Raw genomic sequence first — 57671 nt, 5'->3', positions numbered from 1 at the left:
ACGGCACCATCCACCACGTCGCCGCCGACGAGGCGGCCGCGTTCGCCTGGGCGCGCGCGTATCTGAGCTATCTGCCGAGCAGCTGCAACGAGCCGCCGCCGATCGTGAACCCGGGCCTGGAGCCTCAGATCACCGACAGCGACCGCGAGCTGAACACGATCATCCCCGACGCCGATCGCACCGGCTACGACATGTACGACATCCTGCTGCGCCTGTTCGACGACGGCGACTTCCACGAGATCGCCGCCGCCACCGCGGCCAATCTGATCACCGGGTTCGCCCGGGTCGACGGCCGACCGGTCGGCGTGGTCGCCAATCAGCCGATGGTGCTCGGCGGCGCCCTCGACGCCCGCTGCTCCGACAAGGCGACGCATTTCCTCCGGATCTGCGACGCCTTCCGGATCCCGCTGGTGTTCGTGGTCGACACCCCCGGCGTGCTGCCGGGCGTCGACGAGGAACGCAACGGCGTGATCAAGCGCGGCGGCCGGTTCTTCCGCGCGGTGATCGAGGCGACCGTGCCGATGGTGACCGTGGTGGTGCGCAAGGCCTACGGCGGCGGGTACGCGGTGATGGGTTGCAAGCAGCTCGGCGCCGATCTGAGTCTGGCCTGGCCGACCGCGCGGATCGCGGTGATGGGCGCGGAGAGCGCGGTCGGCATCGTCGGCAGACGCCAGCTCGATCAGGTTCCGGCACCGGAGCGGGCGGGCGTGCGCCAGTGCATGATCGACCAGTACAACGCCACGGTGGCCACGCCGTGGACCGCGGCCGAACGCGGCTACATCGATGCCGTCATCGAGCCCGCCGCCACCCGGCTCGAGATCCGGCACGCACTGCGCCTGCTTCGCGAGAAGGAGGCGGTGGTGCGGCCGAATCCGCGCAAGCACGGCCTGTTCCCCGTCTAGGGATCAGCATTCGCTGCGGGCCGGGACCCCCTGCAACCGCTCGTCGAGCCACAGCATCGCCTCGGGGTACCCGGTCACCGCGCCGATCACGTGCTCACCGAAGACACTGCGGTACACCGCGTTCGCGCCCAGCGAGCACTGTTCGTTGTAGAGGTTGCGGGCCCCGGCGGCGGGGATCCAGAACTCCTGTTCCCCGTTGTAGATGTAGAGCGGTGCCGTCGAGCGCATTCCGGCCATCCGGGTGATCTCGTAGATCTCGGTGGCCAGCTCCGAGCGCAGCGGATCGGTGATGTTGGCGCCGACGTCGATGGGCAGGTGCAGGGCGCCGGGGAGGGCGAAGACGCTGATGCACTGGTCCTTCATCGGCGAGGTCGCCACCCAGCGGGCGAGATTGTTCATGGCGGCCAGGATCTGCGGGCGTTCGCGGCCGATGGCGAAGGTCGCGGCCATGAAGACCCCCGAGGCCAGGTTCGCGTTCATGCTGCGCGAGAGGATCTCGAAGTCGGCGGGCACTCCGCCCAGGGCGGCGCCGACGATCACCTCGGCGAGTTCGGGCGCGTAGGACTCGATGAGTTTGGTGGCGCCGTGGGTGGCGATGGCGCCGCCGGAGTAGCCGGTCATCGCGACCCGGCTCGTGCCGAAGGCCGCCGGATCGTAGCCGCGCGTCGCGCGAATGGCGTCGAGCACCGCGTGACCCGCCGTGTAGGGCTCGGCGTAGGCCATCCACGGGCCCTCGTGGTCGGGTACCAGCACCGCGTAGCCGCGCAGCGCGGCCAGTTGGGTGGTGGGTGGGAAGAAGTCGGTCATATTGGTGTCGAGCGTGAGACCGTGCGAGAGCGTGTATCCCGGCGTGCAGGCCCGGCCGAGGGCGTCGATGGGCAGGTTGTTCACCAGCACCGGACGGTCACCGGGTCCGGTCCATTCGGCGGCGGGCACGATCAGGGTCGCGGTGGCGAACGACGGCCTGCCCTGGGCGTCGGAGGTGCGGAACTTCAACAGCGAGGCCGAACGCAGCGGGATCAGCGTCAGCAGGCCCGCGGTCGGGGTGATGTCGCGGACCTCGATCAGGTCACCCGGCGCCAGCTCGGCCAGGCCGTCGGGCCACTGGTCGAACATCGCGTCGCCCACCGGCGAGGGCAGCACCGCGGCGTGCAGCGCGGCCAGTTCGGCCTCGGAATCACCGGCGGTGGCGTCGGTCTGGATCGGGGACGGCAGGATCTGGTCGATCCAGCGCTGGATATCGGGCAGGAAACCGGGCGAACCGGGCTGGGGCACCGGGAATTCCGGGGTGGGCGGCGGATCGGCCGCGGCGGTGCCGACGGCGAACGAGAGCAGTAATACGAACGAACCGACAAGAACACGCACAGATCTCATAGCACACACGCCTTCGGGTGGCGACGGAATCGTCGACAGACGTGACGCGTTGCGGTGCTTCGATTTCCGCCGAATCTCCCCCAAGAACGCCCGCCGTCAGTGCACTTCACGGTAACCCGCGCGGCCGCACGGTCCGGCCGTCGTGCCCGGTTCGTGTGCGCACCGCCGCCCGATCGCAACACGACCGGGCGGCGGACGGGTCAGCAGGTGCTGGGTGCGGCCTCCCCGCGCAGGCGCGCGTCGAGCCAGCTCACGGCCGCGGGCAGGCCGAGCACGGCCGCGGTGAGGTGGTCCGGAGTGGGTGTGGACTGGGTGACCACCGGCGTGCCCGCCGCGCACCAGCGGCGCGTGGTGTCGGTGATGGCGTCGACCGGGATCAGACCGTCGATGGGCGAATGCCATTCGAAGACCGGCATGGTCGGCGCGCCGTCGTAGAGCTCCAGACTGTTCTCCTCGACCACCGCGCGTGCCCGCGGGTCGTCGACCAGGGAGGTGGTGGCCGCGAAGTCCAGGATGCCGTGTCCCGCACCGGTACTGAGGATGTCGTTGGTGCACGCGTTGGCGATGGCGGCGCGCGCGGCCAGGCCGCGGGCGTTCATCTGGTCGCTGATCGGGAAGCGGTCGGGATATTCGCGTTCCAGGCCGATTCCGGCGGCCAGCGCGAGCCCGAAGACCGGATGCGCGCCGAAGCCGAGCCCCTCCAGCATCGAGACCAGGTTCATCGGCACCCCGCCCATGGCCGCTCCGGCGATCTCGACCTCGGGCGCGTAGGTGGGTTGCAGAGCCGCGGCCCACGCGGTGGCCATGCCGCCGCCGGAGTAGCCCGCCATGGCCACCCGGCTGTGTTCGACGCGCAGTTGCTCGACCTGGCGAATGGCCCGGATCCCGTCGAGGGTGACCTGTCCGCCCAGCTTCGCCGCGCCGTAGGCGTAGTTCGGGCCCAGATGGTCGGGCAGGGCCATCGTCCAGCCGCGACGCAACGCCACATTCCAGAAAACCGCCTCGCGCACCATGAGATTCGGGTCGTCGGTGTAGAGCACCTTCGACACCGAGCACTGCACCCCGAGCCCGTTGATGATGTGCTGATAGGACAGCACCGGCGCGTCGGGCTGCTGGTTGTTCGGTTGCAGCACGGTGGTGGTGGCCGCGATCGGCTCGCCCGCGGAGTTCGTGGACCGGAACTGGATGAGGGTGACGGTGGTGTCGGGGAACATCGCCAGCGGCGGCATCGCCCGCACCGCCAGCACGTCGCCGGGCTGATGCGCGGCCAGGTCGGCGGGCTGACCGTACATCGGGTCGGGATCGGCGCTCGGGTACAGCGGCGTGCCGTGGCCCGCCGCGGCGGGCACCACGGCCAGCAGCGCCACCACCATCGTCGCGAGCAGTGTCCGGCGCGGGCGAGTCCGTCGCACCGCGGCAATCCAGGTCATCCGGCTGTCCCTCCCGTGTCGCTGCCGTCGCCGCCGATCCTGACCGGTACCGTGGCCCGTCGGAACCCCTTTCCGGCAAGATCGGCGCGGCTCACAACCGCCGCTCGACGAAGCTGTGGCCGGAAGCAAGCCCGCCGTCGCGCCCACTGGGGTGGACGCACGCGACGGCTCGGGCGAACTGTGAGATCTCCAGGCGAAGACCAGAACATGTTCCACTCGATGGCCGGGGTCCTACCGTCGAGTAGGAAGGCGCCCACCAGCGCCGGGGCAGAAGGAGCAGGCCATGATTCGCACCGACGAGAACATCGCCGTGACCACCGAACCGGTCGACCGGAGCGAAATACCCACGCGGCGGATCACGGTGTACTTCGACGGCCCCGCCCCCGCGGACGTGCTGGTGCTGCGCTACGCCGCCACCCAGGCCGAGGCGTGGGAGTTCACCTGCGCGGCCGTGGCGGCCGGGCTGCTGGTGACCGTCGACAGCCAGGTCGGACCCGGCTTACGCCGCCTGCCGTGCCGCTCGCTGTGGCACTGATCCCCCGCCGACCACCGGCACCCGCCGCGCCGCCGCACTAGGCTGGCCGGGTGGCGCGCGTCGGCGCCGCGGGAACAGGAGGCGTTCGTGATCCGGTGGTACCGCCCCGCGTTGGCCGTCTGCGCGGTCGCCGCGCTCGCCGGATGCGGTCCCGAGGACGAGCCGCCCGCGGCCGCGATCACCACCACGAACTCCCCCACGCGCACCACCGACCGCGTTCCGGCCACCATCGCGCCACCGACCACCACGGTCGACCCCTACGCCGGACTGCCGCTCATCGATCACCTGAGCTGGACCGAGAACGTCGACGGCGCCCGCCTCCAGATCTATCCCACCGTCGCGGGCCGCAAGACCGCGGCACCCGGAGGCGATCAGCTCGCCTGGTCGGAGATCCTGGCGATGGACGCCACCGCGGACTCCCCCGGCATGTTCGACCAGTTCCGCTGCCACTGGGTCTGGGCCAGGATGGTGGCACCGGACAAACCGAGCTGGAATCTCGAGCCGTGGCGTCCCGATGTCGGTTATCAGGCCACGGTGGCCGCCAACTGCAATCCCGGCGGCCCGGAACGCTGACCGCCCGAAAGGAGCACCTCGCATGCGCATCGTCATCGCCGGTGGACACGGCAAGATCGCTCTGCTGCTCGCCCAGCGGCTCACCCGCCGCGGCGACCGGGTCCACGCCCTGATCCGCGACCCCGCCCAGGCCGCCGACGTCGCCGCCACCGGCGGTGTCCCGGTCATCTACGACCTGGAACGCGACACCACCGACGACCTGGCCGCCGCCCTCGACGGCTCCGACGCGGTGGTCTACGCCGCGGGCGCCGGGCCGGGCAGCGGGGTGCAGCGCAAGTACACCGTCGACCTCGGCGGGTCGGTGGCACTGGCCGACGCCGCCGAGCGGACCGGAGTGCGGCGGTTCGTGCAGATCTCGACCATGGGCGCGGGGCAGCCGCCCGCGCCGGGCACCGACGAGGTGTGGGCGGCCTACCTCGACGCCAAGACCCGCGCCGAGGACGATCTGCGGGCCCGGGATCTGGACTGGACCATCGTGCGGCCGGGCCGGTTGACCGACGCCGAGGGCAACGGTCTGGTCACGCTCGGTCCACCGCCGATTCCGCGCGCCGACATCCCCCGCGCCGACGTGGCCGCCACGTTGGCGTCGATCTTGGTCGCGGACAACACTTTTCGACACACGCTCGAGCTCGTCGCGGGCACGCGCCCGATCGACACGGCGGTCGCCGAGATTTCAATAGCCGAAAATTAACTATCGCAACTCCATTCGCCGGTCGGGACCATTCCGGAATCCGCCCGGAGCCATTCCGGCGACCAAGGAATACCTATGAACCGCCGGTCACGCCATCGTTCGGCGGAGCCGCCCGGCGAGGGCCGTCGCGCCACCGCGGATTCGCCGCTCAGAAGCCGGGAAACGCAGCGCATCGAGACGGAATCGATCATGCAGATGTGCTTGCATCTGAAAGTGCCCCCGTCCTAAACTCAGGGCCGCAACACAATTCAGGGGATAGTCAGGGGAGGCCGCGAGCGGCTCACCCGGGGTATTAGTTGCCCTGGGTTTGCCACTGCCTAAACACAGGGGCGCTCAATATGAACAACACCAAAGGCCGTTTCGGACTCGCCGATCGCGCGGCGACCACCTTCCCGATCACCACCGGGTGCTCCAGGGAGACCGCGGTCGCCTTCGTCATCGACGCCGTGGAATCCACCGGCGCGGCGACTCGCAACGACTTCGACATCGACCGGATCGTGACCACCGCGCACGAGATGGCCGACGACTGGGACCTGCAGACGCTGGCTCCCGACACCTTCTGGCGCATCGCCGCCGGTTGCATCCGCTATTGACACGACGACGCCGACCGGCTCCTGGCCGGTCGGCGTCAGCGGTCGTGTCGTCGATCAGTCGCGCGTGGCGTAGTCCAGCAGGATCTCGCGCGAGCGGTCCGGCCGGGCGGCCTGCACACTGAGCTGGTCCATGACCGACAGGTACAGCGCCAGGTCCTGCCTGCGCTCGAGGTAGAGCGCGCTGGTGAGCTGCTCGAGGTAGACGATGTCGGGCAGCTCGGGTTCAGCGAAGCGCAGGATGGAGAACGAGCTGCCCGCCGCCGCGTGCCCACCCGCCGAGTACGACAGGACCTGCACGGTGACATTGGGCAGCTCGGAGAGCTCGGCCAGATAGCGCAGCTGCGCGCGGTGCACCTCGCGCCCGCCCACCGGACGGTGCAGCACGGCCTCGTCGATCACCGCCCACACCACCGGCGGGTCGACCCGGCGCAGGATGTCCTGGCGCAACTGCCGGACCTGGACCCGGCGTTCGGTCTCGGCGTCGTCGAACCCGAGGGTGACCATCGCCCTGGTGTACTCCGGGGTCTGCAGCAGGCCCGGCACCAGTTGCGCCTCGTAGGTCCGGATCTGGCTGGCGGCCTGTTCGAGTCCCAGATAGGTGCTGAACCACGACGGCAGCAGGTCGCTGTAGCGATGCCACCAGCCGGGTTCGCTGGCCTGCCGGGCGAGTTCGAAGAACGATTCCCGCTCGGCCACGTCGTGCACCCCGTAGAGGGTGAGCAGGTCGCGGATATCGCGTTCCTTGAAGCCGGTGCGCCCCAACTCGAGTCGGCTGATCTTCGCGTGGGAGCCGCGGATGGCCTCGCCCGCGGCCTCGCGGGTGATGCCCTTGCCTTCGCGGAGCTTGCGCAACTGGCCGCCGAGTGCGATACGCAGCACGGTGGGGCCACGGTCGACAACCGGTTGCACGCGACCGATCTCGTCGGGTTCAGCCGTCATGGACGCCGATATTACCGATCACTGCGTCAGATAGTCGAACTCTCCGGCCTTCGCGCCGCGGATGAACGCGTCGATTTCGGGCCGGGTGTAGAAGATCACCGAGCCCTGCGGGTCGCGCGAGTTGCGCACGGCCACCGAGCCGTCGGTCGCCTCGGCGAGCTCGACGCAGTTGCCGCTGGGATTGCTGTAGGTGCTCTTGCGCCACGCGCCGACGCCCGGGCGTTCGCGCTGATCATGCTGGATTCCGGACACGCCACACTCCTCGTTCTCGAATGATGCCCATCGGTACGAAATTTGCAGATGCACGCTCAAACGTTCTTGCATCTGCATGATTCGACGCGGACACTAACACGCGGCAGCACACTGCGCACCGGTCGGTACTTACCCGACGTCAGGACCAGGCAGACCCCGCCCACAGGCTTGTCCAGCCCCCTGAATTCGCAAGCGCCACAAGCCGATCGGCGTTGCGACACGCCGTGAACGGACGTGCAGATGTTCTTGCATCTGCAAACGAAGCGACCGTAGACTCACCCCTCGAGATCACCGGAAGGTCGACGGCACACCGGCCGGACCGACCCACCGGCGCCGGATGTGAGGGGCCTCGGATGAGCAGTCCGTTTCGTACACCCCGCCGGATCTCGGCCGCCACCACGGTCGGCCTCGAGATCCCGCGACACCTCGGCGCGGCGGTAGCCCCGCCCACCGCCTGCGGCGAGGAGCCGCACACCCTGACCTATCGCCAGGCGCGCGAGATGCTGCGCCAGCACGATGTGCACGGTCCGCAGTGCAGGCAGTGGCTGGCCGCGGCGGCCTATCTCTCGGCGGGCCTGGACGACGAATAGTCCGTGACGTGTCCGTGCTGGTCACGGCGGCGTTCGCGGAGCATGCTGGTACCCGTACGGCCCGTGCGACCCGAATGAGTGGCCCATGCGGATAGCGGAGATCCTGCGGAACAAGGGAGCGGCGGTGGCGACCGTCCCCCCGGAGACCACGGTGCGCGCGCTGCTCGGCGTCCTGGCCGGGCACAATATCGGCGCGGTGGTGGTCTCCCCCGACGGCGCGACGATCAGCGGGATCGTCTCCGAACGCGATGTGGTGCGTCGCCTCGACCGCGACGGGCCCGACCTGCTCGACCGTCCGGTCGCCGAGATCATGACCGTTCAGGTGCGCACCTGCGGCCCCGACGACCACGTGTCCTCGCTGCGGCACGTGATGACCGAGCACCGGATCCGGCACATGCCGGTGGTGCGCGAGGACCGACTGGTCGGGATCGTGAGCATCGGCGACGTGGTCAAGAGCGAGATCACCGAACTCGCCGAGGAACGCGGCCATCTGGTCGACTATCTGCAGGGCAGGTACTGAGCACCTCGACCGTTGTCGAGGTCGAAATGTGTTGTCCGCGCGTATCGTTGAACGCGTGCACCCCCTCCGGCCCGAGCTCGCCGCCGCCCCGGCGACCCGGCACGCGCCGGTGCCCGCCACCGTGCGCGCGCGCTTCCCGGCGCTGGCCGAGGCGGGGGTGGTCTATCTCGACAGTGCCGCCACCACCCAGAAACCGGATTCCGTCATCGCGGCGGTCACCGACTACCACCGCGCGCGCACCGCCAACGCGGGCCGGGGCACCTACGGCTGGGCCACGACGCTGGCCGCCCGGGTCGAGGCGGTCCGGGCGCGCGCGGCCGGATTCCTCGGTGCGCGACATGCCGACGAGATCGTCTTCACCAGCGGGGCCACCGCCGCGCTGGGCACCATCGCGCACAGCTGGGGTCTTTCCGCGCTCGCCGACGGCGACGAGATCCTCTACAGCCCCACCGATCACGCCGCCAATGTGCTGCCCTGGCACCACCTGCGCGACACCCTCGCGCGGTTCGGCCGCCGGATCGTGCTGCGGCCCTATCGCGCCACCCGCGCCGGTGAGGCCGATGTCGACGACATCCTCGCCCAGGTGGGGCCGCGCACCCGGCTGATCACCACCACCCACCTGCATCACGTGTACGGCGGGCTGAGCACGCTCGAGGAGTTGCGCGGGCGGATCGATCCGGAGATCCTGCTGTGCTTCGACTGCTCGCAGAGCGGCGGGCACATCCCGGTGGACCTCACCGCGCTCGGCGCCGATTTCGCCGTGTTCGCCGGGCACAAGATGTTCGGCGCGCCCGGGGTCGGGCTGCTGTACTGCCATCGGCGGGTGCACGACCGGCTGCGGCCGTTCCTGCCCGGCGGCGGCTCGGGCGTGCGGGTCACCGAGGACGGGCTGCGGGGTTCCGGGATGCCCGCCCTGCTGGAGGGTGGCACGCTGAATCTGCCCGGAATCCTCTCGCTCGCACCGGCTTTCGACCTGCTCGAGGAGATCGGTCCGGCCGCGATCGCCGCGCACAACCGGGCACTCACGCTGCGGCTGATCGAGGGTCTGCGCCCGCTGCCGGGGCTGGATCTCCTGCCCGGTCCGGCGTACGCGGACTGTGCCGTCGGCTATGGGATCGTCTCGTTCACCCTCGACGGGATCAGCGCGGCCGATCTCGGGTTCGTGCTGGCCGACGCCGGTTTCCTGGTGCGCACGGGCGCGCACTGTGTGCCCTCGGCCGAGGACGGGGCGGGTTCGGTGCGGGTGAGCACCCAGCTCTACAACACCCTCGACGAGATCGACCGCTTCCTCGACCGCGTGTCCGGCATCGCCGGGCACCGGTGGTGAGCCACGACCTGTCCCCCGAGCCGAGGAGCACTGATGGGTACGCCTCCCGCGCAGAACTACGACCGCCGCGCCACGGCCCGGATCCTGGCCCGACTGGCCGCGCCCGGACTCTTCGCCGCCGCCGAACCCGCCACGCCGGTGCGGATCACGGTGCGCGCCACCGCCTTACGCGCCGAGCCGGGCGGGACGCTGACCGAATCGCAGCGGCTGTACATGGAGCGGTTCATGCGGCCGTGTCGCGCGGAGCAGGTCACCAGTGCCACCCATCGACTCACCTGGACCGACTCGGCGGGCATCCCGAACACCGGCTACGTCCACCGCGCGGGCGCCGGTCCCGAACTCGCCGTCGTCGCCAGGGAGACCGTGCTGGCGCTGTGGCGGGCGCTGGCCGGATCGGGGCTGGCCGAACGCGCGGCCGCGCTGGCGGAGTCCGAGCGCGCGGTCCTGCTCGGCACCACGACCGATCACGAGCCGGTGGAGATCGCGCGGGTCGGGATCGAGGCGGCGGGGCGGGCGCTGGTGCAGCACGGGCTCATCGCCGGTGACACGCCGTATCGCGGGATCGTCGAGTTCGCCACGGGCCTGCGGGATTCCGGGATCTTCGCCGCCGTCGCGACGCGCTGGTTCTGGGAACTGCAGGCGTCCACGTTCCGGCGCGGGATGATCCCGGTGCGCCTGGAGACGCTGCCCGACGGCCGGGTGCGCTACACCGCCGAGTCGCTGGCGCTGCTGCGCGCCATGAAGGAGGCCACCCTCGCCGACGCGCACGCGGTGATGCGCCGCGCGACCACCGAGGAGGGTCTCGAGGTGGAGGCCGCCGTCGCGAAGTATCACGACGACCTCGACCTGATCTCGCGCCAGTACGCGCTGCTGCCGCCCGGCACCGTGCCCGTGTGCCCGGCGGCCGCCGACACCGGGGGCACCTCGGTGCTCGCGGCGGTCGTGGACCGCTTCGTCGCGACCTTCGCCGAGGTGGCCGACACGGTCGAACTCGTCACCGACATCACCCCGGTCGAGCCCGGTGGCACGGCGCTCGCCGACGACGGCGTGTTCTTCGTGCCCGATATGAGCTGCAAGCACTGTGTGCGGACCATCACCGCGCTGCTGGAGTCGATGCGGATCCCGGTGCTGGAGATCGATCTGGAATCCAAGCGGGTGACCGCGCGGATCCGCAGTCCACGGCATCGGGCGCGGGTGTTCGAGGCGCTGCGCGACGGCGGGTACAACCCGGTCGACGAGGCGCCCGCGCCGCTGCCCGGCGCGTCGGTGGGATGACCCCGCCCGCTGTTCCCGCCGCCCTCGCCCCGCAGGTCGCCGCGTTCGTCGCCGACCGTGCCGCGGTGCGTGAGGCGCTGCGGCGGTTCGGATCACCGGTGCACCTGGTCTTCCCACAGGTCTTCGCCGAGAACCTGGCGGCCCTGCGCGGCGTGCTCGACGGTGCCGGGCTCGGGTATCGGATCTGCTACGCGCACAAGGTGAACCGTTCGGCGGCGTTCGCGCGGACCGCGGCGCACGCGGGCATCGGGATCGATGTCGCGTCGGCGCCGGAGTTGCGGTCGGCGGACGCGGCGGGCTTCCCGGTCGACCGGATCGAGGTGACCGGACCCAAGGGCACGGCGCTGCTCACCGATGCCGTGGCGGCGGGGGTGACGGTCAATGTCGACAATCTCTGGGAGCTGGAGACCCTCGCCGGGCTCGGTCCGGCCCAGGTGCTGGTGCGGGTGTCGGGGTTCGCGGGAAGCGCGCCCAGCCGGTTCGGGATCGACCTCACCGACATCGACAGCGCGCTGGACGTGCTCGAACGACATCGGGACCGAGTGCTGCTGCGCGGGTTCGCCTTCCACCTCGACACCGCCTCGACCGCGGAGCGGGTGCGGGCGGTCACGGACTGCCTGGACCTGGTCGAACGCGCGTACGCGCGCGGCCTGACCCCGACGGTGCTCGATATCGGTGGTGGCCTGCGTCAGGTCTTCACCGCTGACCCCAGCGGCTACGACGCCTACGACGCCGCGTTGCGCGCGGGCCTCCTGGGCCAGGGGCCCGCACTGCACTGGGGCGGCAACACCTTCGGCTATCACGTGGCCGAGGGGGCCGTGCACGGCGGCGCCGTGTACCACAAGTACGCCAATACCGACCCGGCCCCGGCCTTGCTCGCCGAGCTGCTCGCCGCGCCGCTGCCGGGACACGGTGGCCGGGCGCTGGGCAAGGTGCTGGCCGACAATCTGCTCGAGCTCTGGCTGGAACCGGGTAAGGCGCTGGTCGACCGGGCCGGGATCACGGTGGCCCAGGTCGAATTCGTCAAGCGGACCGGTGGCGGCGCGACACTGGTGCATCTGAATCTGAGCCGCGACACCGTCACCGCCGCCGATCAGGAGGTGCTCATCGACCCGATCGTGCTCACCGAGGCGAACGGAACCGGCCCCGCCGGAGTGTATTTCGCCGGACACCTGTGTCTGGAGCGGGATCTGGTGACCCAGCGGCAGGTCCGCGTCGACCGGCTGCCCGTACCGGGCGATCCGGTGGTGTTCGCCAATACCGCCGCCTACCACTCGGATCTGTCGGCGGCGAGCGCCGCCATGCATCCGGCCCCGGCGAAGGTGGCGGTGACCCGCGCGGACACGGGGTACGTGCTGTGCCCCGACGCCGAGTACCGGCCCGGAGCGTGGCGATGATCTACTCCCACATCACCGAGCTCATCGGCGACACGCCCCTGCTCCGGCTCGACCCCGCCGTACACGGCCTGCCGGAGGTCGAGTTGTACGCGAAGTTGGAGTCGCACAACCCGTTCGGGTCGGTGAAGGATCGGGTGGCGTGGGCGATGATCCGCGACGACCTCGCCCGGATCGCCGCCGACGGGCAGTCGCTCATCGAGGCGTCCAGCGGCAATACGGCCAAGGCGCTGCGGGTGCTCGGGGGGCTGTACGGGGTGCCGTTGCGGGCGGTCACCAATCGCATCCGGGTCAGCGAGGTCCGCCAGCTGTTGCAGCTGCTCGAGACCGAGATCGTGGAGCTGCCCGGGCTGTCGGAATGCCCCGATCCGCAAGCGGCCGACGATGTCTCGGCGGTCATCGAGCAGACGATCGGTCAGGCGCCGGGCCGCTGGTTCCATCCCTCGCAGTACACCAGCGAACGCAATGTCGCCGCCCATCGCGACGGCACCGGCGCCGAGATCGCCGCCGATTTCGCCGCGGCGGGCATCGACACCGTCGACTATCTCGTCGGCGGCCTGGGCACCACCGGCTCGACCCGGGGCACGGCCACTGCCCTGCGCGACCACCATCCGGCCCTGCGCACCATCGGTGTGGTCTCCGACCGGTTCGACTTCATCCCCGGCATCCGGTCCGAGCGCGAGATGTGGGAGGTCGGGCTCTTCCAGCCCGGGTTCTACGACGAGATCGTCACCGTCGACTCCGCGACCGCCATCGAGGCCACCCTCGCCCTGGCGCGCGGCTACGGTGTCCTCGCGGGGCCGACCAGCGGCGCTGGCTACGCGGCGGCCCTGCGTTCGCTCGCGGCCGCGCCCCGGCCCGGCGACCGGCCGCTGGTGGCCGTGCTCATCGTCTGCGATCGGCTAGAGCCGTATCTGTCCTATCTGGCCCAGCGCAGGCCCGACCTGTTCGGCAAGCCCGCCGCGCCCGCGGCACCGGGACCCGAGGACCTCGCCCCGAGCCTGTCCCCCGCCGAACTGGCCGACCTCGACCGCACCGGCCGACCCACCGTCGTCGACACCCGGGGCGCGATGGCCTACCGGGTCGGGCACGTGCCGGGGGCGGTCAATATCCGCGACGACCAGCTCGACGACCTCCTCGCCCAAGGGATTCCGTTTCCCAGATCGCGGCCGGTGGTGTTCGTGTGCCCGGTCGGCGAGACCTCGCAGCGCTTCGCCGCGGTGACCCGACGGGCCGGGTTCGACGCGTTCAGCCTCGACGGCGGCATCGTCGCCTGGCGTGACGCCGGGCTGCCGCTGGAACGGGGCTGATCAGAGCAGCAGTCGTGGCGCCCGGCGGGTGGTGCGCACCGGGCGGCGACGGCCGGTGCCCGCCAGCAGCGCGGTCAGCGGGCCGCGGTAGCCGTCGGCCAGCAGCCCGACCACCCCGCGGAAGCGGGCGACGAACCGCGCGGCGGTCTCCTCGTCGAAGCGGGCGATCGGGTAGCGGAACGAGCCGTCGATCCCGGCGGGCGCGCCGAGCGGGTCGTAGTGGTCGGTGAGACCGAACTCGAGATCGTGCTTGGCGCGCACCACGCCGGTGGGCAGCTCGGTGATCGACAGTGGCTGCGCCACGGCGGATTCGGTGGACGCGGTCCGGGGCGTCGCGGCGCGCTGCAGGATCAGCGTCGCCTGGAACAGCGGGAGCGCGGCGTCCTGGAGCAAGCAGCGCTTGAGCCGGGGGTTGGGGGTGTCGGGGTGGGCGTAGGCGGCCAGCGCGACCCGGCGCACCTGGTCGAGCAGTTCCTCGACGTTCCCGGCGCGGTCCAGGCGCACGCGCAGGAGCACGTCGTCGGAGAAGTTGCCGACCATGTCGTCGAGCAGCCGGTGCTCGCGACCGGAGACCGCGGTCGCCACCGTCACGTCGGCGCTGCGCGCGAACGCGCCGACGGTCACCGCGAAGGCCGCCTGCAACACCATGAGCAGGCTGGCGCGCCCGTCGTCGGCCAGCCGCAGCAGGCCCGCGTGGGTGGGCGCGTCGAAGGTGACGGGGATCAGCGTGCCCGCCGCCGGGTCCGCCGGTGGCCCGGGCAGTTCGCGGGTGGGCAGATCGAGCAGCGCGGGCCTGCCCGCCAGGGCGTTGGCCCAGTAGCGCAGCTGGTGGGTGGCGCGGCTCCACTCGTCGGTGAAGTCGCCGAGCCGGTCGTGCTTCCACAGGGTGTAGTCGGTGTAGGTCAGCGGCAGGGGCGCCCAGTCGGGTGCGGTTCCGGCGCGGCAGGCGAGATAGGCGGTCACCAGGTCGCGGATCAGCGGGTCCATCGACCGGCCGTCGACCGAGATGTGGTGCACGACCAGCACCAGAACCACCTCGTCGGGACCGAGGACGAGCAGCCGCGCGCGCAGGGGCAGGTCGCGCGCGAGATCGAAGGCCGCGCCCGCCGCCTCCGCGATCGCGGCCGCGAGTTCGTCCTCGGTGACGATGCGTTCGACCACGTCGAGGGCGAGCTCGGCGGGGTCGGCGACCACCTGGGCGGGGCCACCGCCGGTCACCGGGTAGCGGGTGCGCAGCGGCTCGTGCCGGATCACCAGGTGCTCGAGCGCGGCCCGCAACGCGACCACGTCGATCCCAGTGCCACGCAGCCGCAGGGCGCGCGCGACATTCCAGTCCGCCGAGCGACCCAGCCGCGCCGCATGCCACATCCGCTCCTGGGCCGGTGCCAGCGGCACGTGCGCCGGACGCGGTCGCGGCGTGAGCGCCACCACCGGCGGCGCGGGCGGCCGGAAACACCGCGCGCCCGCCGCGGTTCGCGGCGTCGCGACGAGCACGCCGCGACCGGCGTCGTAGTCCCCCGACCTGATCCCCGCACCGGGGTCCAACACTCGTCTGCAACCTCCACACCGGACCGAACAGATTCGGAACGCTAACGAGTGGAGATTAACGCGAAGTTACCCGATTGTGACTGCGCTCCTTCCGCTGATCGCTTTCCGGGTAAAACGCCCAAATGCCGCGTTAGAGTGGGCGTCGGGAAGCGGAGCTGAGGAGCTGGTTGGTGTCCATCGGGAAATTGGTGTCGTTCGACGGGTCACGGGGATTCGGGTTCATCCGGCCCGACGACGGCGGGCCCGACGTGTTCGTCCATGTCAACGACATCGGCCTCGACGAGGACGAGCTGCGCCAGGGGCGGATCTTCGAATTCGATGTCACCGAGGGTGATCGGGGGCCCAAGGCGATCAACCTGACCGCCGTCGGCCAGGCCCCGCCCGCGGCGAAGGGCCGCAAGGACCGGACCGGTCAGCGGCTCGGGTCCGAGGAGATGCGCAGGCAGATCACCGAGTTGCTGTTGGAGGCCTCTCCGGCGCTGACCGCCGCGGAGATCATCACCATCCGCGACCGGTTCACCACCTTCGCCGACGAACACGGCTGGCTCGACAGCTGACCGCACGGGACCGATGTCCCGGTTCTCGTCGGTCCTTCGACCTACGATCGCCTCACACACCGATGAATCGGGCGTGCTCGCATCGTCGACACGGGTGAACCCACCCGCGAGGAGGATCGATGGATCTACCGGTGCTGCCGCCAGTGCGCCCCATGCTGGCCAAGTCGACGCCGTCGCTGCCTCGCGAACCCGGCCTGAGCTATGAGCCGAAATGGGACGGGTTCCGCTGCGTCGTGTTCCGCGACGGCGACGAGATCGAACTCGGCTCCCGCAACGACCGCCCGCTCACCCGGTACTTTCCGGAGCTGGCCGAGTTACTGAAAGCCGCGCTGCCGCAACGCTGTGTGGTCGACGGGGAGATCGTGGTCGTCACCGACCAGGGCCTGGACTTCGACACCCTCCAGCAGCGTCTGCATCCGGCGGCCTCGCGCGTGCGCAAGCTGGCCGCCGAGACACCGGCCAGTTTCGTCGCCTTCGACCTGCTCGCCCTCGACGACCGCGACCTCACCGCCGCCCCGTTCCGCGAGCGCAGACGCGCCCTGGAGTCGCTGCTCGACGCCGCGCCCGGACGCATCCACCTCACCCCGATCACCCAGGACCCCGATGTCGCGCAGGACTGGTTCACCCGCTTCGAGGGCGCGGGCTTCGACGGAGTGATGGCCAAGGCCGACGACCTGCCGTACCAGCAGGACAAGCGCGTCATGCTCAAGATCAAGCACGAACGCACCGCCGACTGTGTGGTCGCCGGGTACCGGATGCACAAGGACGGCGAGGGCGTGGGCTCCCTGCTGCTCGGCCTCTTCGACGAGGACGGGAACCTGCACCACGTGGGAGTGGCGTCGAGTTTCACCGCCGCGCGTCGCCGTGAACTGCTCGGTGAACTCGCGCCGCTGCGGGAGAACGCGCTGGAGAACCATCCGTGGCGGGACTGGGCCGACGCGGTGGCCCAGGCCGAGGCGGGCGGCAAGATGCCCGGCGGGCTGAGTCGCTGGTCCGGCGGCAAGGACCTGTCGTGGGTGGCGCTGCGGCCGGAACTGGTCGCCGAGGTGCGCTACGAGCACGTGCAGTCGGGGCGTTTCCGCCACGGCGGCAGGCTGGTTCGCTTCCGCGCCGACCGCACCCCCGCCTCGTGTACCTACGCCCAGCTCGACGAGGTGGCCCCGGCCGAACTCGACGCGATCTTCGGGGAGCGTCGATGAGCGCGGCGGTGGAGATCGAGGTCGACGGCCGCACGCTGTCGATCAGTCATCCGGACAAGGTGTACTTCAGCAAGCGCGGAGAGACCAAGCTCGACCTGGTCCGGTACTACCAGGCGGTGGCGGAGCCGCTGCTGGGCGTGATCGGGAATCGGCCGCTGCTGCTCGAGCGCTATCCCGACGGCGCCTCGGGCAAGTCGTGGTTCCAGAAGCGGGTACCGAAATCGGCGCCGGACTGGCTGCGCACGGTGGAGGTCTCCACGCCCAACGGCACCACCAGCGACGCCCTGGTCGCACACGATCTCGCGCACGTCCTGTGGGCGGTGAACCAGGGCTGTCTGGGCTTCCACGTGTGGCCCAACCACGTGCCCGAGCTGCGCATCGCCGACGAGCTGCGGATCGACCTGGACCCGTCCCCCGGTATCGGCTTCGACGATCTGCGGGTGGCCGCGGTGCGTACCCGCGAACTGCTGACCGAACTCGGCATCGACTGCCGGGTCAAGACCTCCGGTTCGCGCGGCCTGCACATCTACGCCGCCCTCGAACCCCGGTGGGACGGCTACGAGGTGCGGGCCGCGGCGGTGGCGATGGCGCGCGAGCTCGAGCGCCGCTATCCCGAGGAGATCACCGCGCAGTGGTGGAAGGAGGAACGCGGGTCGCGGGTGTTCGTCGACTTCAACCAGAACGCTCCGCACAAAACGGTGTTCGGGGCGTGGTCGGTGCGCCCCAAGGTCGGCGCGCAGGTATCCACCCCGATCTCCTGGGACGATCTGGACACCGTGGTGCCCGACGAGCTGACCCTGGCGACCGTCCCCGCCCGGCTCGCCGAGCAGGGCGATCCCTGGGCCGACCGCACGCCGCAGTCGATCGAACCGCTGCTGGCGATGTCGGAGCGCGATATGGCGGCCGGGCTGATGGACGCGCCGTGGCCGCCGCAGTATCCGAAGATGCCCAACGAACCGCCGCGCGTGCAGCCGAGCCGGGCCAAGAAAGCCGACTGAGTCAGCGCACCGCCAGGCCGTCCACGAGACTGGTGACCAGGCCGTCGATCCAGGCGTCGTCGAGCGCGGCCCTGCCCCGCAGCACGATCGCGACCAGGGTGGCGCCGAAGACCATCTCGATGAACAGTCCCAGGTCGACGTCGGGGCGCGCCTCGCCCCGGGTGGCGGCCTCGGTCAGCCGGGTGGCCAGGCTGTCCCAGCCCGCGGTGAGCAGCCGGGAACTCAGCTCCTGCTCGAGCGCGTGATCGGCCATCAGCTCACCCATCAGGGCGGGCGTGGCCCGCCTGCCCGCCGGGGACCCGACGATGTCCGGACACCGCTGCACCACGGCCCGCACCTCGGCCCTGAGGTCGGTGGCGCCAGTGGGTGCGGCGACCACGTCGGCGGGATAGACGGCCTCGTGCACGAGGTGGGCCTTGGAGGCCCAGCGACGCCGGATCGCGGGAACCGAGGTCCCGGCGCGTTCGGCGATCGCGCGGAAGGTCAGGTCGGCGTAGCCCACCTCGGCGACGAGATCACGGGCCGCGACCAGCACCGCCTCGTCGATGCGCACGTCGCGCGGCCGCCCGGCGGGTGGTGCCTCACTCACGGTGCCTGCCTCCTGTGCCTCGGTCGCGGTGTCGATGTGGGTGCCATTATCGCGAAAACGCGGACGGGACGCCCCTCGGTCGCCGAGCTCCTCCTCGCCCGCGCCGAGGACGACCATCCCGCCCTGCTGTTCGGCGAGGAGGTCCTCACCTGGCGGGCCTTCGTCGCCGCCGCCGCCCGGCGCGCCACCGCGCTCGCCGAGCTACGCCGCCCCGGTCCGTGGCACGTCGGCGTGCTGATGGACAACGATCCGGAGTATCTGCTGGTCATCGCCGCGGCCGCGCTCTGCGGCGCGACCGTCGTCGGCGTCAACCCGACCCGGCGCGGCGCGGAACTGGCCGCCGACATCCGCGGGACCGACTGCCGGACACTGCTCGTCGGCCCCACACATCGCGCGCTGCTCGACGACCTCGACCTGCCGGACGTCGACGTCATCGACGTCGAGGGCGAGCGCTATCGGAACCTCATCGCGGACAGCACCGCCTACACCGCGCCACCACCCGCTGGCCTCGAACACCTGCTGCTCCTGCTGTTCACCTCCGGCTCGACCGGCGCGCCGAAAGCGGTGATCTGCTCGTCGTTCAGACTCGCGGCGATCGGGCAGCTCAATGTGCACGGCCTGACCCGCGACGACGTCGCCTACAACGCCATGCCGCTGTTCCACGGCAACGCGTTGATGGCGGCCTGGGCACCGATTCTCGCGGTCGGCGGCATCTACGCGATGCGACCGCGCTTCTCCGCCTCGGGATTCGCGCCCGATGTGCGGCGCTTCGGCGCCACCTTCTTCAACTACGTCGGCCGGGCGCTGTCCTATGTCCTCGCGCAACCCGAGCACCCGGACGAGGCCGACAACCGGCTGCGGTTCGGTTTCGGCACCGAGGCCTCCACCCGCGACCGCGAGGAGTTCCAGCGACGCTTCGGCTGCCGGATCGTCGAGTCCTACGGGTCCTCGGAGGGGGTGTGCACGATCATGCGCACCGAGACCACCCCGCCGGGCGCGCTCGGCAAGCCGGACCCCGCGATGGGTCTCGAGATCGTCGGCTCGAGCGGACAGCCCTGTCCGGTCGCCGAATTCGGCGACGACGGTCGCCTGCGCAATGCCGGTGCCGCGATCGGCGAGATCGTGGTGCGTGGCGCGGCGGCCCGCTTCGAGGGGTACTACAACAATCGCGCCACGATGGCCAACAAGGTCCGCGACGGCGACTACTGGACCGGTGACCTGGCCTACCGCGACGCCGAGGGCAACTTCTGGTTCGCGGGCCGCGGCGCGGACTGGATCCGGGTCGACAGCGAGAACTTCGCCCCGGCGCCGATCGAACGCATCCTGGCCCGCCATCCCGCCGTGTCCAGCGCCGTCGTCTACGGCGTGCCCGATCCGCGCACCGGCGACGAGGTGATGGCCGCGCTGCTCCCGCTGCCCGGGCACACCCTCGATCCGGCCGAACTGCACCGATTCCTGTCCGACCAGCCCGATCTGGGCACCAAGTGGCGGCCCCGGCTGGTGCGCGTCGTCGAGGATCTCCCGCTGACCGGCACCGGCAAGCTCGACAAGCAGGTCCTGCGCCGCCAGGCCTGGCACACCGACGACCCCCTGCTGCTCGCCACGGACACCGGCTACCGGCCGTTCACCGCCGCCGACCGTGCCGCCCGCGAGGCCGCGTTCGCGACCCACGGCCGCACCGCACTCCTGCCCTGACCCCGTTCCCCTGCAGAAAGGCACGACCCATGCTCACCCTCGATCGCAGCCACCTCGTCGACTGCATCACCGCCCGCCTCGCCACAACCGAATCCCCGCGCCAGCGCACCATGCTCGAACGCATGCGGGTGCACGCGGCCGCCGAACGCGACGGCGATCTGGACACCCTCGTCGGCACCCTCGGCGAGCAGACAAACTATCACTTCTGGGAACTCAGCGGCGATGTCGGCCCGAAGACCCGCGCGGGCGTCGCCGAGTACTACCGCAACCTAGTGGAGAACAACGGGCACGTGCTGGAGTTCCACTGCGAGCGAATGGTGGTCGACGATCACTGCATCGTCATCGAGGGCGGGCTGACCATGATCCAGCCGGGCGCGCTGATGGTGCAGCATCCGATGGCGGCCCAGTTCGCCGAGGCCGACAAGAACTACCTGCTGCGGTTGCGCAATGTGATCTTCTGGTCCTTCGACGAGGACCTGATGATCATCGGCGAGGACTCCTACAGCGGTGGCCCGATCGAGATGCGCGTGCTCGCCGACGACGAGCTGCCCGCCGAATTCGCCGCCCTGCGGCAGCCCTGAGCGGTCTATTCCGTCCAGAGCACCCAGGTGGCCGCGCCCGCCTTACCCTCGCAGACCAGCGCGTGATCGTCGGAGGTGCGTCCCGTCTTGTCGACCGACGGGTCGCATCCGGTGCCCACGGCGTAGTACGACCCGGACACCTTGAACGGCCCCGACCACGCGTACACGCCGTCCTTGCGCAGGCACAGCAGTGTCGCGCCGTCCGCCGTGACGCCGAGCAGGCCCGCCTGCTCGGCCGCGCACGGACCGCCCTTCAGCACCGGCGTGTTCGCGGCGGGGGTCGGGCTGGCCACCGGCATCTCGCCGGTGGCCACCGGCGTGCCGTGCGCGGAGACCACCGGCGTGGGCGCCGTCGTCGACGCGGTGGTCTGGGCGAGGTTCGGCAGCGACACGTCGAAGCCGCCGAACACGGCCAGCCCCACCGTCGCGGCCGCGGCGACCTCGGCGGTACCGAGCAGCAGCGCCAGCACCGCGATTCCGCGTCCGCGCGGATGCCCGAACGAGAGCAGCCCGAACACGATCGCGATCGGGAACAGCAGCACCAGCGCGGCCGCCAGCGCCACCATGGCGTACGGGTTCACCCGCGGCAGGTCGGCCTGACGTCCCCCGTGACCGTCGTCGGTGCTCGCGTGCGGCCAGCGCTGGCCGTTCCACCGGCGATCGTCCACGTCCTCCTCGGGGTCGTCGTCCCATTGCTCGTACCGTGCCATCAACCCCGGGTCCCTCTGTAGAAATCTGTCCCCGGCGTCGCGAACGGGCCCGCTCGCGACGCCGGGTTACGCGACGAGGATAGGGACTGGTGACCGGAGAGTTCAGCACAACCGGCAAATGTGTAGGCGCGGGCACACCCCGGGTGGCGGGGGCATGGACCCGGGTAACGAACCGGCAAACCCCTTTGCCCGACCAGCGGGTCCGGGTCCATGCTGGTCATCAGGGGGACCAGCGCGCATCCCTAGATCGCGAGGAGGACCCCATGTCCGAGAGCACCCCTTCGGCAGACCAGCGCGCCTGGCACGCGCAGGCGGGCGATCTGCTGGCCGACGACTACAACGTGCCGGGCATCATCGCCTGCGCGATCGGCGTCGTGGGACTGGCCTGCACCCTGGTCGCCGCGGGCTCCGGCAATATCGGCTGGGCGATCGTGGGCGGGATCGGCACGGCGGTGTTCCTGCTCGGCGGCGCCGCGGCGCTGCTGTTCGAGCACCGGCGCGAGCAGCACATCGAGGTGGCCTACGGTCGCAGCGGGCACGCGCCCGGCCATCGCGGGCCGCAGCGCTACAGCGTCCGCGACATCGAGATGCCGCCGGGCCGCGAGCGTTAGCCCCGCACGACCGGCATCGTCTCGGTCATCACCGTCAGCAGGGTGTCGGCCAGCAGCCGGTGCACCTGCTCCCTGGTCAGCGTGCCGCGGGTGATCCACTCGCGACCGGCCACCTTCACCATGCCCGCGTAGGCCAGGATCAGCGCGCGCAGACGCGCGTCGTCGGCCATGTCGGCGCGGCCGATCATCATCAGCATGCGTTCGGCGGCGGCGTCGTCGGCCTGGTCGAGGATCTGCTGGACTTCGGGGTCATCGCCCACACCTTCGTGGCTGGTGACCTTCACCCAGGTGGTGCCGTGCTCGGCGATGGTGTCGAGCAGCCAGCCCACGATCGCGTCGACCCGTTCACGCGGGGTGCCCTCCGGGATGGACACCTTCTCCGCGCGCGGCAGGGTCACCATGCGACGCACCACCGCCAGGTACAGGTCGCGCTTGTTGCCGAAATAGTGGTTGATCAGGCCGCGCGCGACCCCGGCGCGCTGGGCCAGCTCCGCGGTCGACACCGCCGCGTAGGGGCGTTCACCGAACATGTCGATGGCACAGGCCAGGATCTGGGCGCGGCGCTCGTCGGGTTCGAGCCTGCGCCTGCGTGGCGCGTCTGCGGTGTCGGTCTCCAGCGGGGAAATCGGGCTGCTCCGTCGTGTTCGTCGGGGTGCCGCGCGGTTGCGGCAGCGGCAGACCACGATACCCAGCGGGTACGGCACGCGGCCAATGCGACAATAGAGGGCGCCCACGCCCCCGCACGAAGGAATGCCGCAGTCCCCGATGACCGAGAAGACGATCGATCCGGACGAGTTGGCGACCTGTTTGCGGGTGCTGGAACAGGCCGGGCAGTTGGAGAAGGAACACCCCGATTCGATCGCGGTGCAGCGTGCCGTCGGGCACATGTTCAAAAAGCTCAAGCAGCGCCGCCGCGTCGAGGCGCGCGAGCAGGTCGCCAGTGCCGACCGCGCCGTGATCGCCGCCACCGCCACCGGCTCGCCGCAGCGCATCGACGACGAGACCGCGGGCATCCCGATCAGCTCGACCACCTCCGGCGCGAGCGCGGGCACGCTGCTCAAGGCGCGGCCCTGCTACATCTGCAAGCAGCGCTACACCCAGGTCGACGCCTTCTACCACCAGCTGTGCCCGGAGTGCGCCGCGTCCAGCCACGCCAAGCGCGACGCGCGCACCGATCTGTCGGGCAAGCGGGCCCTGCTCACCGGCGGCCGCGCCAAGATCGGCATGTACATCGCGCTGCGGCTGCTGCGCGACGGCGCGCACACCACCATCACCACCCGCTTCCCCAACGACGCGATCCGCCGCTTCGCCGCCATGGAGGACAGCGCCGACTGGCTGCATCGCCTGCGGATCGTCGGCATCGACCTGCGTGATCCCGCCCAGGTGGTGGCCCTGGCCGACGACGTCGCCGCCCAGGGTCCGCTCGACATCCTGATCAACAACGCCGCCCAGACCGTGCGCCGCTCGGCGGGCGCCTACAGCGCCCTGGTCGACGCCGAGACCGCGCCGCTGCCCGCGGGCACGCTGCCCGAGACGGTCACCTTCGGCAAGACCATGCAGGCCCATCCGACCGCGCTCACCGCCTCGCTGACGCCGTCGCTGTCGGCCGGTGACGTGGCCGAACTCGCCCTGGTGGCGGGCTCGGCGACGCCGGAGCGAATCGCGCGCGGTGTGGCGATCGACGCGGGCGGGCTGGTGCCCGATCTGGCGCACACCAACAGCTGGGTGCAGACCGTCGGCGAGGTGGAGGCCACCGAACTGCTCGAGGTGCAACTGTGCAACTCGGTCGCGCCGTTCATCCTGGTCTCGCGGCTGCGTCCGGCGATGGCCGCGGCGGCGGGCAGGCGCAAGTACGTGGTGAACGTCTCGGCCATGGAGGGCCAGTTCGGCCGCGGCTACAAGGGTCCGGGGCATCCGCACACCAATATGGCCAAGGCCGCGCTGAACATGCTCACCCGCACCAGCGCGCTGGAGATGTTCGAGGCCGACTCGATCCTGATGACGGCCGTGGACACCGGCTGGATCACCGACGAGCGCCCGCACTACACCAAGATCCGCCTGGCCGAGGAGGGCTTCCACGCCCCGCTCGATCTGGTCGACGGCGCCGCCCGCGTCTACGACCCGATCGTGCAGGGCGAGAGCGGCGTCGACCTCTACGGGTGCTTCCTCAAGGATTACCGACCCTCGCCCTGGTGACCCGCGATCCAAGCGATGCCGAACCGGAATGTCGATCATGATTCCGGGCGGCGCGGGCCCACATATCCTGAACACGTGCCGTTCCGGGTGTTGGCCGATCTGATCGCCGTCACCCACGTCGCGTTCATCGCGTACGTGGTCGCCGGTGGTTTCCTGGCGTGGCGATGGCCGCGCACGATCGGCGCCCACGTGATCGCCGTGGCCTGGGGGTTCGGCACCATTCTGATCGGGTTCGACTGCCCGCTGACGCACGCCGAGAACTGGGCGCGCAGGCAGGCGGCGGTGGCCGAACTGCCCGCGAGCGGGTTCATCGATCACTATCTGACCGGGGTGATCTATCCCGACAGCGCGCTCGGTCTGGTTCGGCTGCTCGCGGCGACGGCGGTGCTGGCGTCGTGGATCGGCTACGCGCGCCTACACCACCGGCATCGCCGGATCAGCTCAGGTGCGGTGTGATCGCCTCGGCCACCGCGGCGGGCTGGTCGTCGAGGTAGAAGTGTCCGCCGGGGAAGGTGCGCACGGCGAACTCACCGTCGGTCACCTCACGCCACCGCTCGGCCTGGGCGACCGTCGTCGTCGGGTCCTCAGTGGAGACCAGGGCGAGGACCGGGCAGCGCAGTACCGCTCCGGGCCGCTGCCGGTAGGTCTCCACGGCCTGGTAGTCGGCCCGCAGCGCGGGGAGGACCAGTTCGGCCAGGCCCGGTTCGGTGCGCAGCACGGCCACCGACGCGGGATCGCTGGCGAGGCGTTCGAGATCGTCGATGAGCGCGCTGTCGTCGGCCCGGTGCAGGGTGCCGGTTTCGGGGAAGGAGGGCGCGGGTCGTCCGGAGACGATCAACGCGCGCACCGGCTCTCCGGCCGCGTCCAGGCGCAGCGCGGTCTCGTAGGCCACCGTGGCGCCCATGCTGTGGCCGAACAGCACCCGCTGCGAGCCGGGCCGGGCGAGCAGGGCGGCGGCGATCCGGTCGGCCAGCACGTGCAGGTCGGTGACGAACGGGTCGCCGAGCCGGTCCTGACGGCCGGGATACTGCACGGCGCTCACCTCGACACCGGGGCCGATGTGCCTGCTCAGCGTCCGGTAGTACGGGGCCGAGGCGCCGCCCGGCGGCAGACACACCAGCCTCCGGTCCGGCGACGGCTCCGACCGCAGCACCCGAACCCATTCCGTGGCAGCGCCGTTCACGCCCACGTCACACTCCTCACCCGTCGTCGCGGTCGCTAGGCTGGTCGGGGTGACCGCCGCGCGAGACCTTCTGCACGCCTACGAGACCGGGCTCGGCGTGTCCGCGTCGGACCCCGCCGACGAGCCCGATCCCGGCGCCCGGCTCGCCGCCACGCTACCGGTGTGGGCGCTGGCCGCGGGCTCGGTCGGCGCGGTGCAGGCGGCGGCGAACCGTCTGCGCGCGACGCGGGGACTGCCGAGCGTGCCGGTCCGCCTCGACCCGGACCGGATCGCGGCGGCGTTCTCCAGCGAGCGGCTGTTCCGCCACCGTGACACCGTGCCGCAGATCTTCGCCGCACTGTCGGGCTTCTTCCCCACCGCCGACGGCTGGATCCGCACCCACGCCAACTACCCCCACCACCGGGATCGGCTGGCCGGTGTCCTCGGCCTGCCCGTCGACGCGACCGCCGAGCAGGCCCGCGCGGCCCTGCGCACGGCCGAGGCCGCCGAGATCGAAGCGGTCGCGGCGGCCGCCGGTGCCCTCGCGGTGCGGGTGCGCTCCGAGACCGAATGGGCCGAGAGTCCGATGGGCCGGGCGGCCGCCGAGGGCGCGCTCGTCACGATCGAACGCCGCGACCCGGCGGCGACCGGACCGCGATCCGACGGCGACCGGCCGACCCCGTGGCCCGAACGGCACACGCCGACCGCGTCCGCGCCGCTGCGTGGTCTGCGCGTCCTCGATCTGACACGGGTCCTCGCGGGCCCGGTCGCCACCCGCACCCTGGCACTGCTCGGCGCCGATGTCCTGCGTGTCGATCCGCCCCGGCTGCCCGAGATCGACTGGCAGTTCCTCGACACGTGCCAGGGCAAGCGGTCCACGCTGCTGGATCTGGGCACGGATCTGGCGGGTTTCCAGACTCTGCTCGACGCCGCCGATGTGCTGGTCACCGGATATCGTCCAGGCGCGCTCGCCCGGGTCGGGGTCGGGGCGGCGGGCCGTCCCGGCCTGATCGAGGCGTCGGTGTCGGCGTGGGGCGTCACGGGACCGTGGGGCGACCGGCGCGGGTTCGACAGCCTCGTCCAAGCGACGGCGGGGATCTCGATCCTCGAAGGAAGCGCGGATCAGCCCGGCGCCCTCCCGGCGCAGGCGCTCGACCACGGCTCCGGCTATCTGCTCGCCGCGGGCGTCATCGACGCGTTGGCGGCCCGCGCCGGTGATGGGCTCGGCCGCTCCGTCCGGGTCTCACTCGCGCGCACGGCGTCCTGGCTGCTCGGCGCCGGGGGACGCGATCCGAACCCTCCCGCGCCGACGGCCCCGTCGCCCTCGGCGGCCATCACCCACGGACCGACGACGACAGCGGCGCCCGCACTGGCCGACTACGACGACTACCGGTGGCCCGCACCGCCGTACGGCTCGGCGCAGCCGTTCTGGGTCGACGCGGCGGACCTCCGGCACTGATCGGTCACAGTCCGCGTCGACAGCCCGGAACTCGCGCGCGCAGAGGTTGAGCGTGCGACCCGCTCAGTTCCCTGCGAGCGCCCGGACCGCCGTAGCCAGTTGATCGCCGTCGGGCCCCTCCCCCGGCGTCAGCAACCACAGCACGCCCAGCCCCTGCACCAGCGCGAAATACAGCTGGCCGATGGCGGTGGCCTGACTCTCGTCGAGTTCGGGGTGCGCGGCCCGGACCGAGGCGGCGATGTCGGCGACCGCGCCCCCGAGCTGATCGCCCAGTTGGGCCCGCGCCTCCTCCGAGCGCACGATCCGCACGATGTTCTCCAGGCTGGCCAGCATCGCCTCGTGGTTGTCGGCGAAGACCGTCGGCATCCCGTTCCACAGCTGGGTGAATCCGGCCAGCGGTGACGTCCCGGCGCCCGCGGCGATCAGCGTGTCCATGCCGTCGCCCATGGCGGTGCCGAGCGCGTCCGCGAGCGCCTCGGTGACGAGGCGGTCCTTCGATCCGAAGTGGTAGCCGATGGCGGCCAGACTCACACCCGCGGCCGCGGCGATGTCGCGCGCGGTCGCCTTGGCGACGCCGCGCTCCAGGATCACTTTGCGCGCACCGGCGAGGAGATCTTCTCGATTGCCCATGGTCACCACCCTACCCGAGCGTCTTAGACATTTGTTCTAGACATTCGTGCCAGCCGTGTGTTAGACATATGTCTAAGACATTCGTTCGTCAGATGGGAACACACCATGACCACCACCACCTCCCTGCACGTCCTGGTCTCCGGCGGCGGGATCGCGGGCAACGCGGTCGCACTCCAGTTGCTGCGCAGCGGTATTCGCACCACGGTGGTCGAGCGCGCCACCGCCCCGCGTCCGGGTGGCCAGGCGGTGGATCTGCGCGGGCCCAGCAAGGACGCCGCCGAGCGGATGGGCCTGCTGCCCGCCATCGCGAAGCACCAGCTCGACGAACGCGGCATGTCCTACATCGGCGACGACGGCGAGCCGTACGCGCGGATGGCGATGGAGGACTTCGACGGCGCGGGCATCGTCGCCGATATCGAGATCACCCGCGGCGACCTCAACCAGGTGCTGCTCGACGCGGTCGCCGCCGCCGACACCGGCCTGCTCGACTACCGCTACGGCGAGTGGATCGAGAGCGTCGAGCAGGACGCCACCGGCGCCACCGTCACCTTCGCCGGTGGGAGCACCGAACGCTTCGACCTGGTGATCGGCGCCGACGGCGTGCACTCGGCCACCCGCAGGCTCGTCTTCGGCCCCGAGGAGCGGTTCAGCACCAATCTCGGTGGCTACGGCGCGTTCTTCACCATGCCCAGCCCCGTCGACATCGAGCCGGGCTGGTTCCAGATGCGGATGGTGCCCGGCACGATGTTCGGTCTGCGGCCCGACGGCGACCCGGCCACCAGCAAGGCCATCATGACCTTCCGCACCGAGGTCGACCCGGCCCTGCGCCGCGACACCGAGGCCCAGAAGGCCCTGGTCCGCGCCAAGCTGGCCGACGCGGGCTGGCGCGCGCCGGAGATCGTGGCGGCGATGGAGACGGCCACCGACTTCTACTTCGACGAGGTCGCCCGCGTGGACGTGCCGGAACTGTCGGTCGGCCGGGTCACCCTCATCGGCGACGCGGGCTACTGCGGCTCGCCGCTGACCGGCATGGGCACCGCCATGGCCATCGTCGGCGCCTACATCCTGGCCGCCGAGATCGCCGCCACCCCCGAGGATCTGGCGGGCGCGCAGCAGCGCTACCAGAGCGCGATCACCCCGTTCCTCGACAAGGCCAAGCAGATCCCCGGCGGCAGCATCAAGACGATGCTGCCCAACACCAAGCTCATGGCCGCGCTGGCGAAGGTGAACGTGCGGGTCATGATGTCGCGGCCGATGCGTCCGCTGACCAAGAAGATCTTCTTCGGCCACACCGAGGACTTCGCCCTGCCCACCTACTGATCACCCCGGGCGGGTGGCCGGGTCCGCCCGGCTACCCTCGGTGCGTGCCCCAGAAGATCTTCCTCGACGTCGACACCGGCATCGACGACTCCCTGGCCCTGCTCTACCTGCTGGCCTCGCCCGAGGCGGAGATCGTGGGGGTCGCCGCGACGGCGGGCAACGTCCCCGCGGCGCAGGTCGCGGCCAACACCCTGGCCATCCTGGATCTGGGACGGGCACCGGAGATCGAGGTCGCCCTCGGCGCGGCCGAACCCCTCGCGATCCCGCTGCGCACCACCGAGGACACGCACGGCCCGCAGGGCCTGGGCTACGCCGAACTGCCCGCCTCCCCGCGGCCACTCGCCGCGCGCACGGCGGCCGAACTCTGGGTGGCGACAGTGCGCGCGTCACCCGGGGAGGTGATCGGGCTGTGCACCGGCCCGCTGACCAATCTCGCGCTCGCTCTGCGCATCGAACCCGAGCTCCCCCGGTTGCTGCGCCGCCTGGTCGTGATGGGTGGCGCGTTCAACCATCCCGGCAATACGACCCCGACCAACGAGTGGAACATCCACGTCGATCCGGAGGCCGCCAAGGAGGTGTTCGACGCGTTCTCGGCGGCACCGGCCGACCGGCGGCCGATCGTGTGCGCGCTCGACATCACCGAGACCATCGAGATGCGTCCCGAGCATCTGGTGTCGCTGGCCGAGGCCGCGGGCAGTCTGCCGCTCGAGCCGGTCGGGCACGGTCATCCGCCCGAATGGCGTTCGGCGGCCACCGATCCGATCCTGCGGTATCTCACCGACGCGGTCCGCTTCTATTTCGATTTCCATCACCTCTACGACCTGGGCTATCTGGCGCACATGCACGATCCGTTCGCCGCCGCCGTCGCCCTGGACCCCGAGCTGGCCACCACCCGTCCCGCGACCGTCGACGTCGAGCTCACCGGCACGCTCACCCGCGCCACCACCGTGGCCGACTGGGCGGGCATGTGGGGCCGGGAACCCAATGCCGACATCGTGATCGGCACCGATCCGGCCGTCTTCTTCGATCGTCTCGTCACCCGCGTCGGCGCCCTGGCCCGCCGCCTGAGCCAGGAGCCCGCATGACCGTCGATACCGCCACCTATCTCGCCGAGTTCCGCCGTCGCCTGGAGCTGCCCGCGATCGTCGACGTGCACACCCATTTCATGCCCGACCAGGTGATGCGCAAGGTGTGGGCCTACTTCGACGCGGCGGGCCCGCTCACCGGCAAGCCGTGGCCGATCACCTACCGCGACGACGAGCAGGTCCGCTTGAAGACCCTGCGCGAGTTCGGTGTTCGCGCGTTCACCTCCCTGGTCTACCCACACAAGCCCGACATGGGCGCCTGGCTCAACGAGTGGACCGCCGAGTTCGCCGCCCGCACCCCCGACTGCCTGCACACGGCCACGTTCTATCCCGAACCGTCGGCGCCGGACTATGTCCGTGAGGCACTGGACCGGGGCGCGCGGGTCTTCAAGGTGCACATCCAGGTCGGCGCGTTCTCCCCGCTCGATCCGCTGCTGGACCCGGTGTGGGCGATCCTGGCCGCGTCACGGACGCCGATCGTGATCCACTGCGGGTCCGGGCCCGCCCCGGGCGAATTCACCGGTCCGGCACCCATCGCCGAACTGCTGCGCCGTCATCCGGCGCTGCGCCTGATCATCGCGCACATGGGCACGCCCGAGTACACCGAGTTCCTCGACCTGGCCGAGCGGTACCCGGACCTGCACCTCGACACCACCATGGTCTGGACCGACTTCAGCGAGAGCGGCGCGCCGTTCCCACCCGCCGAACGCGAGCGGCTGCTGCGCTTCGGCGACCGCATCCTGTTCGGCAGCGACTTCCCCAACATCCCCTACCCGTACGCCGAGGCGATCACCGCGCTGGAGCGGCTCGACCTCGGCCCCGACTGGCTGCGCGGGGTGTGCCACGACAACGCGGCGCGCCTGTTCGAGCTGGACTGATCAGGCGGGCATCTCCATGCCCTCGGCCAGCAGCGGCCAGGAGTTCTTGAACGCCTTCTGCCAGTAGCCCCACGAGTGGGTGCCCTGCGTGGACAGGTCGAAGGTGGCCGGGATGTCGAGTTCGGCGAGGCGGTCCTGCAGGTTCTGGGTGCACCAGTTGGTGGCCGCCTCGATCACCCCACCTACCACGATCTGGTTGGCCAGTCCGACCGGGCCCCAGGTGATCAGGTGCGGGTCGCCGAATTTGTCGTACTCGCCGGGCAGGCCGTTGCCGTTGGAGATGTAGAGCTTGGTGCCGCGCAGCCCCTCGGCGTTGACGACGGGATCATTGGCGGCCCAGGCGGGATCGCCGGGCGGACCGTACATGTTCGAGGCGTTCCCGCCGCCGGTCCCGACGACCACGTTCACGAACTGCCTGCCCACCGGGTCGCTGATCTGGGCGCAGCCGCTGTAGGCGGCGACCGAGCGGAACAGGCCGGGCTTGGCGATGGCCAATTGCAGGATCGAGGTGACCGTCATGGAGTTGGCGGCGATGGCGTTGCGGCCGGTGGTGTGGAACATGGCGTCGATCAGAGTGGGCAGTTCGTCGAGGAAGAAGGTGCGCCACTTGTTCACGCCGAGGGTGGGATCGGGTTCGCGCCAGTCGGTGTAGTAGCTCCAGGCGCCGCCGATCGGCATCACCACATTGACGTTCTTGGTGGCCAGGAAGTCGACGACATCGGTGTTGTGTTCCCAGGTGGCCGTGTCCTCGCCACCACCGGCCCCGTTGACCAGATACAGCGCGGGGCGCGGCACCGAGGCGTCGGCGGGCCGCTGCACCTTCACCGAGACATCGCGGCCCATGGCGGCGGAGTGGATGCGTACCGTCACCTGCCGACCGGAGACCGAGACCACCTCGGCGCGGGACCCGTCGATCGCGATGGCCCGGTTCGCCACGGTGACACCGGGTCCCGGACCTTCGGCGAGCGCCGCGCCGGACACCGCCGGTCCCATCGCCACGAACACCGCTGCCAACGCCGACACCGCGCTGCGGCACCTCATCGATCGAACCTCCAACACCGAAAACAGACCGCTCAGTGCGGTCTGTCACAGTATCGGGCGTGATCACATGATCGTTACCTGTTTCATACCGATTCGTCACCGTCTCGACGACCTCTGTGACGGATCACAAAGGTGTGAGCGAACTTTCAGCGTTCGGTGAGCTTGGAGGCATAGACCGCCAGCCGGACGCGATTGTCGGTGCCGGTCTTCTCCAGCAGATGGGCGACGTGGCTTTTCACGGTGCTCACGCCCAGATGCAGGCGTTCGGCGATCGCCTGATTGCCGTACCCCTGCCCCACCAGGCGGAGCACGTCGTGTTCGCGTGCGGTCAGATCCGCTGGCGGCGCGACGGTTTCGGCGGTGGGCGCTTCGACCGCGCGGGTGATGAGGCGGCGCAGCAGGGCGGGTGAGAACAGCAGGTCGCCGTCGACGGTGCGGCGGATCGCGTCGAGCAGTACCGCGGGCTCGGTGTCCTTGACGAAATAGCCCGCGGCTCCGGCCGCGAGCGCGGGGAGCAGGTGTTCGTCGTCGTCGAAGGTGGTGAGCACGAGGACTTTCGCGCGCGGCGCCGACGCGAGGATCTGCCGGGTGGCGGCGACACCGTCGAGCCCGGGCATGCGCAGGTCCATGACGACGAGGTCCGGCGCGAGTTCGGTGTGGAGGCGGACCGCCTCGACCCCGTCGGCCGCCTCCCCGACGACGGTGAGGTCGGCGGTGTCCTCGATGAGCATGCGCAGCCCGGCGCGGACCAGTCGCTGGTCGTCGGCCAGCAGGATCGTGATCATGTGAGCTCCTCGTCTCGGGCCCGGCCGGGCAACCAGGCCCGCACCGCCCAGCCGTGTCCGTCGGGTCCGGCCGACACCGTGCCTCCGGCCAGGGCGGTGCGTTCGCGCATCCCGACGATCCCGTGCCCGGCGACGGACGCCGCCGCGTGACCGCCGCTGAGGATGTCGACCGCGAGGCCGCCGTCGCGTCCGGCGATCGACACCCGCACCGGCACCGTGGGATCGGCGTGTTTCATGACATTGGTCAGCGATTCCTGGATCAGCCGCAGCAGGGTGAGGCGGGTGATCGCGTCGAGTCCGCCGAGTTCGGCCGTGACCTCGGCGTCGACGGAAAAGCCCGCGGCGCGGGTGCGGGTGAGCGCGGCGGCGATCTCGGTGTCGACCGCGTCGGCGTCGACCAGGGCGACGGTGCCGAAGGCCGGGTCGCGCAGGGCCGCGAGCAGGCGGCGGATGTCGGCGAGGGCGGCCGCGGCGGTCGCGCGGACGTCGTCGAGGACGGCGACCACGCGCGGGTCGGCGTCGCGCACGACGTGTCCGGCCACCGAGATCCGCAGGATGATCGAGGCGATGTGGTGGGCGACCACATCGTGGAGTTCCCTGGCGAGGGCGCCGCGTTCGTCGACGCGGGTGCGGGCCTCGGCCTCGGCCGCGCGCAGCCGCAGGTTCTCCGCGAGATCGCGTTGTCCACGCAGATACAGCCCGAGCAGCAGCGGCAGACCCACGTAGGCCGCGGCCTCGACCACTGTGGACGCGCGGCCGATGGAGGCGTCCTCGTGCAGTCCCACCCGCCCCAGCACCACCGCGACCGCCCACCCCGCCGTGGCCACCCAGACGATCCATGCGCGGTGGGTGCGCGCGAGAACGTCGACCAGCGCGATCGCCCCCAGATACGGCACCAGGCCGGACACGCCCCACGCCGGTGTCCGCAGCATCGGCACCGCCAGCGCCGAGAGCAGCAGCGAGGTGACCAGCGGCCACCGCGCCCCGGCGAGGAACACCACGCCCGCCGTGAGCGCCAACGCCCAGTAGTGCGCGGGCACCCGGTACTGCCCCGGATACGTGCTGGCCAGCAGCAGGATCGGGATGACCACCAGCGGCAGCACACGCAGCAGCGACCGCGGGATACGGCGGGACGGGGTGTCGATCACGCCCCCACGGTAGGTGACCCGACGACCCGATCCCTGCGCTAGCACGCCGTCGGCGCGTCCGCAAGGGCCGCGCGGGCGCAATCCGGGCGACCAGGCCCGGCCGCACGGCGGAGTTCTCGGCGTCGCCCCTGGTCCAGGCTGGAATTCCGATCCCCGAACTGTCCGCACACGAAGGAGTACGCGTGGTCTCGCGACGAGGATTTCTCACCGGCATGGTCCTGGCACCGGTGATCGCCGCCACGGGCTGCGCGGTCCGCACCGGCGCACCCGCCGGGACCACGCGGCCGCTGCCCATTCCGCCGCTCGCCGTCCCGGTCGTCGGTGCCGACGGGGTGCGCCGGTTCGGTCTGCGGGCTCAGCCGGGCGCTACCGAGATGGTGCGCGGGTCACGGACACCCACCTGGGGTTACAGCGGCGACGTCCTCGGCCCGACCCTGCGTGCCCAGCGCGGGGACCGGGTCGCGGTCACCGTCACCAACGCGCTCCCCGAGGCCACCTCCGTGCACTGGCACGGCATGCACGTGCCCGCCCGATGGGACGGCGGTCCGCATCAGATGATCGCGCCCGGCGCGACGTGGTCACCGGAGTGGACGGTCGAGCAGGCCGCCGCCACGCTCTGGTATCACCCGCATCCGCACGGTGCCACCGAAAAGCATGTCCAGCGGGGGCTTTCCGGGTTCTTCCTGATCGACGACGAGGACGCCGACGCCCTCGGTCTCCCGCACGACTACGGCGTGGACGACATACCGCTGGTCGTCCAGGATCGCCGGTTCACCCCCGGCGGCGCGCTCGACGAAGCCGACACCACCGATGTCGGACTGCTCGGCGACACCATCGTCACCAATGGCATCGCGGATGCGCACCTCGACGTCACCACCGAGCGGGTCCGGCTGCGCGTCCTCAACGGCTCCTCCGGACGGCTCTATCGGCTCGCCTTCGCCGACGGCCGCGCCTTCGACCTGATCGGCACCGACGGCGGACTGCTCCCGAAACCCGCGCGGCTCACCGACATCCAGCTCAGCCCCGGCGAACGAGCCGAGATCGTGGTGACGATGACGCCCGGCGAGAACGTCACGGTACGGTCCCTGCCGATCATCGTGCGCGCGGGCATCGACCGGGCGCGCGAGTTCGGTTTCGACGACACCTTCGACATCCTGACCCTGCGCGCCGCCGAAACCCTGCGCCCCGCACCGGCTCTGCCCGCGACGCTGGCCCCGATGGTGCCCCTGGTCGCCGCGAACACGGCGCCGACCCGGTCCTTCGAGCTGCGGTGGTTCATGATCAACAACCGCCGCATGGACATGAACCGCATCGATATGACCATCCCGCTCGACACCACCGAGGTCTGGACGGTCCGCAACAGGGACAACTGGCCGCACAACTTCCACATCCACGATGTCCGGTTCCAGGTCGTGGCGGTCGACGGCAACCCGCCGCCTCCGCCCCTGTCCGGCTGGAAGGACACCGTCTACACCGAACCCCACCGCACCTACACCCTGGCCATGCGCTTCACCGACCACGCCGACCCCACCTTCCCGTACATGTACCACTGCCACCTCCTGCACCACGAGGATCAGGGCATGATGGGCCAGTTCCTCGTCCTGGCGCCGGGCCAGCAGCCCGCGCCCATGGACATGAGCGGCATGAGTCACGGCTGACCGGCGCCCCCTGGGCAGATCAGGCCCAGGCCGCGGGCTTCAGGCGGAGGCGGGTGAGGACCAGGGCGCACACGGTCAGTGCCGTGAAGGTGCGCTTCCAGAGACGGATCACCGCCTGTTCGAGGATGATGCCGATGCGGTCGGCGCAGGTCCTGGCTTCGGCGACGGCCATCCGGTCGTCGACGAGGGCGGGGTCGCTGATGATCTCGTCCAGGCGCAGGCCCGCGATGGCCTGGTCACGGGTGAGCGGGCATTCGGGGAGCCAGGTGAGCCGCCAGCGGCCGTCGTCACCCAGCGTGGCGTACTCGGGGGTGCGATCGCTGCCGATCGTTCGGTCCCGGTGGAAGATCGCCATGAGTGCCTCCTCGACCGCAGGCTGTCACTTCCACCCTCCACGGTCCACGAAATCCACCGCAGGCAACAGCTGGCAAATTTCACCAGCGCGGTCTATCATCCGCCTCAGCTGGTAAAACGTCCGATCATAAGCTGGATACTCGGCCGCGGTCGAGCTCGCCAGCAAACCGATTCAGGAGTCGAAGGCTTCCAGGATCTGCTGCGCGGCGAGGGCCGGAGTGAGCGTGCCTTCGCGGACGGCGGCCTCCACCTCGGCGCGGACCTCCTTGACGGAGGGATTGTCCGCGAGGCGGCGCAGGATCTGGTCGTGCACCATGGTCCAGGTCCAGTCGACCTGTTGCCGACGACGCTTCTCGGCGAACTCCCCCGCGTCGGTGAGGACCCGGCGATGTTCCAGGACGGTGTCCCAGAACTTGTCCAGCCCTTGGCCTTCCAGCCCGCTCATGGTGAGCACCGGTGGGCGCCACAGGGCGTCGTGCGGATGGATCAGACGCAGCGCGCCCTGCAGTTCCCGCGCGGCGCTCTTGGCCTCCATCTCGTGCTTGCCGTCGGCCTTGTTCACCGCGACCAGCTCGGCCAGCTCCAGCACACCCTTCTTGATGCCCTGCAACTGATCTCCGGTGCGGGCCAGGGTGAGGAAGCAGAACACGTCGACCATATTGGCGACGGTCACCTCGGACTGGCCGACTCCGACGGTCTCCACCAGGATCACGTCGTAGCCCGCGGCTTCGAGCAGCACGATGGTCTCGCGGGTGGCCTTGGCGACACCGCCGAGTGTGCCCGCGGTGGGCGAGGGCCGGATGAAGGCGTCGGCCTCCAGCGACAGCCGTGCCATGCGGGTCTTGTCCCCGAGGATGGACCCGCCGGTGCGGGTGGAGGACGGGTCGACCGCGAGCACGGCCACCCGGTGCCCCTTGCCCAGCAGGTACATGCCCAGGGCGTCGATGAAGGTCGACTTGCCGACGCCGGGCACACCGGTGATGCCGACGCGGTTGGAGACCACCGTGCCCGGTTCGGTGCCCAGCTCGAGCAGCAAGCGCTGGGCCAGTTCCCGATGATCGGCGCGGGTCGACTCCACCAGGGTGATCGCGCGGGCCAGCGCGGCGCGCTGCCCGGTCCTGATCCCCTCGGCCAGGGCGCCGACATCGATCGCGCGGACGGCCGTCGGCACGGCGCGGCCCTCGTTGCGCGGGGCGCCGACACCCGCGGTGGTGCCGAGCCGGGGGTGCGCGCCCCCGGTCGCGTGTGCGGCCTCACTCATGCTGTGCCCCTCCGGTCCGGGCGCTGACCGCTCATTCCGGGTTTCCGCCGCCGATCTCGTGGCCGAGCGACGTGCCCAGCTTACGCAGCAGATCGATCGCCGCGTCGGCGATGACGGTGCCGGGCGGGAAGATCGCAGCGGCGCCCGCCTCGTACAGCTCGTCGAAGTCACCGGGCGGGATGACCCCGCCGACGATGACCATGATGTCGGGGCGCCCGACATCGGCCAGCGCCTGCCGCAGCGCGGGCACCAGCGTGAGATGACCCGCGGCCAGCGAGGAGACGCCGACGATGTGCACGTCGTTGTCGGCCGCCTGGCGCGCCACCTCTTCGGGGGTCTGGAACAGCGGGCCCACATCGACGTCCATGCCCAGGTCGGCGAACGCGGTGGCGATCACCTTCTGGCCGCGGTCGTGACCGTCCTGGCCCATCTTGGCGACCAGGATGCGCGGGCGACGACCCTCGGCCGCGGCGAATTCCTCGACCAGTTCGATGGCCGCGCCGATATTGGAGGCCTTGCCTGCTTCGTCACGGTACACACCGGAGAGCGTACGGATTTCGGCCTGATGGCGGCCGTAGACCTTCTCGAGCGCGTCGGAGATCTCACCGACGGTGGCCTTGGCCCGGGCGGCCTCGATGGCCAGCGCGAGGAGGTTGTTTTCCATGCCGCCCTCGGTCGCCGCGGCGGCGCGGGTCAGGTTGGCCAGCGCGGCCTCGACGGCGACCGAATCGCGTTCGGCGCGCAGCCGTTCCAGCTTCTCGATCTGCTCGGCGCGCACGCGCGAGTTCTCGACCTTGAGGACCTCGACCTGCTGGTCCTCTTCGACCTGGTACTTGTTGACGCCGATCACCGGCTGCTGCCCGGTGTCGATGCGCGCCTGGGTGCGCGCGGCGGCCTCTTCGATGCGCAGCTTCGGAATGCCCTCCGAGATCGCCTGCGCCATCCCGCCGTGCGCCTCCACCTCGGCGATGTGCGCGCGGGCGCGTTCGGCGAGCTGGTGGGTGAGCCATTCCACGTAGTACGAGCCACCCCACGGGTCGATCGGACGGGTGGTGTTGGACTCCTGCTGGATCAGCAGCTGGGTGTTGCGGGCGATGCGGGCGGAGAAGTCCGTCGGCAGGGCGAGGGCCTCGTCGAGGGCGTTGGTGTGCAGCGACTGGGTGTGGCCCTGGGTCGCGGCCATCGCCTCGATGCAGGTGCGCGCCACATTGTTGTAGGCGTCCTGCGCGGTGAGCGACCAGCCCGAGGTCTGCGAATGGGTGCGCAGCGACAGCGATTTCGCGCTCTTGGGCTCGAACTTGGAGACCAGCTCGCTCCACAGCAGACGCCCGGCGCGCAGCTTGGCGACCTCCATGAAGAAGTTCATGCCGATGGCCCAGAAGAACGACAGGCGCGGGGCGAACTTGTCCACGTCCATGCCCGCCGCGATCCCGGCGCGGATGTATTCGACACCGTCGGCCAGGGTGTAGGCCAACTCCAGATCGGCGGTCGCACCGGCCTCTTGGATGTGGTAGCCGGAGATGGAGATGGAGTTGAACTTCGGCATCTTCGCGCTGGTGAAGGCGAAGATGTCGGAGATGATCCGCATGGAGGGCTTGGGCGGATAGATGTAGGTGTTGCGGACCATGAACTCCTTCAGAATGTCGTTCTGAATGGTTCCGGCCAGCTGCTCGGAGGTGACGCCCTGTTCCTCGGCGGCCACCACGTAGAGCGCGAGAATGGGCAGCACCGCGCCGTTCATGGTCATCGAGACCGACACCTGATCCAGCGGGATCTGGTCGAAGAGCTGGCGCATGTCCAGGATCGAGTCGATGGCGACACCGGCCATGCCGACGTCGCCCTGCACGCGCGGGTGATCGGAGTCGTAGCCACGGTGGGTCGCCAGGTCGAAGGCGACCGACAGACCCTTCTGGCCCGCCTGCAGGTTGCGGCGGTAGAAGGCGTTGGAGTCGGCGGCGGTGGAGAAACCCGCGTACTGGCGGATGGTCCACGGCTGGTTGACATACATCGTCGGGTACGGACCGCGCAGGAACGGCGCGACGCCGGGCACCGTGTCGAGCGGATAACCCTGCGCGACCACGGCATCCCGGTCGGCCTTGGTGAACACCGGCGGCACGTCGATACCCTCGGGGGTCGACCAGACCAGCTGTTCGGGGGTGGTGTGGTTGGCCGTGGCGGCTCCGGCCACGAACTCACGCACCTGCTCGGCGTCGACGGCGGCGGCCTCGGGCGCGTGCTCGGTCAGCGGCACCTCGGCGAAACTGCCGACGACGTGCTCGATATCGGATGTGGTCATCAGGCTCCCACCTTCTCCAGCAGCTGCGACAGCACCGCGACCGCGTCGATGCGCAGGGTCAGATAGCCGTCGGGCAGCTGCGTCTCGCTGTACTGTGCGACCGATTTCTCCGGTCCGGCCAGCAGCACGGTCTCGACACCAGCGTCGCGCAGGGCCGCCACCGCCGCACCGGCCTGTTCGCCGTAGCGCTTGTCGGCACCGCAGAGCACCGCGATGCGAGCGCCGGATTCCGTCGCGGCGGCGGCGATGGCGTCCACGGCGAGCGGGCCGGGATTGACCGACTCGATCCCGCCGGAGGCCAGCACGTTCGCGGTGAAAATGGTGCGCGCGTTGTGTTCGGCGACCGGGCCCAGCGGCACGATCAGCGCCTTCGGCCGGGCGCCGGTGGCGGCGAGGAAGGCGTCGGAGCGGTTGCGCAGGGTCTCGAACGCGGCGCCGTAGCGCGGGTTCTGGCCCGGCTCACGCGCCTGCTCCGACAGCGGGGTCTCGGCCAGGTTGGGGAACTCGTTGACGCCGGTGACCGCGCTGCGGCGATGGGCCACATCGGCGGCGCGGGTGGCGGCGGTCTCGGCGATCCGGGCGGCCAGCACACCGGAGTCCAGGGCGGCGAGGTAGCCGCCCGCGGTCTCGAGCTCCTGCATGAACTCCCACGCCTTGGCGGCGAGTTCGTCGGTGAGCGCGTCGACGTACCAGGACCCGGCGGCCGGGTCCTGCACGTGGCCGAGGTGGGATTCCTCGAGCAGCAGCAGCTGGGTGTTGCGGGCCATGCGCTGCGAGAACGTCGTCGAGACGCCCAGTTCACCCGGGGGCAGGGCCGAGTCGAAGGGCAGCACAGTGACCGAATCGGCGCCACCCACGCCAGCGCCGAAGGCGGCCAGGGTGGTGCGCAGCAGGTTCACCCACGGGTCGCGCTGGGTCATCATGGCGGCCGAGGTGATCGCGTGCTGGGGCGCGGCGCCGAAGGCGGGAGCCCCGCACACCTGGGCCACGCGGGCCCAGAGGCGCCGGGCCGCACGGAATTTCACGATGGTGGCGAACTGGTCGTCGGTGGCGGCGAAGCGGAATTCGAGCTGACCGAACGCGTCGGCGATGTCGACTCCGGCGCCGGTGAGCAGGCGCAGGTAGGCTAGACCGGCGGCGACGGCGGCGCCCACTTCCTGCGCGTCGGCGGCACCGGCGTTGTGGAAGGCGATGCCGTCGACGGTGAGGGCGCGCACGGTCTCGGTGCGGGCGATCGCGCGGGTGGCCAGGGCGAGGGCCGCGGCCTGGTCGATGTCCTCGGCGCCGGAGAACGCGCTGGTCAGCGGGGCGGCGCCGAGGCCGACCCGGATCTGCGCGCGGTCGGCGACCGAGTAGCCGTCGAGCACCTCGAACACGCGCTCGGCGGCGTCGACGGTCGCGGCACCGGCGACGAGCGTGAGCGGGGCGAGGTCGAACAGCAGGCCGCGCAGGGCGACCGGGATGCCGTCGAGGGGCACACCGTAGGTCCCGACGCCGAGCGCGACCGCGCTCACGCCGTTCTCCAGGCCGGTCATGATCGTGCGGTGGGTGGCCTCGGCGTCGGCGTCCCCGGCGAAGGCGCTGACGAACCAGCCGCGCTGCGGGTCACGGGTGGCCTCGCCACCGCGGACATAGGGGAAGGCGCCGGGCAGCGGCTGCTCGGGCAGCTCGTCGCGGCGGGTGTAGAGCGGGGCGACGGTGAGCCCGTCATAGGTGGTCTCGTCGAGCAGATGCTCGGGTTCGTCGGGCAGCTCGGAGGCCTCGACCCGGCGTGCTTTGGCCAGCACACCGGCCACACCCTTGCGCCATGCGGGGTACTCGGGCACCGGATCCGGTGCGAGCCCGGCCCCGGACTCTGAACCATTCGGCATAGCTGCGTTCTCTCTTCCATTCGACGACCGCGCCACGATGCTATCTGTGACACCGTGTCAGCCCTCTCGGGCCATCCCCTACCGGCCGGTACGCTTACCCGGGTGTCCCGACTGATCCGCTCCCCGCGCCTGCTCCTGGCCTTGGCCGGGGTGGCCGCGCTGTTCGTGGTGGCGATGCTGGTCCCGCTGCCGGGGCCGCAGCAGATCCGGGACTGGGCCGGGGGCGCGGGTCCGCTGCTACCGGTGTTGTTCTTCCTGTTCTACGCCCTGGTCGCGGTGGCGCCGGTGCCGCGCACGGTGCTCACGGTGACCAGCGGCGTACTGTTCGGCCCGGTGCTCGGTTCGCTGCTGGCGCTGACGGCGACCGGGGTGAGCGCGACGATCGCGCTGCTCGGGGTGCGGGTGCTCGGCCGGGAGCGGGTCGCGGCCCATCTCACGCATCCGGCGGTGCGCGCGATCGACGCGCGACTGGCCCGGCGCGGCTGGCTGGCGGTGGCCGCGCTGCGGCTGATCGCGCTGGCGCCGTTCTCGATCGTCAACTACTGCTGTGGGCTCTCGTCGGTGCGGGTGCTGCCGTATCTGGTCGCCACCGTGGTGGGGTCGGCGCCCGGCACGGTGGCGACGGTGGTGCTGGCGGGGTCGCTGGCCGGGGACACCCATCCGGTGGCCGTGACCGTTTCCGCGATCTGCCTGTCGATCGGCGTGATCGGGCTGTTCGTCGACGCCCGCATGCCGGTCGAGGGCGAGTCCGTCGACCCCGCGACCGAAGCGGTGGCCGTTACCCGCTGACCCGGCGCGCCTGCCTCGTCCGCCCGCCGTCCGACCGGATAATCCCCGGTCATGGCGATCATCGTGGGGCGCAGGTCGGTTCTCACCCTGCTCGCCGGGCTGCCGCTGCTCGCGGCGGGCCCGGTGCGCGCGCAGTCCTCGCTCGGACCCGGGGTCGGCCCGGAACCGGATCGGGTGCCGCTGCGCTACACCATGACCGGTTTCCGCGCCGACGACGACCGCGTCCTCGCGGTGTACGAGTCCTTCGACGGCACCGAGTTCACCCCCGTGAGCGAGCACGCCTTCACGCCCCCGACCGGGCTGGTCCGCGATCCCAGCGTCCTGCTGCACGCCGACGGCCACTACTACCTCACCTACACGATCGCCGGGGACGCCACCGCGATCGGCATCGCCCGCAGCCGCGACCGGATCACCTGGACCTTCCTGGCGAACGTGCCGATGCTGGTCGCGGGCCGCCTCGAGGGCGCCTGGGCGCCGGAGTGGTACGCCGACGCCGCAGGCCGCGTCGGCATCATCGTCTCGCTGACCTGGGGGCACGGCTTCACCCCGCACCTGCTGATCCCGCTCGACGCCGGACTCACCCAGTGGGCGCCGCCGCTGCCGCTGCTGGGCCTCGGCCCTACCGGGCCGGGCTCGCTGGGCTACATCGACACCACGCTCGCGCGCCGGGACGGGCGGGTGTTCGCGTTCGTGAAGAACGAGGACACCAAACTCATCGAGCTGGCCGTGGCCGATCGCCCGCTGGGGCCGTACACCCTTCTCGCGCGCGGTGACTGGGCGGGCTGGGGCGGCCCCCGCGAGGGTCAGTCGGTGGTGCGCCTGCCCGACGGCGGCTACCGCCTCTATCTCGACGCCTACACCGAGGGCCGCTATCTCATGAGCGACAGCTATGACGGCTTCCGGACCTGGACCCCGGCGCGCGAGGTGCCCGGCCTGTCCGGCGCGGTCCGCCACGGCACGGTGCTCGCCGAATACGGTGGCTCCGACCCGGCGTGACCGGCCGGTGCGCGCGAAAAGCCCCATACTTCAGTGCCCCGGGTTAGGGTGGCATTCCGCCACAATCAGAAGGTGAGTTACTTCACATCTCTAAATTCTGACTAAGAACCGTTTCAGAAAACTCTCAGAGTTTAGACTCCGAGGTAGCCCAGGGTTCGCCGGTGATTTCCGGTGCGGGATCCAGAGCAACATTCCCGGTGACGCAACCGCGTCCACCGCATCTCCGTGCGCGCCGTTCGCGGCTCGCAGTGCGTCATGAGGTCAGTCCGCATGGAATACACCCATCTCTCCGAATTCCAGATCCGCCCCGGCGACCTGTCGCTCTGGACGCCCGAGGTCACCACCCCCGACTCCTGGTGCGACGACGATCGCCCGCTGGCCAGCGTGCACGAGCAGTACCTCGGCTTCCTCGACCCCGAGGACGCGCGCCCGGGCCGTGGCCGCTGGATCGGCACGATCTTCGAGATGGACGCCCCGCTCGACGCGGGCGCCTGGGCCCGCACCCTCGAGCTCTGGCACGACCGCCACGAGGGTTTCCGCACCACCGTGGCGCCCACCGGCGACGGCGCCTACCACCGGATCACCACCGATCCGGGCACCGTGCGCGTCACCGCCACCGCGGTCCCCGACCTCACCGACGGCGACCTGATCAACGAATTCCTCTGCGACACTCTGGAACTGCGCCTCTCGCCGCTGATCTGGCCGCACCTGCTGGTGGCCACCGTCGCCCACGACACCGACGACTTCACCGTCCTGGTCGGCGCCGACCACTCCGTGCTGGACGCCTACTCCCAGGCTGTGCTCATCCTGGAACTGCGCACCCTCTACACCGCGGTCACCACCGGCGGCGAGATCCGTGATTCGGCCACCTTCGGCAGCGCCGCCGACTACGCGGTCTTCGAGCGCGCCGCCGCCGAGGAACTCGCCCCCGACTCACCCGCCGTCGGCGTGTGGCGCGAATTCCTGGGCACGCCGGGCTCACCCATGCCGCGCTTCGCCGAGGGCCTGGTCGCCGAACTCGACGGCGAGCACGCCCAGCCCAGCGTCTCGCGCACGCTGCTGGATCTGGGCCAGCTCGAGGAGGTCGAGGCCGCGCTGGACCGGATCCGGCACCGGCTCTCGGTCGCGGTATTCGCCGCGCTGGCCACGGCGAGCCGGGAAGTGTTCGGCGACAATCGTTTCCGCACCGTCATGCCGATCGCCACCCGGCCGGATCTGAGCTGGCTGGAGTCGATGGGCTGGTTCGTCAATGTCGTCCCGGTCGACGTCACCCTGCCCGCGGGCGCCGACATGGGCGTCGCGCTCGACGCCACGCGCGGCGCGCTCAAGCGCGCGCACCTGTGCAACGACGCCTCGTGGGGCCGTTCGCTGGCGATGGTCGGCGCGGTGGAGGGACCGGTCTACGGCGCGTCCTTCCTCGACATCCGCATGCTGCCCGACTACGAACTCGTCGCCGACCTGCGCGGCCGGACGCTGCGCGCGGTGTCGTACTCCACCGACGAGGTCTACTTCTGGGTGGTGCGTGGCCCCGAGGGGCTGTATCTGTCGACCCGGTATCCGGCGGGTCTGCCCGCCGAGGTGATGGATCGGTTCCTCACCGAGTTCGCCCGCGCGCTCTACGCGGTGACCATGATCGCGGCACCCCTCGCCGACGCCGCGTCCGTGGAGAGCGCGGCGGCGGCGCCGATCGCGGGCTGATGCGCGCACTGCTGGCCTTCACCGGGAGCCGGGGCGACGCCCAGCCCGGCATCCTGCTCGCCCGCGAACTCCGTGCTCGCGGGCACGTGGTGACCCTCGCCCTGTCCCCCAATCTCGTCGGTTTCGCCACCGCCCACGGCATTCCCGCGGTCGGATTCGGCCGCGACAGCGCCGAACTGCTGCGCACCCAGCACGAGGACCGCCGCTTCCGCAGTCTCTCGCCCCGGCAGCGGCTGCGCGCGGTGCTGGATCTGCAGCGTCGCGGGGTGGCCGAGGCGGTGCGCGATCTGCTCGTCCTGGCTCCGGGCCACGACGTGCTGGTCACCGGGATGGCCGGGGAGGAAGCCGCCGAGAAGGTGGCCCGGCGGGTCGGATCACCGTTGGCCGCAGTGCATTTCTTCCCGATCCACCCGAGCCGCTCGGTGCCGGTGGTCCCCACGAACTGGGGCGCGCGGATACCGCGCGGGCTCAATCGGCGCATCTGGTCCGGGCTGCGCCGGGCGCGCGACGCCGCCCTGGCCGAGCCGCTGTCCGAGTTCGGGATCGTCGAGCATCCGCTGGCGGGCCGGGTCTCGATCCAGGCCTACGACATCGACCTGTTCCCCGGCCTGGCCGCCGAACTGCCCGGCGGGCATCCGGTCACCGGTTTCGCCGTGGACGGCGACGGATTCCTCGCCGGGCCCACCGATCCCGCGCTCGCCGCCTGGCTCGACGCCGGAACCGCGCCGATCTACGTCGGTTTCGGGTCGATGGCCGTCGACGATCCCGCCGCCCTGGTGACGATGCTGCGCCAGGTGTGCGCGCGGCGCGGACGCCGACTCCTGCTCGCCGCCGGATGGGCCGGGATCGCGCCCGAGCTGTCGCCCGAGGTGGCCGTCGTCGAACAGCTCGACCACGCCGCGGTCTTCCCGCGCTGCCTGGCCGCCGTCCACCACGGCGGTGCCGGGACCACCGCCGCCGCGCTGCGGGCCGGTGTGCCGCAGGTGATCTGCTCGGTGCAGGCCGACCAGCCGTACTGGGGTCACGCGCTCACCCGGCTCGGCCTGGCCGTCACCCGGCCCGCCGCCGCACTCGACGCGGACGCGCTCTCGGCCCTGCTGGACCGGATCGCCGAACCCGCCGTGCTCGCGCGGGCCGCCGCCTACGCGCGCCGCTTCCCCGCCGACGGCCTCACCCGCGCCGCCGACGCGGTGGAATCGCTGCTGCCGCTGAAGGTTCCGACACCCGAATTCGACCACGCGGGGAGGCCGCAATGAGTACCGACATCGCGGTCCGCACCTGCGGACTCGGCAAGTCCTACGGCGATTTCACCGCCGTGGGCAGCATCGACCTGAGCATCGAGGCCGGAACCGTCTTCGCCGTACTCGGCCCCAACGGCGCGGGCAAGACCACCACCGTGCGCATGCTGGCCACCCTGCTGCGCCCCGATCGGGGCAGCGCGGAGGTATTCGGCTACGACGTGGTGCGCGACGCGACGGCCGTGCGTTCCATGATCGGGCTCACCGGCCAGTACGCCTCGGTCGACGAAACCCTGTCCGCCGGAGAGAATCTGCGCCTGTTCGGCCGACTGCTCGGGCTTTCGCGGCGCGCCGCCGCCCAGCGCTGCGACGAACTGCTCGAGGAGTTCGAACTCACCCACGTCGCCCGCCGCAGCGTCAGCGCGTTCTCCGGTGGCATGCGCCGCCGCCTGGACCTGGCCGCCACGCTCATCACGGTGCCACCGCTGATCTTCCTGGACGAGCCGACCACCGGCCTGGACCCGCACACCCGCGATCGCATGTGGGGCATCGTGCGCGGCCTGATCGAACGCGGCGCGACGGTACTGCTCACCACGCAGTACCTCGAGGAAGCCGACGCGCTGGCGGATCGGATCGCGGTCATCGACCGGGGCTCGCTGGTCGCCGAGGGCACCGCCGCCGAACTCAAGTCCTCGATCGGCGACCAGGTGCTGCGCCTGGACGTCCCCGAGACCGCCGACCAGCGTCGCGCGGAGGCCCTCGTCCAGGAAATGACCGGCCGGATCCCCGACGGGTCGTCGACCGGCATGCTCACCGTCGCGCTCACCGATGTCGCCGTCGCGGCCGACATCGTCGCGGCCTGCCGGGCGGCGAACATCGGCCTGCGTGGCTTCGCGGTGGACCGGCCCGACCTCAACGAGGTGTTCCTCGCCCTGACCGGCCACGCGCACACCGCCGACGCGGCCTGAGGAGAACCATGACCGTTACCGAGACCGCCCCCGCGCCCACCCGGGTGGTGCGCGCTCCCCGCGTCACCCGCATCGGACCCGTTGCCGCCGTGGCACATTCACTCATGATGGCCTGGCGCGGCCTGCTCACCTTCCGCCACAGCCCGCAGCTGCTCTACGACGCGCTGCTGCTGCCCATCGTCGGGCCGGTGCTGTTCGCGAGCATCTTCGGCACCGCCATCGCCGGGAGCACGCAGGCGTATCTGCCGATCATGATCCCGGGCGTGCTGGTGCAGATCGTGCTGACGTCCTCGGTCGCCACCGGCGTGCAACTCTCCGAAGACATCCACTCCGGGGTCTTCGACCGCTTCGTCGCCATGCCGATCGCCCGGTCCGCGCCCGTCGCCGGGGCGCTGCTGGCCGGGACGGTGCGCTACCTCATCGCCGCCACCACGGTGGTGATCGTCGGGTTCTGCCTGGGTTATCGCCCCGAGCACACCGCGGGCTTCCTGGCCGGGGCGGTGCTGGTGGTGCTGGCCACCACCGCGATCAGCTGGCTGTTCGCCTTCATCGGCGCCACCATCGCCCGGCCCGCCGCCGTGCAGGGCATGTGCATGCTGGTGCTGACCTTCCTCGGCTTCGCCTCCAACGCGCTGGTCCCCGAGGAAGCCATGCCCACCTGGATGCGGCACGTCTCGGACGTCAATCCGGTGTCCTACCTGGTCTCGGCGGTGCGCACGCTGGCCGCCGACGGCACGGTGGGCGCCGACGCCTGCTGGTCGCTGGTGGCCTCGGTGGTCGTGGTCGCCGTCTTCGCGCCGCTGACCGTGCGCACTCTCCGTTCTCGCTGAGGAGTCCTCGATGACCGTCACCACTCCCGCCGTCACAGTGGCCGCCGGGCCGTCCGGCCTCAACCGGATCACCGCCGACGACGACCTGTTCTTCAAACTGCACAGCCTCTACCCGAACGCCCTGGTCAACCAGCTGGCCTACCGCTTCGACGAGCCACTGGACCGCGAGCTGCTGCAACGCTGGCACGCGCACCTGGCCACCGGATTCCTCGCCCGCCGCGTGCGCACCACCCGGTTCCCCTTCGCGCGGGCGCACTGGGAACCGGCGACCGCGTCGCTGCCGCTGATCTGGTCGGACACCCCGATCCCCGACGAGGACGTGCTCGAGTGGTTCCTCGAGCAGGCCGCGGTGGAGTTCGATCCCGAACGGGGCCTGGTCTGGCAGCTCGCGGGCGCGCACACCGTGTCCGGTGGCACGGTGGTCACCCTGGTGGCCTCGCACGTGGCCTGTGACGGTGGCGGGATGATGCACGGCATCGTCGATTCGCTCGACCGGCTCGGGCGCGGCGCGGAGCCGGACCGGGCGGCCAGCGCGGGACGGCTGGTCGGGCCGGTGGCGGGTGCGGGTCGGTGGACCGCCGATCTGGCCGACGCCCGCGCCCAGTTGCGCGCCGTCGCCCGTGGCGTGCGGGCCGCGCGCCGGGCCAAGGGTGTCAGCGAGCCCGCGCGCAATCCCCGCCCCGCCGAACCGCGACTGCCGCACGCCCAGACCTGGCAGGCCGCAGAGACCATCGTCCAGCTCGATCTGGACTCCTGGGACGCCGTCGCCGCGGACCATGGCGGCACCACCAACGGTCTGCTGATCGGTGTCGCGGTGGGACTGCTCGGGCGCAGCGGCCGGGTCGACGACGGCGCGCGGGTGCGCGTCGACATCCCGCATTCGATGCGCGAGGCCGACGACCCGCGCGCCAATGCCACCACCGGCCTGCCGATCAGCGTCACCTACCGCGCCGGGCAGCGCGCCGACCTGCCCGCCGTGCGCGCCGCGCTCAAGGCCGCGGGCCTGGCCTACCGCGACCCGGCCACGATCCCGCCGATCCAGCATCTGCAACCGGTGCAGATGCTGCTGCCGAAGGTGGTGCTGCACAAGTTCGCCCGCACGGCCAAGGCCCCCGAATGCCTGTGCACCAATATGGGCCGCACGGCCCAGAACATCGCGCACCTGGGTCCGCACCGGGCACGTGACGTGATCATGCGGCCGGTGGTGAATCGCGGGCCGGTGGAACTGTTCCGGCAGGTGGAGGTGGGGGTGAATCTGGCGTTCTCCTGCGACGACGACACCGTCACCCTGGTGGTCACCGGCGCCGACCCCGACCGGTTCCCGACCCGCGCGGCCCTGCAGGATCTCCTGGCCGCCGAATTCGCCGAGTGGGGGCTCACACCGCGATTCTGGTGACCGCACCGGGTACCCACCGCAAGCTTAGGCTAACCTTCATTCTGCATGTTTCGTCTGAAGGGCAGTGGCACCATGAGTTCGTTCGGCCCCGCGCAGGAAGTCCGGCCGCTCAGCGCGGCCCAGCGGGAGGTCTGGTTCGCCCAGCAGTTGCTGGGTGAGGTGCCGCTCACCATCGCCCAGTACGTCGACCTCCGCGGGCCGCTCGACCTGGCCGCGTATCAGGAGGCGGCGCGGCGGACCGGACGCGATCTGGGCATGCATCAGCGTTTCGTGGTCGTCGACGGTGAGCCCGGCCAGGTCCACGATCTCACGGTGCGCGACGAGATCGAGGTCATCGATCTGCGCGCGGAGACCGACCCCGAGGCCGCCGCGTTCGCGTGGATGGGCGCCGACCAGCAGTCGCCGCTGGACGTCACCGTCGACCCGCCGATGTACACCACCGTTCTGCTGGTCGAGGACGACCGCCGCTTCCTCTACACCCGCGCCCACCACATCGCGGTGGACGGCTTCGGCGGTATGCGCGTGCACGAGCGCCACGCCCAGCACTACGACGCCCTGGTCGCGGGCACCGAAGCGCCGGGCGACACGGTCGATTCGCCCGGCCTGCTGGCCGCCGCGGATCTGGACTACCGCGCCTCGCGCCGTTTCGAGACCGACCGCGAGTACTGGCGCACCCAGCTGGCCGAGCTGCCCGACCCGGTCACCCTGGCACACCGTGCCGGTGACCCGGACCCGCTCCCGCGCCTGGCGGGCGCCGACCTGCCCGCCGATCTGGTCACCGCGTTGCGCGAGCGCGCGGACGGCCCCGGCAACGCCCCGGTGATCGTCGCCGCCTTCGCCGCGTACCTGGCCCGGATGACCGGCACCGACGCCGTCGCGTTGAGTCTGCCGATGACCGCGCGCACCACCGCCGCCCTGCGCGGCTGCGCGGGCATGACCTCCACCATCGTGCCCCTGCACTGCCCCGCCGACGGCACCATCGATACCGCGGTCGCCGCTGCGCGCGGCCGCCTCACCGGCGCGCTGCGTCACCAGCGGTATCGCGGCGCGGACATGTGGCGCGACGCGGGCCGGTCGATGCGCTCGCTCGGCTTCGGCCCCGCGGTGAACATCATGAACTTCCAGCCCGAGGTTACCCTCGGTACCGCGCGCGGCACCCTGCACCTGCTGTCCACCGGCCCCGTCGAGGATCTCGCGCTCAACCTGTACCCGGGCTCCGCAGACCAGCCGCGCATCGAGTTCGAGGCCAACCGGCACCGCTACCGCGCCGACGAGCTCGACGCCCACCTGCACCGATTCCTGCGGTTCCTCACCGCCTTCGCCACCGCCGACACCGCCACCCCGATCAGCGCGCTGCCGCTGCTCACCGAGGACGAGACCGCGCGGCTGGTCCCGTGGCGCGGCACCGAGACCGTCCCGCCCTCGACCCTGGCGGGCCTGATCGACACCGCCGTCGCCACCAACCCGGACGGCATCGCCATCGTCTACGGTGACCGGCAGTGGACCTACCGCGAATTCGACGCCGAGACCACCCGCCTGGCGCGCGCCCTGCTCGCCGCCGGTGCGGGACCGGAGACCCTGGTGGCGATGGCGGTCGAGCGGTCGGCCGAGTCCGTCGCGGCCGTCTGGGCGATCACCAAGACTGGTGCCGGTTTCGTCCCGATCGACCCGGGTTATCCGCCGGAGCGCATCGCGCACATCCTCGGTGACTGCGGCGCGTCCCTCGGTGTCACGACCGGCGCGCACCGCGCCCAGCTGCCCGACACCATCGGGTGGCTGCCGCTCGACGAGCCCGCGACCACCGCCGGTCACCGCGCCGACCCGATCACCGATGCCGACCGGCCGACCGCGCTGCGCGTCGATCATCCGGCGTACCTGATCTACACCAGCGGTTCCACCGGCCTGCCCAAGGGTGTGCTGGTGACCCACGGCGGCCTGGCCAATCTCGCCGCCGAGCGCCGCGATCGCTACGACCTGGGCCCACACGCGCGCACCCTGCACCACGCCTCCCCCGGTTTCGACATGGCCGTGGGCGAGATCCTGTGTGGCCTGGCCGGTGCCGCGACGCTGGTCATCGCGCCCCGCTATGTGATGGCGGGCCCGGACCTGTCGGATCTGATGCGGCGCGAACGCGTCACCAACGCGATCATCACCCCGGCCGTGCTGGCCACCCTCGACCCGGCCGCCCTGCCCGAGCTGGCCATGCTCGGCGTCGGCGGCGAAGCCATCCGCGCCGACCTGGTCGACGCGTGGTCACCGAATCGGTTGATGCGCAACGGTTACGGGCCCACCGAGGCCACCGATATCGCCACCATCGCCGAACTCAACCCGGGCACACCGGTCACCATCGGCGCCCCGCTGCGCGGATTCCACGCCGTGGTCCTCGATGCCGCGCTGCGCCCGGTGCCGCCGGGCGCGATCGGCGAGCTCTACCTCGGCGGACCCGCGTTGGCCCGCGGATACCACCGCAGGCACGCGCTCACCTCGGCCCGTTTCGTCGCCGATCCCTTCGGCCCGGCGGGCGGGCGCCTCTACCGCACGGGTGACCTGGTGACGCTCACCGCGGGCCCCGAGCCCGCGCTGATCTACCACGGCCGCAGCGACTTCCAGATCAAGGTGCGCGGACATCGCATCGAACCGGGCGAGATCGAGACCACCCTCACCGGACTGCCCGGCGTCGCCCGCGCCGTGGTCACCGCGCACACCGATCGGCGCGGCGCCCACCTGGTCGGCTACCTCGTGCCCGAGCCAGGCCACCCGCTCGACACCGCCGAGGTGCGCGACCGAATCGCCGATCTGCTGCCCGCCTACCTGCGACCCAGCGCCTACGTCGTGCTCGACACGCTGCCGCTGACCCCCAACGGCAAGCTCGACACCCGCAAGCTGCCCGCGCCGGACTTCGGCCGCACCGGATTCCAGGCGCCGAGCACCGCCGCCGAACGCAGGGTCGCGGCGGTCTTCGCCGAGGTCCTCGGCGCGGAACAGGTGGGCGCCGAGGACGACTTCTTCGACCTCGGCGGCACCTCGCTCACCGCGACCCAGGTCGCCGCGCGGCTGGGTGTGTCCGTGCGCGCCGTCTTCGACGCGCCGACGGTGGTCGAGCTGGCCGCCGGTCTCGCCGACACCGACGCCGCGGCCACGCCCGTGGCGGGCCCACGGCCGCAACACCTTTCGCTCGCGCCCGCCCAGACCCGCATGTGGCTGCTCAATCAGCTCTACCGCGAGTCGGCCGCCTACCACCTGCCCCTCGCGCTGCGGCTGCGCGGCGATCTCGACCACGACGCGCTCGTGGGCGCCATCCGCGCGGTGGTGCGGCGACACGAGGTGCTGCGCACGGTGTATCCCGTCGGCGAATCAGGCCCCCGCCCACGCGTACTCGACACCGATGCGGCGCTGGCCGATCAGGATTTCGCGCCGATCACTCTCGCCGAGGACGACCTCGCCGACGCCCTGGCCACCCAGGTCGCCGCGCCGTTCGACGTCACCACCGACATCCCGTTCCGGCTGACCGTGTGGCAGCTCGGCGACCGCGACCATGTGCTGGCACTGGTCGCCCACCACATCGCCGCCGACGGCTGGTCGCACGGTCCGCTCGTCGCCGACCTGTCGCTGGCCTACGCGGCACAGGCGAATCGGCGCACCCCCGACTGGGAGCCGCTGCCGCTGCAATACGCCGACTACACCCTCTGGCAGCTCGACCGCCTCGGCGACCGCACCGACTCCGATTCACTGGCCGCGCGTCAACTCGACTACTGGGTCTCGACGCTCGCGGGTGCGCCCGATCGGCTCACCCTGCCGGTCGACCGGGTGCGCACCACCGGCGCCGAGGGCGCGGGCGCCGCGATCGGCTTCACCGTCGACGCCGCCACCGCCGACGCGCTCACCGCCCTGGCCCGCGACCATCAGGCCACCGCCCACATGGCGGGCCACGCGGCCTTCGCCGTTCTCCTGCACCAGCTCTCGGGCAGCGACGACATCACCGTCGGCACCCCGGTCGCCGGGCGCGGCCACCCCTCGCTGGACCGCCTGGTCGGCATGTTCGTCAACACGCTGCCGCTGCGCACCACCGTCGACGCGACCGAGCCCTTCACCGCGCTGCTCGCCCGCTCCCGCGCGGTGACCCTGGCCGCGCTCGACCACGGCGAGGTTCCCTTCGACCACATCGTCGAAGCCGTGAACCCGCCCCGCGACGACACCCGCAATCCGCTGTTCCAGGCCGTGTTCTCCTTCGAGAACCTGCCCGCCACCCAGGATCTCGCCCTCGGCGACCTCACCGTCGACCTGCTCGACCTGCCCCAGGACACCACCCACTTCGACCTCGCCCTCACCCTGCGCGAACGTCCCGGCCACGGCTATGTCGCGAGCCTGCGCTACGCCACCGACCTCTTCGACGCCGCCACCGTCGCGGAGTTCGCCGAGCAGTACGTGCGTCTGCTCCGCGCGGTCACCGCCCGCCCGGACGCGACCGTCGCCGAGCTGCGCGATCCCGACCTTGTCCTGCCGCGCCACCGGCTCACCGAGACCGCGACCACCGGTGCCGACACCGCCGCCGACCAGCACGCGAGCGTGCGCGAACTCGCCGTCGCCCAGGTGTTCGCCGATGTGCTCGGCCTGGACGCGGTCGCCGTGGACGACAACTTCTTCGACCTCGGCGGCACCTCGCTGCTGGTGTTCGGCCTGCGCACCGAGCTGTCCCAGCGCCTCGGGCTCGACGTGGAGGCCCGCACCCTGTTCGAGGCCGCCACGCCGCGCGGGGTCACCGCGTCGGTGTCCGCCGGTGCGGCCGAGGCGGCCGACGGACGCTGGATCGAGATGCTCGAGGCCGACGCCCGCCTCGACGAGGACTTCCGCGTCCCCGAGCACGAACCCGCCGGTGCCGTCACCGCCCTGCTGACCGGTGCCACCGGCTTCGTCGGCATCCACCTGCTGCGCGAACTCCTCGATCACACCCCCGCCCGCGTCTGGTGCCTGGTGCGCGCCGACGACATCGAATCGGGCTATCAGCGGCTGGCCGCGACGATGGACCGCTTCGGGCTGGACTCCTCGGACCTGCGCGAGCGCGTGGTCCCGCTGCCCGGCGACCTGGCCGCCCCGCGCCTGGGCCTGTCCGAGGACGCGTGGACCGACCTCGCCGAACAGCTCGACGTGATCTACCACAACGGCGCCCGGGTGAACCACCTCGAACCGTACGAGGTGCTGCGCGCGGCCAATATCGGCGGCACGCGGGAGGTGCTGCGGCTCGCGGTGACCACCCGGGTGAAGACGCTGCACTTCGTGTCCACCGTGAACGCCGCGGTCGGTGTCGACCACACCGGCGTCGTCACCGAGGCCGCCGCCATCACCGCCGCCGAGGTGCCGCGCAACGGGTACATGGCCAGCAAGTGGGTCGCCGAACAGCTCGTGCTCGCCGCCGCGCGCCGGGGTCTGCCGGTCGCCGTGCACCGGCCCGGCCTGGTCTCGGGCGCCACCACCCACGGCACCGTGAACAGCGACGACGCCTTCTGGACACTCATCCGCTCCGCCGCGCACCTGGGCCTCGCCCCGGAGATCGGTGAGGCGAAGGTGACCCTGGCCCCGGTCGACTACGTCGCGCGCGCGATCGTCGCCCTGGCCACCGCCCGCCACCCCGACGGCGAGGTCTACCACCTCGTCAACCGCGAACCCACCCCCGTCGCGGCCATCCTCGACGTCCTGCGCGACAACGGCTACCCCGTCGAGACCGTGGCCATCGAGGACGCCGCCCACCGCCTGGCCGACCGCATCGGCGACCACGCCGACCTCATGCGCGCCGCCCTCATCGCCGAGAACTACCTCGGCGCGGGCGGCGGCGACCTCGTCATCGACGACGAACTCACCCGCACCGCCCTCACCGACACCGACGTCACCTGCCCCCGCGTAGACACCACCGTCCTCCACCGCTACATCACCGGCTTCATCACCACCGGCCTCCTCCCCCAACCCGTCTGATCAGGGCCGTCGGCGGTGTGCCAACCATTGCGGCGTGCAGCACCACTCGCACGGCTGCAGTTCGGTGGGATCGACCGCCTGCCAGGCCACAGGGACGATGTCATTGAGGTTGTGTCCGGCACGTTCGGACTGCTGTTGTCCCGCGCGCAGCCACTCACAATCGGGGTCGTTGTGGTAAGCCCGGCCCCCCGCAGTGCGAAAGCCGCGAGCGAGGACACCTGGCGGAAGTGCTCGACAGTAGTCACACTGGCCGAGCGGTAACTCGTGACGACACAGTTCATCCGTCTCCGGTGGCTCGGCCAGAGATGGCACGACAGCCTCGGGCGTGCCTCCGACGCCGAATAAATCCCCCGGGTGATAAGGCAGTGCCGAAGACGTCGTGGGTGAACGCTCCATTCGTTTGGCTTCCTCCGCGCCGCGAACGGCCAGGCGATCGGCTCGTTCGTTGTCGGCGTGCCCATCGTGACCGCGCACCCAGCGCCACTCGATGTCGTGACGATCCGACAGCTCGGCAAGGCGTTCCCAGAGATCGACGTTCTTGACAGCCTTCTTGCTCTTCGTCAACCAGCCGTTGGCCCGCCACATCGAGAGCGAGAGAGTGACACCATCCACTACATATCGACTGTCCGAATACACGCGGACCCGCGATGGTCGGGTGAGTGATTCCAAGGCACGGATCACCGCCAGCAGTTCCATCCGGTTGTTGGTGGTGGCTGGATCGCTGCCGTAGATCTCGCGCTCATGCTTGCCGTACCGCAATATCGCGCCCCAGCCGCCCGGGCCGGGATTGCCCGAACATGCGCCGTCGGTGAATACTTCGACGATTCGCTCCACGCCCTCCCCCATACAGCCACCGTACGCCGCTCTTTCCCCGATGACGATGGACCAGGGGTGAGGGCAAGTGGTTATGGTGGAGGTGTGGGCATCATGGGTGAGTTGTTTCCCGGGCAGAAGCTGCGGGACGAGGGCGGTGGGGACAGTGACGGGCAGGGGCATCGGCCGCGGGTGGATCTCGATCTCGACGCCGGGGTGATCCGGGTGTCCGGGGCGGTGGCACCGCGTGCCGAGGAGGACGACGCGCGGGACTGACCTGCGGGGAGTTCGGCTCAGCGGTGGGCGAACCATTGCGGGCCTGGGTGCGTGTCGCGGATAGTTCACGGCACTTCGCCGAGAGAGAGCCGCCCATGACCGCCACCGAAACACCCCGTTCCGGGGCCCGCGCCGTCGACCGTGCCGTCTACGTGCTCAACTGCTTCCAGGGCGGCGATCCGGAGCTGTCGCTGAGCGAACTGGCCCAGCGCGCCGGGCTGCCGGTGAGTACCACCTTCCGGCTGGCGCAGGCGCTGGTGCGCGGCCGCCTGCTCGAACAGGACACCGCCACCGACCGCTACCGGATCGGACACGGATTGGCCTGCCTGGCCCGCCCCGCGCTCTCACGCCTCGGCCTCGACGCCGCCGCACCCCACCTCTACGCGCTGGCGGCGGGTATCAAGATCACCGTCAGCCTCAGTGTGCCCGACGACGACGAAGCGCTCACCGTCTTCCAGGCGCGCCCACCGGTCTCCTTCTGCCACAACCAGATTCCGCGCGAACGCAGCCCGCTGCACAGCAGCGCGGTCGGGCACGCCCTGCTGGCCCACACCGCCACCGGCGCCGAGCGCCGCGAACTGTTCGACACCGTGCGCAGGCGCGGCTTCGCGGTCGAGGAGATCGACAGCGAGGAGCCGATCCGCGCCGTCGCCGTGCCCGTGCTCGGGCCCGACAAGCAGGTGTGGGGCGCGCTCGGCGTGCAGGCGCGGGCGGTGCGCCTGGACCACGATCTGGTGCGCGCCGTGGTGCCCGCCATGCATCAGATCGCGGTACGGATCGGCCCGTATTTCCACACCGCCGCCGGTACCGAATTCGGCGCACCGTGATTTCCACGATGTGAAAACAGCATTGCCGAACCCGTATCACGCACCGCACCATAGGAATTCGAGACGGCGATCTGCGCCGCTCCGCTGGCAGGAAAGACCGACATGACCGACACCCTCGCGCTCGTCCGCCGCAGGACGGTGGACCTGATGCGCCTGTCCCCCGGGTGCTGTCGCCGCTGATCTCCCGGCGGCCCCTCCGCGTCGCCCAGCGTTTCCCTCTCTCCCGTAAGTCCGTTCCGCGCGGATCGTCGCGGCGTGCCCATGTCCGGCACGTCGCGTGATGCCGCGCGCCATCGAAAGATTCGCCAACCATGCTGTCCACTCTCTTGCGACGACGTCCGCTGCGTGCGCTCGCCGCCGCGCTCGTCGTTCCCGCCGCCCTCGCGGTGGTCACCGCGTGCGGCGCCACCGACACACCGACGACCGCCGACGGCAAGACCGTGCTGCGCTACCAGGGGCAGACCGGCCTGGTCACCCCGTTCGAACTGGCCGAGAACCTCGGCTACTTCACCTCCATCGCCCTGCGGTGGGAAAGC

General features: G+C 71.1%; 53 protein-coding genes (2 of these 53 only partly in view). 35 read left to right on the top strand and 18 right to left on the bottom strand.

Annotation, left to right across the window (positions count from 1 at the left end):
• On the top strand, positions 1–902 hold the 3' portion of the coding sequence (locus tag QC180_RS09095; RefSeq protein WP_278262191.1) for an acyl-CoA carboxylase subunit beta. Its footprint begins 649 nt before the window's first position; only the last 902 of its 1551 coding nucleotides appear in the window; the start codon falls outside the window, past its left edge; its stop codon occupies positions 900–902.
• Positions 903–905: 3 nt separating this feature from the next.
• On the opposite strand, the gene QC180_RS09090 is transcribed toward QC180_RS09095, so the two are convergent.
• Both QC180_RS09090 and QC180_RS09085 read right to left on the bottom strand, forming a co-directional pair.
• Positions 906–2276 carry a lipase family protein gene (locus tag QC180_RS09090; RefSeq protein WP_278262190.1) on the bottom strand — a complete coding sequence of 457 codons (1371 nt, stop codon included), beginning with the start codon at positions 2274–2276 and terminating at the stop codon, positions 906–908.
• A 200-nt stretch (positions 2277–2476) separates the two neighbouring features.
• Positions 2477–3706: a lipase family protein gene (locus QC180_RS09085; protein ID WP_474646410.1), complete on the bottom strand. Its 1230-nt coding sequence runs from the start codon at positions 3704–3706 to the stop codon at positions 2477–2479.
• Between the two features lie 283 nt (positions 3707–3989).
• Here QC180_RS09085 and QC180_RS09080 point away from each other — a divergent pair, with 283 nt between their 5' ends.
• From QC180_RS09080 to QC180_RS09065, 4 genes are all read left to right on the top strand, one after another.
• Entirely contained in the window at positions 3990–4241 is a 252-nt protein-coding gene (locus tag QC180_RS09080) for a hypothetical protein (RefSeq protein ID WP_278262189.1), read from the top strand.
• Positions 4242–4328: 87 nt separating this feature from the next.
• Positions 4329–4814: a DUF2599 domain-containing protein gene (locus QC180_RS09075; protein ID WP_278262188.1), complete on the top strand. Its 486-nt coding sequence runs from the start codon at positions 4329–4331 to the stop codon at positions 4812–4814.
• A gap of 22 nt (positions 4815–4836) precedes the next feature.
• Complete coding sequence (locus tag QC180_RS09070; RefSeq protein WP_278262187.1) at positions 4837–5505, top strand: SDR family oxidoreductase; 669 nt, start codon at positions 4837–4839, stop codon at positions 5503–5505.
• Positions 5506–5843: 338 nt separating this feature from the next.
• On the top strand, positions 5844–6098 hold the full coding sequence (locus QC180_RS09065; protein WP_278262186.1) for a hypothetical protein: 255 nt from the start codon (positions 5844–5846) through the stop codon (positions 6096–6098).
• A 54-nt stretch (positions 6099–6152) separates the two neighbouring features.
• Here the strand turns inward: QC180_RS09065 and QC180_RS09060 are convergent, their stop codons facing one another.
• Positions 6153–7037 carry a helix-turn-helix domain-containing protein gene (locus tag QC180_RS09060; RefSeq protein WP_278262185.1) on the bottom strand — a complete coding sequence of 295 codons (885 nt, stop codon included), beginning with the start codon at positions 7035–7037 and terminating at the stop codon, positions 6153–6155.
• An 18-nt stretch (positions 7038–7055) separates the two neighbouring features.
• Positions 7056–7361 carry a DUF397 domain-containing protein gene (locus QC180_RS09055; protein WP_474646409.1) on the bottom strand — a complete coding sequence of 102 codons (306 nt, stop codon included), beginning with the start codon at positions 7359–7361 and terminating at the stop codon, positions 7056–7058.
• Positions 7362–7642: 281 nt separating this feature from the next.
• Between QC180_RS09055 and QC180_RS09050 the strand changes: the two genes are divergently transcribed.
• The 6 genes from QC180_RS09050 to QC180_RS09025 all read left to right on the top strand — a co-directional run bounded on the left by QC180_RS09050 (position 7643) and on the right by QC180_RS09025 (position 13705).
• A complete protein-coding gene (locus QC180_RS09050) occupies positions 7643–7879 on the top strand; it encodes a hypothetical protein (protein ID WP_278262184.1) in 237 nt (78 codons plus the stop codon).
• 85 nt (positions 7880–7964) lie between these two features.
• Positions 7965–8399 (top strand): CBS domain-containing protein, encoded by a 435-nt coding sequence (locus QC180_RS09045; RefSeq protein WP_278262183.1) that lies wholly within the window; start codon positions 7965–7967, stop codon positions 8397–8399.
• Positions 8400–8454: 55 nt separating this feature from the next.
• A complete protein-coding gene (locus tag QC180_RS09040) occupies positions 8455–9726 on the top strand; it encodes an aminotransferase class V-fold PLP-dependent enzyme (protein ID WP_278262182.1) in 1272 nt (423 codons plus the stop codon).
• Between the two features lie 33 nt (positions 9727–9759).
• Positions 9760–11001, top strand: a complete 1242-nt coding sequence (locus QC180_RS09035; RefSeq protein WP_278262181.1) for a heavy-metal-associated domain-containing protein — start codon at positions 9760–9762, stop codon at positions 10999–11001.
• Complete coding sequence (locus QC180_RS09030; protein ID WP_278262180.1) at positions 10998–12398, top strand: type III PLP-dependent enzyme domain-containing protein; 1401 nt, start codon at positions 10998–11000, stop codon at positions 12396–12398. The genes QC180_RS09035 and QC180_RS09030 overlap by 4 nt, the downstream gene beginning before the upstream one ends.
• Positions 12395–13705, top strand: a complete 1311-nt coding sequence (locus QC180_RS09025) for a pyridoxal-phosphate dependent enzyme (protein ID WP_278262179.1) — start codon at positions 12395–12397, stop codon at positions 13703–13705. The genes QC180_RS09030 and QC180_RS09025 overlap by 4 nt, the downstream gene beginning before the upstream one ends.
• Here the strand turns inward: QC180_RS09025 and QC180_RS09020 are convergent, their stop codons facing one another.
• The gene (locus QC180_RS09020; protein ID WP_278262178.1) at positions 13706–15253 is read right to left on the bottom strand and encodes a condensation domain-containing protein; all 1548 of its coding nucleotides are present in this window, start codon (positions 15251–15253) and stop codon (positions 13706–13708) included.
• A gap of 167 nt (positions 15254–15420) precedes the next feature.
• On the opposite strand from QC180_RS09020, the gene QC180_RS09015 reads away from it, so the two are divergent.
• The 3 genes from QC180_RS09015 to ligD all read left to right on the top strand — a co-directional run bounded on the left by QC180_RS09015 (position 15421) and on the right by ligD (position 18007).
• Positions 15421–15810, top strand: coding sequence for a cold shock domain-containing protein (locus QC180_RS09015; protein WP_278262177.1), 390 nt, complete (start codon positions 15421–15423; stop codon positions 15808–15810).
• Positions 15811–15929: 119 nt separating this feature from the next.
• On the top strand, positions 15930–17009 hold the full coding sequence (locus tag QC180_RS09010; RefSeq protein ID WP_278262176.1) for an ATP-dependent DNA ligase: 1080 nt from the start codon (positions 15930–15932) through the stop codon (positions 17007–17009).
• A complete protein-coding gene (ligD, locus tag QC180_RS09005) occupies positions 17006–18007 on the top strand; it encodes a non-homologous end-joining DNA ligase (RefSeq protein WP_278262175.1) in 1002 nt (333 codons plus the stop codon). Before QC180_RS09010 ends, ligD begins: the two co-directional genes overlap by 4 nt.
• 1 nt (position 18008) lies before the next feature.
• On the opposite strand, the gene QC180_RS09000 is transcribed toward ligD, so the two are convergent.
• Positions 18009–18596, bottom strand: coding sequence for a TetR/AcrR family transcriptional regulator (locus tag QC180_RS09000; RefSeq protein ID WP_278262174.1), 588 nt, complete (start codon positions 18594–18596; stop codon positions 18009–18011).
• Positions 18597–18632: 36 nt separating this feature from the next.
• Between QC180_RS09000 and QC180_RS08995 the strand changes: the two genes are divergently transcribed.
• Together QC180_RS08995 and QC180_RS08990 are read left to right on the top strand one after the other, a co-directional pair.
• The gene (locus tag QC180_RS08995; protein ID WP_278262173.1) at positions 18633–20291 is read left to right on the top strand and encodes an AMP-binding protein; all 1659 of its coding nucleotides are present in this window, start codon (positions 18633–18635) and stop codon (positions 20289–20291) included.
• A 29-nt stretch (positions 20292–20320) separates the two neighbouring features.
• Positions 20321–20872, top strand: a complete 552-nt coding sequence (locus QC180_RS08990; RefSeq protein ID WP_278262172.1) for a hypothetical protein — start codon at positions 20321–20323, stop codon at positions 20870–20872.
• Positions 20873–20877: 5 nt separating this feature from the next.
• Here the strand turns inward: QC180_RS08990 and QC180_RS08985 are convergent, their stop codons facing one another.
• Positions 20878–21582, bottom strand: coding sequence for a hypothetical protein (locus tag QC180_RS08985; RefSeq protein ID WP_278262171.1), 705 nt, complete (start codon positions 21580–21582; stop codon positions 20878–20880).
• A 263-nt stretch (positions 21583–21845) separates the two neighbouring features.
• Here QC180_RS08985 and QC180_RS08980 point away from each other — a divergent pair, with 263 nt between their 5' ends.
• The gene (locus QC180_RS08980) at positions 21846–22193 is read left to right on the top strand and encodes a hypothetical protein (protein ID WP_278262170.1); all 348 of its coding nucleotides are present in this window, start codon (positions 21846–21848) and stop codon (positions 22191–22193) included.
• On the opposite strand, the gene QC180_RS08975 is transcribed toward QC180_RS08980, so the two are convergent.
• The gene (locus tag QC180_RS08975) at positions 22190–22819 is read right to left on the bottom strand and encodes a TetR/AcrR family transcriptional regulator (RefSeq protein WP_278262566.1); all 630 of its coding nucleotides are present in this window, start codon (positions 22817–22819) and stop codon (positions 22190–22192) included. The two genes, QC180_RS08980 and QC180_RS08975, sit on opposite strands and share 4 nt — an antisense overlap.
• 139 nt (positions 22820–22958) lie before the next feature.
• On the opposite strand from QC180_RS08975, the gene QC180_RS08970 reads away from it, so the two are divergent.
• Entirely contained in the window at positions 22959–24389 is a 1431-nt protein-coding gene (locus QC180_RS08970) for an SDR family NAD(P)-dependent oxidoreductase (protein WP_278262169.1), read from the top strand.
• Between the two features lie 75 nt (positions 24390–24464).
• The gene (locus QC180_RS08965) at positions 24465–24845 is read left to right on the top strand and encodes a DUF2784 domain-containing protein (RefSeq protein WP_278262168.1); all 381 of its coding nucleotides are present in this window, start codon (positions 24465–24467) and stop codon (positions 24843–24845) included.
• Here the strand turns inward: QC180_RS08965 and QC180_RS08960 are convergent.
• Complete coding sequence (locus QC180_RS08960) at positions 24826–25578, bottom strand: thioesterase II family protein (RefSeq protein ID WP_278262167.1); 753 nt, start codon at positions 25576–25578, stop codon at positions 24826–24828. The genes QC180_RS08965 and QC180_RS08960 overlap by 20 nt on opposite strands.
• Positions 25579–25621: 43 nt before the next feature.
• On the opposite strand from QC180_RS08960, the gene QC180_RS08955 reads away from it, so the two are divergent.
• On the top strand, positions 25622–27010 hold the full coding sequence (locus QC180_RS08955; RefSeq protein ID WP_278262166.1) for a CoA transferase: 1389 nt from the start codon (positions 25622–25624) through the stop codon (positions 27008–27010).
• A 63-nt stretch (positions 27011–27073) separates the two neighbouring features.
• On the opposite strand, the gene QC180_RS08950 is transcribed toward QC180_RS08955, so the two are convergent.
• On the bottom strand, positions 27074–27640 hold the full coding sequence (locus QC180_RS08950) for a TetR family transcriptional regulator (protein WP_278262165.1): 567 nt from the start codon (positions 27638–27640) through the stop codon (positions 27074–27076).
• Between the two features lie 105 nt (positions 27641–27745).
• Between QC180_RS08950 and QC180_RS08945 the strand changes: the two genes are divergently transcribed.
• Genes QC180_RS08945 through QC180_RS08935 form a run of 3 tightly spaced genes read left to right on the top strand, consistent with a single transcriptional unit; the run spans position 27746 to position 30923 of the window.
• The gene (locus tag QC180_RS08945) at positions 27746–28960 is read left to right on the top strand and encodes an FAD-dependent monooxygenase (RefSeq protein ID WP_278262164.1); all 1215 of its coding nucleotides are present in this window, start codon (positions 27746–27748) and stop codon (positions 28958–28960) included.
• 44 nt (positions 28961–29004) lie between these two features.
• Positions 29005–30045 carry a nucleoside hydrolase gene (locus QC180_RS08940; protein ID WP_278262163.1) on the top strand — a complete coding sequence of 347 codons (1041 nt, stop codon included), beginning with the start codon at positions 29005–29007 and terminating at the stop codon, positions 30043–30045.
• Positions 30042–30923, top strand: a complete 882-nt coding sequence (locus QC180_RS08935; protein ID WP_278262162.1) for an amidohydrolase family protein — start codon at positions 30042–30044, stop codon at positions 30921–30923. Before QC180_RS08940 ends, QC180_RS08935 begins: the two co-directional genes overlap by 4 nt.
• Here the strand turns inward: QC180_RS08935 and QC180_RS08930 are convergent, their stop codons facing one another.
• The 3 genes from QC180_RS08930 to QC180_RS08920 all read right to left on the bottom strand — a co-directional run bounded on the left by QC180_RS08930 (position 30924) and on the right by QC180_RS08920 (position 33897).
• Complete coding sequence (locus tag QC180_RS08930; protein WP_278262161.1) at positions 30924–31964, bottom strand: alpha/beta hydrolase; 1041 nt, start codon at positions 31962–31964, stop codon at positions 30924–30926.
• A 146-nt stretch (positions 31965–32110) separates the two neighbouring features.
• Complete coding sequence (locus QC180_RS08925) at positions 32111–32749, bottom strand: response regulator (protein ID WP_278262160.1); 639 nt, start codon at positions 32747–32749, stop codon at positions 32111–32113.
• Positions 32746–33897: a sensor histidine kinase gene (locus QC180_RS08920; protein ID WP_278262159.1), complete on the bottom strand. Its 1152-nt coding sequence runs from the start codon at positions 33895–33897 to the stop codon at positions 32746–32748. The genes QC180_RS08925 and QC180_RS08920 overlap by 4 nt, the downstream gene beginning before the upstream one ends.
• A 212-nt stretch (positions 33898–34109) precedes the next feature.
• On the opposite strand from QC180_RS08920, the gene QC180_RS08915 reads away from it, so the two are divergent.
• Positions 34110–35555 (top strand): multicopper oxidase family protein, encoded by a 1446-nt coding sequence (locus QC180_RS08915; RefSeq protein WP_278262565.1) that lies wholly within the window; start codon positions 34110–34112, stop codon positions 35553–35555.
• 19 nt (positions 35556–35574) lie between these two features.
• Here QC180_RS08915 and QC180_RS08910 read toward each other — a convergent pair whose 3' ends face one another.
• From QC180_RS08910 to QC180_RS08895, 4 genes are all read right to left on the bottom strand, one after another.
• Positions 35575–35910, bottom strand: a complete 336-nt coding sequence (locus QC180_RS08910; protein WP_278262158.1) for a hypothetical protein — start codon at positions 35908–35910, stop codon at positions 35575–35577.
• A 171-nt stretch (positions 35911–36081) separates the two neighbouring features.
• On the bottom strand, positions 36082–37170 hold the full coding sequence (gene meaB, locus QC180_RS08905; protein ID WP_278262157.1) for a methylmalonyl Co-A mutase-associated GTPase MeaB: 1089 nt from the start codon (positions 37168–37170) through the stop codon (positions 36082–36084).
• A 31-nt stretch (positions 37171–37201) separates the two neighbouring features.
• Positions 37202–39466 (bottom strand): methylmalonyl-CoA mutase, encoded by a 2265-nt coding sequence (gene scpA / locus QC180_RS08900; RefSeq protein ID WP_278262156.1) that lies wholly within the window; start codon positions 39464–39466, stop codon positions 37202–37204.
• Positions 39466–41337, bottom strand: a complete 1872-nt coding sequence (locus QC180_RS08895) for a methylmalonyl-CoA mutase family protein (RefSeq protein ID WP_278262155.1) — start codon at positions 41335–41337, stop codon at positions 39466–39468. Before QC180_RS08895 ends, scpA begins: the two co-directional genes overlap by 1 nt.
• A gap of 102 nt (positions 41338–41439) precedes the next feature.
• Between QC180_RS08895 and QC180_RS08890 the strand changes: the two genes are divergently transcribed.
• The 8 genes from QC180_RS08890 (at position 41440) to QC180_RS08855 (ending at position 55219) form a co-directional block, all read left to right on the top strand.
• Positions 41440–42126: a TVP38/TMEM64 family protein gene (locus QC180_RS08890; RefSeq protein WP_278262154.1), complete on the top strand. Its 687-nt coding sequence runs from the start codon at positions 41440–41442 to the stop codon at positions 42124–42126.
• 51 nt (positions 42127–42177) lie between these two features.
• Positions 42178–43122 (top strand): glycoside hydrolase family protein, encoded by a 945-nt coding sequence (locus tag QC180_RS08885; RefSeq protein WP_278262153.1) that lies wholly within the window; start codon positions 42178–42180, stop codon positions 43120–43122.
• A gap of 270 nt (positions 43123–43392) precedes the next feature.
• On the top strand, positions 43393–44820 hold the full coding sequence (locus QC180_RS08880; RefSeq protein ID WP_278262152.1) for a condensation domain-containing protein: 1428 nt from the start codon (positions 43393–43395) through the stop codon (positions 44818–44820).
• Positions 44820–46076, top strand: a complete 1257-nt coding sequence (locus QC180_RS08875; protein WP_278262151.1) for a glycosyltransferase — start codon at positions 44820–44822, stop codon at positions 46074–46076. The genes QC180_RS08880 and QC180_RS08875 overlap by 1 nt, the downstream gene beginning before the upstream one ends.
• Entirely contained in the window at positions 46073–47026 is a 954-nt protein-coding gene (locus tag QC180_RS08870) for an ATP-binding cassette domain-containing protein (RefSeq protein WP_278262150.1), read from the top strand. Before QC180_RS08875 ends, QC180_RS08870 begins: the two co-directional genes overlap by 4 nt.
• 8 nt (positions 47027–47034) lie before the next feature.
• Entirely contained in the window at positions 47035–47856 is an 822-nt protein-coding gene (locus tag QC180_RS08865; RefSeq protein WP_278262149.1) for an ABC transporter permease, read from the top strand.
• 10 nt (positions 47857–47866) lie between these two features.
• Positions 47867–49252 carry a hypothetical protein gene (locus tag QC180_RS08860; RefSeq protein ID WP_278262148.1) on the top strand — a complete coding sequence of 462 codons (1386 nt, stop codon included), beginning with the start codon at positions 47867–47869 and terminating at the stop codon, positions 49250–49252.
• A 45-nt stretch (positions 49253–49297) separates the two neighbouring features.
• Positions 49298–55219, top strand: a complete 5922-nt coding sequence (locus tag QC180_RS08855) for a non-ribosomal peptide synthetase (protein ID WP_278262147.1) — start codon at positions 49298–49300, stop codon at positions 55217–55219.
• Here QC180_RS08855 and rnhA read toward each other — a convergent pair whose 3' ends face one another.
• The gene (gene rnhA / locus QC180_RS30220; RefSeq protein ID WP_347567312.1) at positions 55220–56065 is read right to left on the bottom strand and encodes a ribonuclease HI; all 846 of its coding nucleotides are present in this window, start codon (positions 56063–56065) and stop codon (positions 55220–55222) included.
• A gap of 81 nt (positions 56066–56146) precedes the next feature.
• On the opposite strand from rnhA, the gene QC180_RS08845 reads away from it, so the two are divergent.
• From QC180_RS08845 to QC180_RS08835, 3 genes are all read left to right on the top strand, one after another.
• Positions 56147–56308: a hypothetical protein gene (locus tag QC180_RS08845; RefSeq protein WP_278262146.1), complete on the top strand. Its 162-nt coding sequence runs from the start codon at positions 56147–56149 to the stop codon at positions 56306–56308.
• Between the two features lie 95 nt (positions 56309–56403).
• Positions 56404–57135: an IclR family transcriptional regulator gene (locus tag QC180_RS08840; RefSeq protein ID WP_278262145.1), complete on the top strand. Its 732-nt coding sequence runs from the start codon at positions 56404–56406 to the stop codon at positions 57133–57135.
• Between the two features lie 311 nt (positions 57136–57446).
• Positions 57447–57671: the beginning of an ABC transporter substrate-binding protein gene (locus QC180_RS08835; protein WP_278262144.1), read on the top strand. The gene runs 858 nt beyond the window's last position; 225 of the gene's 1083 nt are visible here — the first part of the coding sequence; it begins with the start codon at positions 57447–57449; its stop codon lies off the right edge, out of view.

Source organism: Nocardia anocheti, assembly GCF_029675105.1.
GTDB lineage: Bacteria > Actinomycetota > Actinomycetes > Mycobacteriales > Mycobacteriaceae > Nocardia.
Note: the sequence above shows the minus strand (reverse complement) of the source record. Positions and strands in the feature narration are given on the sequence as shown.

Excerpts from the sequence above, each read along its gene's own strand:
- QC180_RS08915 (WP_278262565.1), top strand. The coding sequence starts at position 34,110 with ATGGTCCTGGCACCGGTGATCGCCGCCACGGGCTGCGCGGTCCGCACC.
- QC180_RS09035 (WP_278262181.1), top strand. The coding sequence starts at position 9,760 with ATGGGTACGCCTCCCGCGCAGAACTACGACCGCCGCGCCACGGCCCGG.
- QC180_RS09030 (WP_278262180.1), top strand. The coding sequence starts at position 10,998 with ATGACCCCGCCCGCTGTTCCCGCCGCCCTCGCCCCGCAGGTCGCCGCG.
- scpA (WP_278262156.1), bottom strand. The coding sequence starts at position 39,466 with ATGACCACATCCGATATCGAGCACGTCGTCGGCAGTTTCGCCGAGGTG.
- QC180_RS08855 (WP_278262147.1), top strand. The coding sequence starts at position 49,298 with ATGTTTCGTCTGAAGGGCAGTGGCACCATGAGTTCGTTCGGCCCCGCG.
- QC180_RS08930 (WP_278262161.1), bottom strand. The coding sequence starts at position 31,964 with ATGAGGTGCCGCAGCGCGGTGTCGGCGTTGGCAGCGGTGTTCGTGGCG.
- QC180_RS08845 (WP_278262146.1), top strand. The coding sequence starts at position 56,147 with ATGGGTGAGTTGTTTCCCGGGCAGAAGCTGCGGGACGAGGGCGGTGGG.
- QC180_RS09080 (WP_278262189.1), top strand. The coding sequence starts at position 3,990 with ATGATTCGCACCGACGAGAACATCGCCGTGACCACCGAACCGGTCGAC.
- QC180_RS08870 (WP_278262150.1), top strand. The coding sequence starts at position 46,073 with ATGAGTACCGACATCGCGGTCCGCACCTGCGGACTCGGCAAGTCCTAC.
- QC180_RS09085 (WP_474646410.1), bottom strand. The coding sequence starts at position 3,706 with ATGACCTGGATTGCCGCGGTGCGACGGACTCGCCCGCGCCGGACACTG.
- QC180_RS08935 (WP_278262162.1), top strand. The coding sequence starts at position 30,042 with ATGACCGTCGATACCGCCACCTATCTCGCCGAGTTCCGCCGTCGCCTG.
- QC180_RS08980 (WP_278262170.1), top strand. The coding sequence starts at position 21,846 with ATGTCCGAGAGCACCCCTTCGGCAGACCAGCGCGCCTGGCACGCGCAG.
- ligD (WP_278262175.1), top strand. The coding sequence starts at position 17,006 with ATGAGCGCGGCGGTGGAGATCGAGGTCGACGGCCGCACGCTGTCGATC.
- QC180_RS08910 (WP_278262158.1), bottom strand. The coding sequence starts at position 35,910 with ATGGCGATCTTCCACCGGGACCGAACGATCGGCAGCGATCGCACCCCC.
- QC180_RS09050 (WP_278262184.1), top strand. The coding sequence starts at position 7,643 with ATGAGCAGTCCGTTTCGTACACCCCGCCGGATCTCGGCCGCCACCACG.
- QC180_RS08970 (WP_278262169.1), top strand. The coding sequence starts at position 22,959 with ATGACCGAGAAGACGATCGATCCGGACGAGTTGGCGACCTGTTTGCGG.
- QC180_RS08875 (WP_278262151.1), top strand. The coding sequence starts at position 44,820 with ATGCGCGCACTGCTGGCCTTCACCGGGAGCCGGGGCGACGCCCAGCCC.
- QC180_RS08895 (WP_278262155.1), bottom strand. The coding sequence starts at position 41,337 with ATGCCGAATGGTTCAGAGTCCGGGGCCGGGCTCGCACCGGATCCGGTG.
- rnhA (WP_347567312.1), bottom strand. The coding sequence starts at position 56,065 with ATGGGGGAGGGCGTGGAGCGAATCGTCGAAGTATTCACCGACGGCGCA.
- QC180_RS08925 (WP_278262160.1), bottom strand. The coding sequence starts at position 32,749 with ATGATCACGATCCTGCTGGCCGACGACCAGCGACTGGTCCGCGCCGGG.
- QC180_RS09060 (WP_278262185.1), bottom strand. The coding sequence starts at position 7,037 with ATGACGGCTGAACCCGACGAGATCGGTCGCGTGCAACCGGTTGTCGAC.
- QC180_RS09070 (WP_278262187.1), top strand. The coding sequence starts at position 4,837 with ATGCGCATCGTCATCGCCGGTGGACACGGCAAGATCGCTCTGCTGCTC.
- QC180_RS08950 (WP_278262165.1), bottom strand. The coding sequence starts at position 27,640 with ATGGGCAATCGAGAAGATCTCCTCGCCGGTGCGCGCAAAGTGATCCTG.
- QC180_RS09055 (WP_474646409.1), bottom strand. The coding sequence starts at position 7,361 with ATGCAAGAACGTTTGAGCGTGCATCTGCAAATTTCGTACCGATGGGCA.
- QC180_RS08885 (WP_278262153.1), top strand. The coding sequence starts at position 42,178 with ATGGCGATCATCGTGGGGCGCAGGTCGGTTCTCACCCTGCTCGCCGGG.
- QC180_RS08860 (WP_278262148.1), top strand. The coding sequence starts at position 47,867 with ATGACCGTCACCACTCCCGCCGTCACAGTGGCCGCCGGGCCGTCCGGC.
- QC180_RS08865 (WP_278262149.1), top strand. The coding sequence starts at position 47,035 with ATGACCGTTACCGAGACCGCCCCCGCGCCCACCCGGGTGGTGCGCGCT.
- QC180_RS08880 (WP_278262152.1), top strand. The coding sequence starts at position 43,393 with ATGGAATACACCCATCTCTCCGAATTCCAGATCCGCCCCGGCGACCTG.
- QC180_RS08945 (WP_278262164.1), top strand. The coding sequence starts at position 27,746 with ATGACCACCACCACCTCCCTGCACGTCCTGGTCTCCGGCGGCGGGATC.
- QC180_RS09090 (WP_278262190.1), bottom strand. The coding sequence starts at position 2,276 with ATGAGATCTGTGCGTGTTCTTGTCGGTTCGTTCGTATTACTGCTCTCG.
- QC180_RS08985 (WP_278262171.1), bottom strand. The coding sequence starts at position 21,582 with ATGGCACGGTACGAGCAATGGGACGACGACCCCGAGGAGGACGTGGAC.
- QC180_RS08990 (WP_278262172.1), top strand. The coding sequence starts at position 20,321 with ATGCTCACCCTCGATCGCAGCCACCTCGTCGACTGCATCACCGCCCGC.
- meaB (WP_278262157.1), bottom strand. The coding sequence starts at position 37,170 with ATGAGTGAGGCCGCACACGCGACCGGGGGCGCGCACCCCCGGCTCGGC.
- QC180_RS09045 (WP_278262183.1), top strand. The coding sequence starts at position 7,965 with ATGCGGATAGCGGAGATCCTGCGGAACAAGGGAGCGGCGGTGGCGACC.
- QC180_RS09010 (WP_278262176.1), top strand. The coding sequence starts at position 15,930 with ATGGATCTACCGGTGCTGCCGCCAGTGCGCCCCATGCTGGCCAAGTCG.
- QC180_RS08840 (WP_278262145.1), top strand. The coding sequence starts at position 56,404 with ATGACCGCCACCGAAACACCCCGTTCCGGGGCCCGCGCCGTCGACCGT.
- QC180_RS09065 (WP_278262186.1), top strand. The coding sequence starts at position 5,844 with ATGAACAACACCAAAGGCCGTTTCGGACTCGCCGATCGCGCGGCGACC.
- QC180_RS09025 (WP_278262179.1), top strand. The coding sequence starts at position 12,395 with ATGATCTACTCCCACATCACCGAGCTCATCGGCGACACGCCCCTGCTC.